The organism is Streptomyces sp. RLA131, from assembly GCF_056270125.1.
On the sequence record NZ_JBWDOQ010000002.1, the window covers coordinates 342,499 to 398,397 of the forward strand.

General features: G+C 69.0%; 51 protein-coding genes and 9 pseudogenes (1 of these 60 only partly in view). 29 read left to right on the forward strand and 31 right to left on the reverse strand.

Annotation, left to right across the window (positions count from 1 at the left end):
• From mycP to RWE79_RS02165, 3 genes and pseudogenes are all read left to right on the forward strand, one after another.
• Nucleotides 1–786, forward strand: partial view of a type VII secretion-associated serine protease mycosin gene (gene mycP, locus RWE79_RS02155; protein ID WP_475938277.1) — the 3' portion only. 405 nt of this gene lie to the left of the window's left edge; only the last 786 of its 1,191 coding nucleotides appear in the window; its start codon lies beyond the left edge, outside the window; its stop codon occupies nt 784–786.
• Between the two features lie 56 nt (nt 787–842).
• Nucleotides 843–1,409, forward strand: a complete 567-nt coding sequence (locus tag RWE79_RS02160; RefSeq protein ID WP_475938278.1) for a hypothetical protein — start codon at nt 843–845, stop codon at nt 1,407–1,409.
• A gap of 49 nt (nt 1,410–1,458) precedes the next feature.
• Nucleotides 1,459–1,830, forward strand: a pseudogene (locus tag RWE79_RS02165) (winged helix-turn-helix domain-containing protein); the annotation flags it as partial.
• Between the two features lie 17 nt (nt 1,831–1,847).
• On the opposite strand, the gene RWE79_RS02170 reads toward RWE79_RS02165, so the two are convergent.
• The 3 genes and pseudogenes from RWE79_RS02170 to RWE79_RS02180 all read right to left on the reverse strand — a co-directional run.
• Entirely contained in the window at nt 1,848–2,342 is a 495-nt protein-coding gene (locus RWE79_RS02170) for a hypothetical protein (protein WP_475938279.1), read from the reverse strand.
• Nucleotides 2,343–2,631: 289 nt separating this feature from the next.
• Nucleotides 2,632–3,423, reverse strand: a complete 792-nt coding sequence (locus tag RWE79_RS02175) for an aminoglycoside adenylyltransferase family protein (RefSeq protein ID WP_475938280.1) — start codon at nt 3,421–3,423, stop codon at nt 2,632–2,634.
• A gap of 36 nt (nt 3,424–3,459) precedes the next feature.
• Nucleotides 3,460–3,703, reverse strand: a pseudogene (locus tag RWE79_RS02180) (hypothetical protein); the annotation flags it as partial.
• Nucleotides 3,704–4,027: 324 nt separating this feature from the next.
• On the opposite strand from RWE79_RS02180, the gene RWE79_RS02185 reads away from it, so the two are divergent.
• Together RWE79_RS02185 and RWE79_RS02190 are read left to right on the forward strand one after the other, a co-directional pair.
• The gene (locus tag RWE79_RS02185) at nt 4,028–4,366 is read left to right on the forward strand and encodes a cupin domain-containing protein (RefSeq protein WP_475938281.1); all 339 of its coding nucleotides are present in this window, start codon (nt 4,028–4,030) and stop codon (nt 4,364–4,366) included.
• A gap of 329 nt (nt 4,367–4,695) precedes the next feature.
• Nucleotides 4,696–5,056: pseudogene (locus tag RWE79_RS02190) on the forward strand (Tn3 family transposase); the annotation flags it as partial.
• A 108-nt stretch (nt 5,057–5,164) separates the two neighbouring features.
• Here RWE79_RS02190 and RWE79_RS02195 read toward each other — a convergent pair.
• Together RWE79_RS02195 and RWE79_RS02200 are read right to left on the reverse strand one after the other, a co-directional pair.
• A complete protein-coding gene (locus RWE79_RS02195; protein WP_475945552.1) occupies nt 5,165–6,430 on the reverse strand; it encodes an MFS transporter in 1,266 nt (421 codons plus the stop codon).
• A gap of 17 nt (nt 6,431–6,447) precedes the next feature.
• Nucleotides 6,448–6,987: an ArsR/SmtB family transcription factor gene (locus RWE79_RS02200; protein WP_214933824.1), complete on the reverse strand. Its 540-nt coding sequence runs from the start codon at nt 6,985–6,987 to the stop codon at nt 6,448–6,450.
• Nucleotides 6,988–7,134: 147 nt separating this feature from the next.
• Here RWE79_RS02200 and RWE79_RS02205 point away from each other — a divergent pair, with 147 nt between their 5' ends.
• On the forward strand, nt 7,135–8,097 hold the full coding sequence (locus RWE79_RS02205; RefSeq protein WP_475945554.1) for a recombinase family protein: 963 nt from the start codon (nt 7,135–7,137) through the stop codon (nt 8,095–8,097).
• Nucleotides 8,098–8,169: 72 nt separating this feature from the next.
• Here the strand turns inward: RWE79_RS02205 and RWE79_RS02210 are convergent, their stop codons facing one another.
• The gene (locus RWE79_RS02210) at nt 8,170–8,604 is read right to left on the reverse strand and encodes a VOC family protein (protein ID WP_475938282.1); all 435 of its coding nucleotides are present in this window, start codon (nt 8,602–8,604) and stop codon (nt 8,170–8,172) included.
• A gap of 471 nt (nt 8,605–9,075) precedes the next feature.
• Between RWE79_RS02210 and RWE79_RS02215 the strand changes: the two genes are divergently transcribed.
• The gene (locus tag RWE79_RS02215) at nt 9,076–9,312 is read left to right on the forward strand and encodes a hypothetical protein (RefSeq protein WP_475938283.1); all 237 of its coding nucleotides are present in this window, start codon (nt 9,076–9,078) and stop codon (nt 9,310–9,312) included.
• A 252-nt stretch (nt 9,313–9,564) separates the two neighbouring features.
• Here the strand turns inward: RWE79_RS02215 and RWE79_RS02220 are convergent, their stop codons facing one another.
• The 5 genes from RWE79_RS02220 to RWE79_RS02240 all read right to left on the reverse strand — a co-directional run bounded on the left by RWE79_RS02220 (nt 9,565) and on the right by RWE79_RS02240 (nt 14,671).
• Entirely contained in the window at nt 9,565–10,665 is a 1,101-nt protein-coding gene (locus RWE79_RS02220) for a PDR/VanB family oxidoreductase (protein ID WP_475938284.1), read from the reverse strand.
• A 23-nt stretch (nt 10,666–10,688) separates the two neighbouring features.
• Nucleotides 10,689–11,600: a metal-dependent hydrolase gene (locus RWE79_RS02225; protein ID WP_475938285.1), complete on the reverse strand. Its 912-nt coding sequence runs from the start codon at nt 11,598–11,600 to the stop codon at nt 10,689–10,691.
• Nucleotides 11,601–11,698: 98 nt separating this feature from the next.
• The gene (locus RWE79_RS02230; protein WP_475938286.1) at nt 11,699–12,622 is read right to left on the reverse strand and encodes an alpha/beta fold hydrolase; all 924 of its coding nucleotides are present in this window, start codon (nt 12,620–12,622) and stop codon (nt 11,699–11,701) included.
• The gene (locus RWE79_RS02235; RefSeq protein WP_475938287.1) at nt 12,619–13,755 is read right to left on the reverse strand and encodes an MBL fold metallo-hydrolase; all 1,137 of its coding nucleotides are present in this window, start codon (nt 13,753–13,755) and stop codon (nt 12,619–12,621) included. The genes RWE79_RS02230 and RWE79_RS02235 overlap by 4 nt, the downstream gene beginning before the upstream one ends.
• 4 nt (nt 13,756–13,759) lie before the next feature.
• Nucleotides 13,760–14,671: an SDR family oxidoreductase gene (locus RWE79_RS02240; RefSeq protein WP_475938288.1), complete on the reverse strand. Its 912-nt coding sequence runs from the start codon at nt 14,669–14,671 to the stop codon at nt 13,760–13,762.
• Between the two features lie 154 nt (nt 14,672–14,825).
• Here RWE79_RS02240 and RWE79_RS02245 point away from each other — a divergent pair, with 154 nt between their 5' ends.
• Both RWE79_RS02245 and RWE79_RS02250 read left to right on the forward strand, forming a co-directional pair.
• Nucleotides 14,826–15,467, forward strand: coding sequence for a TetR/AcrR family transcriptional regulator (locus tag RWE79_RS02245; protein ID WP_475938289.1), 642 nt, complete (start codon nt 14,826–14,828; stop codon nt 15,465–15,467).
• Between the two features lie 320 nt (nt 15,468–15,787).
• Nucleotides 15,788–15,874, forward strand: a pseudogene (locus tag RWE79_RS02250) (ATP-binding protein); the annotation flags it as partial.
• A 110-nt stretch (nt 15,875–15,984) separates the two neighbouring features.
• Here the strand turns inward: RWE79_RS02250 and RWE79_RS02255 are convergent.
• Complete coding sequence (locus RWE79_RS02255; RefSeq protein WP_475938290.1) at nt 15,985–16,425, reverse strand: helix-turn-helix domain-containing protein; 441 nt, start codon at nt 16,423–16,425, stop codon at nt 15,985–15,987.
• On the opposite strand from RWE79_RS02255, the gene RWE79_RS02260 reads away from it, so the two are divergent.
• The 4 genes from RWE79_RS02260 to RWE79_RS02275 all read left to right on the forward strand — a co-directional run bounded on the left by RWE79_RS02260 (nt 16,376) and on the right by RWE79_RS02275 (nt 19,087).
• Nucleotides 16,376–17,188, forward strand: a complete 813-nt coding sequence (locus tag RWE79_RS02260; RefSeq protein ID WP_475938291.1) for an oxidoreductase — start codon at nt 16,376–16,378, stop codon at nt 17,186–17,188. The genes RWE79_RS02255 and RWE79_RS02260 overlap by 50 nt on opposite strands.
• Before the next feature lie 73 nt (nt 17,189–17,261).
• Nucleotides 17,262–17,774: a nuclear transport factor 2 family protein gene (locus tag RWE79_RS02265; protein WP_475938292.1), complete on the forward strand. Its 513-nt coding sequence runs from the start codon at nt 17,262–17,264 to the stop codon at nt 17,772–17,774.
• Between the two features lie 296 nt (nt 17,775–18,070).
• Nucleotides 18,071–18,202, forward strand: a complete 132-nt coding sequence (locus RWE79_RS02270) for a hypothetical protein (RefSeq protein WP_475938293.1) — start codon at nt 18,071–18,073, stop codon at nt 18,200–18,202.
• 6 nt (nt 18,203–18,208) lie between these two features.
• Complete coding sequence (locus RWE79_RS02275) at nt 18,209–19,087, forward strand: L-dopachrome tautomerase-related protein (protein WP_475938294.1); 879 nt, start codon at nt 18,209–18,211, stop codon at nt 19,085–19,087.
• 401 nt (nt 19,088–19,488) lie between these two features.
• Here the strand turns inward: RWE79_RS02275 and RWE79_RS02280 are convergent, their stop codons facing one another.
• Together RWE79_RS02280 and RWE79_RS02285 are read right to left on the reverse strand one after the other, a co-directional pair.
• Entirely contained in the window at nt 19,489–20,322 is an 834-nt protein-coding gene (locus RWE79_RS02280) for a PIG-L family deacetylase (protein WP_475938295.1), read from the reverse strand.
• 279 nt (nt 20,323–20,601) lie between these two features.
• Nucleotides 20,602–21,237: a TetR/AcrR family transcriptional regulator gene (locus RWE79_RS02285; protein WP_475938296.1), complete on the reverse strand. Its 636-nt coding sequence runs from the start codon at nt 21,235–21,237 to the stop codon at nt 20,602–20,604.
• 265 nt (nt 21,238–21,502) lie between these two features.
• Here RWE79_RS02285 and RWE79_RS02290 point away from each other — a divergent pair, with 265 nt between their 5' ends.
• The gene (locus tag RWE79_RS02290; protein WP_475938297.1) at nt 21,503–23,686 is read left to right on the forward strand and encodes an MMPL family transporter; all 2,184 of its coding nucleotides are present in this window, start codon (nt 21,503–21,505) and stop codon (nt 23,684–23,686) included.
• 94 nt (nt 23,687–23,780) lie between these two features.
• Here RWE79_RS02290 and RWE79_RS02295 read toward each other — a convergent pair whose 3' ends face one another.
• Complete coding sequence (locus tag RWE79_RS02295) at nt 23,781–24,491, reverse strand: MerR family transcriptional regulator (RefSeq protein ID WP_475938298.1); 711 nt, start codon at nt 24,489–24,491, stop codon at nt 23,781–23,783.
• A 272-nt stretch (nt 24,492–24,763) separates the two neighbouring features.
• Between RWE79_RS02295 and RWE79_RS02300 the strand changes: the two genes are divergently transcribed.
• The 4 genes from RWE79_RS02300 (at nt 24,764) to lipB (ending at nt 28,047) form a co-directional block, all read left to right on the forward strand.
• Nucleotides 24,764–25,378 carry a DUF6230 family protein gene (locus RWE79_RS02300; RefSeq protein ID WP_266393698.1) on the forward strand — a complete coding sequence of 205 codons (615 nt, stop codon included), beginning with the start codon at nt 24,764–24,766 and terminating at the stop codon, nt 25,376–25,378.
• A gap of 118 nt (nt 25,379–25,496) precedes the next feature.
• On the forward strand, nt 25,497–25,982 hold the full coding sequence (locus RWE79_RS02305) for a DUF6114 domain-containing protein (RefSeq protein WP_475938299.1): 486 nt from the start codon (nt 25,497–25,499) through the stop codon (nt 25,980–25,982).
• Between the two features lie 766 nt (nt 25,983–26,748).
• Nucleotides 26,749–27,192, forward strand: coding sequence for a hypothetical protein (locus RWE79_RS02310; protein ID WP_475938300.1), 444 nt, complete (start codon nt 26,749–26,751; stop codon nt 27,190–27,192).
• Nucleotides 27,193–27,378: 186 nt separating this feature from the next.
• Nucleotides 27,379–28,047, forward strand: coding sequence for a lipoyl(octanoyl) transferase LipB (gene lipB, locus RWE79_RS02315; protein ID WP_475938301.1), 669 nt, complete (start codon nt 27,379–27,381; stop codon nt 28,045–28,047).
• A gap of 49 nt (nt 28,048–28,096) precedes the next feature.
• Here the strand turns inward: lipB and RWE79_RS02320 are convergent.
• A pseudogene (locus RWE79_RS02320) lies at nt 28,097–28,248 on the reverse strand (IS5-like element ISMt1 family transposase); the annotation flags it as partial.
• 452 nt (nt 28,249–28,700) lie between these two features.
• Between RWE79_RS02320 and RWE79_RS02325 the strand changes: the two are divergent.
• The 8 genes and pseudogenes from RWE79_RS02325 (at nt 28,701) to RWE79_RS02360 (ending at nt 36,755) form a co-directional block, all read left to right on the forward strand.
• Complete coding sequence (locus RWE79_RS02325; protein WP_475938302.1) at nt 28,701–29,999, forward strand: SNG1 family protein; 1,299 nt, start codon at nt 28,701–28,703, stop codon at nt 29,997–29,999.
• A gap of 233 nt (nt 30,000–30,232) precedes the next feature.
• Nucleotides 30,233–30,802 (forward strand): TetR/AcrR family transcriptional regulator, encoded by a 570-nt coding sequence (locus RWE79_RS02330; protein WP_475938303.1) that lies wholly within the window; start codon nt 30,233–30,235, stop codon nt 30,800–30,802.
• Between the two features lie 103 nt (nt 30,803–30,905).
• Nucleotides 30,906–31,151: pseudogene (locus RWE79_RS02335) on the forward strand (SDR family NAD(P)-dependent oxidoreductase); the annotation flags it as partial.
• A 767-nt stretch (nt 31,152–31,918) separates the two neighbouring features.
• Nucleotides 31,919–32,620 (forward strand): SDR family oxidoreductase, encoded by a 702-nt coding sequence (locus tag RWE79_RS02340; RefSeq protein ID WP_475938304.1) that lies wholly within the window; start codon nt 31,919–31,921, stop codon nt 32,618–32,620.
• Nucleotides 32,621–32,638: 18 nt separating this feature from the next.
• Nucleotides 32,639–32,845, forward strand: a pseudogene (locus RWE79_RS02345) (alpha/beta fold hydrolase); the annotation flags it as partial.
• Nucleotides 32,846–33,326: 481 nt separating this feature from the next.
• Nucleotides 33,327–34,301 (forward strand): NmrA family NAD(P)-binding protein, encoded by a 975-nt coding sequence (locus RWE79_RS02350; protein WP_475938305.1) that lies wholly within the window; start codon nt 33,327–33,329, stop codon nt 34,299–34,301.
• Between the two features lie 341 nt (nt 34,302–34,642).
• Nucleotides 34,643–35,794, forward strand: coding sequence for a hypothetical protein (locus RWE79_RS02355; protein WP_475938306.1), 1,152 nt, complete (start codon nt 34,643–34,645; stop codon nt 35,792–35,794).
• A 133-nt stretch (nt 35,795–35,927) separates the two neighbouring features.
• Entirely contained in the window at nt 35,928–36,755 is an 828-nt protein-coding gene (locus RWE79_RS02360; RefSeq protein ID WP_475938307.1) for a class I SAM-dependent methyltransferase, read from the forward strand.
• Nucleotides 36,756–37,198: 443 nt separating this feature from the next.
• Here RWE79_RS02360 and RWE79_RS02365 read toward each other — a convergent pair whose 3' ends face one another.
• From RWE79_RS02365 to RWE79_RS02380, 4 genes are all read right to left on the reverse strand, one after another.
• Complete coding sequence (locus RWE79_RS02365; protein WP_475938308.1) at nt 37,199–38,365, reverse strand: alpha/beta hydrolase; 1,167 nt, start codon at nt 38,363–38,365, stop codon at nt 37,199–37,201.
• 208 nt (nt 38,366–38,573) lie between these two features.
• Entirely contained in the window at nt 38,574–39,671 is a 1,098-nt protein-coding gene (locus RWE79_RS02370; RefSeq protein ID WP_475945557.1) for a MerR family transcriptional regulator, read from the reverse strand.
• Nucleotides 39,672–39,751: 80 nt separating this feature from the next.
• Nucleotides 39,752–40,174, reverse strand: coding sequence for a glutaredoxin domain-containing protein (locus tag RWE79_RS02375; RefSeq protein ID WP_475938309.1), 423 nt, complete (start codon nt 40,172–40,174; stop codon nt 39,752–39,754).
• Nucleotides 40,175–40,240: 66 nt separating this feature from the next.
• Complete coding sequence (locus RWE79_RS02380; RefSeq protein ID WP_475938310.1) at nt 40,241–40,834, reverse strand: hypothetical protein; 594 nt, start codon at nt 40,832–40,834, stop codon at nt 40,241–40,243.
• 454 nt (nt 40,835–41,288) lie between these two features.
• On the opposite strand from RWE79_RS02380, the gene rph reads away from it, so the two are divergent.
• Entirely contained in the window at nt 41,289–43,913 is a 2,625-nt protein-coding gene (gene rph, locus RWE79_RS02385) for a rifamycin-inactivating phosphotransferase (protein WP_475938311.1), read from the forward strand.
• Between the two features lie 189 nt (nt 43,914–44,102).
• On the opposite strand, the gene RWE79_RS02390 is transcribed toward rph, so the two are convergent.
• From RWE79_RS02390 to RWE79_RS02415, 6 genes are all read right to left on the reverse strand, one after another.
• A complete protein-coding gene (locus RWE79_RS02390; RefSeq protein ID WP_475938312.1) occupies nt 44,103–44,252 on the reverse strand; it encodes a hypothetical protein in 150 nt (49 codons plus the stop codon).
• Between the two features lie 126 nt (nt 44,253–44,378).
• Nucleotides 44,379–44,915 (reverse strand): RICIN domain-containing protein, encoded by a 537-nt coding sequence (locus tag RWE79_RS02395; protein ID WP_475938313.1) that lies wholly within the window; start codon nt 44,913–44,915, stop codon nt 44,379–44,381.
• A 459-nt stretch (nt 44,916–45,374) separates the two neighbouring features.
• Nucleotides 45,375–46,904 (reverse strand): hypothetical protein, encoded by a 1,530-nt coding sequence (locus RWE79_RS02400; protein WP_475938314.1) that lies wholly within the window; start codon nt 46,902–46,904, stop codon nt 45,375–45,377.
• 145 nt (nt 46,905–47,049) lie between these two features.
• Nucleotides 47,050–47,391 (reverse strand): hypothetical protein, encoded by a 342-nt coding sequence (locus RWE79_RS02405; protein WP_475938315.1) that lies wholly within the window; start codon nt 47,389–47,391, stop codon nt 47,050–47,052.
• Nucleotides 47,392–47,477: 86 nt separating this feature from the next.
• A complete protein-coding gene (locus tag RWE79_RS02410) occupies nt 47,478–47,912 on the reverse strand; it encodes an ester cyclase (RefSeq protein WP_475938316.1) in 435 nt (144 codons plus the stop codon).
• A 239-nt stretch (nt 47,913–48,151) separates the two neighbouring features.
• On the reverse strand, nt 48,152–49,648 hold the full coding sequence (locus RWE79_RS02415) for an IMP dehydrogenase (RefSeq protein WP_475938317.1): 1,497 nt from the start codon (nt 49,646–49,648) through the stop codon (nt 48,152–48,154).
• 490 nt (nt 49,649–50,138) lie between these two features.
• On the opposite strand from RWE79_RS02415, the pseudogene RWE79_RS02420 reads away from it, so the two are divergent.
• Nucleotides 50,139–50,402: pseudogene (locus RWE79_RS02420) on the forward strand (class I SAM-dependent methyltransferase); the annotation flags it as partial.
• A gap of 178 nt (nt 50,403–50,580) precedes the next feature.
• Here RWE79_RS02420 and RWE79_RS02425 read toward each other — a convergent pair.
• Both RWE79_RS02425 and RWE79_RS02430 read right to left on the reverse strand, forming a co-directional pair.
• A pseudogene (locus RWE79_RS02425) lies at nt 50,581–50,751 on the reverse strand (alpha/beta fold hydrolase); the annotation flags it as partial.
• A gap of 18 nt (nt 50,752–50,769) precedes the next feature.
• Nucleotides 50,770–51,471: an SDR family oxidoreductase gene (locus RWE79_RS02430; protein WP_475938318.1), complete on the reverse strand. Its 702-nt coding sequence runs from the start codon at nt 51,469–51,471 to the stop codon at nt 50,770–50,772.
• A 408-nt stretch (nt 51,472–51,879) separates the two neighbouring features.
• On the opposite strand from RWE79_RS02430, the gene RWE79_RS02435 reads away from it, so the two are divergent.
• Nucleotides 51,880–52,248, forward strand: coding sequence for a hypothetical protein (locus RWE79_RS02435; protein ID WP_475938319.1), 369 nt, complete (start codon nt 51,880–51,882; stop codon nt 52,246–52,248).
• 85 nt (nt 52,249–52,333) lie between these two features.
• Here RWE79_RS02435 and RWE79_RS02440 read toward each other — a convergent pair whose 3' ends face one another.
• From RWE79_RS02440 to RWE79_RS02450, 3 genes are all read right to left on the reverse strand, one after another.
• Entirely contained in the window at nt 52,334–52,903 is a 570-nt protein-coding gene (locus RWE79_RS02440; protein ID WP_475938320.1) for a TetR/AcrR family transcriptional regulator, read from the reverse strand.
• A 273-nt stretch (nt 52,904–53,176) separates the two neighbouring features.
• Nucleotides 53,177–54,457, reverse strand: coding sequence for an MFS transporter (locus RWE79_RS02445; protein ID WP_475938321.1), 1,281 nt, complete (start codon nt 54,455–54,457; stop codon nt 53,177–53,179).
• Between the two features lie 331 nt (nt 54,458–54,788).
• Nucleotides 54,789–55,769, reverse strand: a complete 981-nt coding sequence (locus RWE79_RS02450) for a glycoside hydrolase family 11 protein (protein ID WP_475938322.1) — start codon at nt 55,767–55,769, stop codon at nt 54,789–54,791.
• Nucleotides 55,770–55,899: the final 130 nt, after the last annotated feature.

Consider the following 55,899-nt stretch of genomic DNA (forward strand, 5'->3'; position numbering starts at 1 on the left):
GCCGGGTTGGCGCCCCGGGCGACCGTCCTCCCCGTCCGGATCAGCGCCGACGAGGCCGCGGATCCGCTCGCGCTCGCCCAGGGCATCGTCTACGCCGCCGACCACGGGGCCTCGGTCATCAACATCTCCATGGTGACCACCGACGCCGACCCGCAGATCCGGGACGCCGTCGCCTACGCGCGCCGTAAGGACATCGTCGTGGTCGCGGCGGCCGGCAACAGCGGCCGTACGGGGAACCCGGTGACCTATCCGGCCGCGTTCCCCGGCGTGGTCGCCGTCTCCGGCACCACCCGCGACGGATCCTTCTGGCCCTCCGGCGAGTCGGGCCCCTATGTGACCCTGGCCGCCCCCGCGGTGGACATCTACTCGACGCGGAACAGCGGCGGCTACCTCACCAAGGACGGAACCAGCTATTCCGCTCCCTATGTCTCCGCCACGGCTGCCCTGCTGCGCGCCGCGTACCCCAAGGAGAGCGCCGGGCAGATCATCGCCCGGCTCATCGGCACCGCCGACCGCCCCGGCGGGAAGCCCGGCCGCGACGACCGCCTCGGCCACGGGGTGGTCGACCCCCTCAAGGCCCTCGGCGCACCGGCCCCGGCCTCCAGCGCCGATCCGCCGCTCACCGGCTCGGCGGACGCCACCCCGGAAGCCGCCGCCGCGACGGGCGGGGCCCCGGGCGGGACCGCCACGGCGATCACCGCCATCGCCGGAGTGACGGCCGCCGGGGCGGCCGGCTTCCTCGTCCACCGACGCCGGCGCTCACGCCGCACCCGCCGCGCTTCCTGACGTACCGTCCCATCACCGTCACCGTCACCGTCACCCGAAGGAGGACCCCGATCAGCATGCGGCTCCCGGCCCTCACCACACTGTCCGCCCGCACCGCCCGCACCGCCCGGCGCTTCACCGGTCTCGTACGCGGGCACCCGGTCATCGCGGCGGCCACGGCCGCCGTCCTGCTGACGGTCGTGTCGCTCACCGCGCTGTTGAGTGGCGGCGGCACGGCGAGTCCTCAGGCCGCCAACGTCTCAGGCAACTTCCGGGCCTGCCTGCTCGTCTCGCCCTCCAACGCCACCGACTCCCGGCTCAGCGAGGCGTCCTGGCGGGGCTTGCAGGACGCCGCCCGCTCCGGCGGGGTCAACGCCCAGCGATTTCCGGCCCCCACCATCGACGCCAAGGCCGCCCTGCCGTACTTCAACGGTGCCGTGCAACATCACTGCGAGCTGATCGTCACCGTCGGCACCGGCATGAAGCCCGCCACCGAGGCCGCCGCTCGCGCCAATCCACACCAGGAATTCGTGATCATCGGCGCCACCTCGACCCGTCCGCACATCTCGGCCATCGCCGCACCCAGCGATCCCGGGAAGGAACTGACCCGAAAGGTCAGCGCGTTCATCACCAGCCGACGCTGACCGCCCCGAGCCGCTCCAGCAGAGCCGGGCCCGCGGGCCCGGCGGGGCCGTGCGTACGCCGGTCCAGGGCGATCCGGCCACGGAGGCGCGGGACGGTGTCCGGCTCGCCGCGCCGTGGCCTCGGCGAGGCCACGGCGCGGTCGCTGCCGCGTTGCGGGTCTCGGAGCGGTCGGTGGAACGCCGGCGACGCCAGTGGCGCGAGAACGGCCACGCCGGGGTGGCCTCCACGGGGCGCCTGGTCGACCCCGGCTGTCTGACGCGCAGATGGGCCAGGCTAGAGCTGGAGTTGGAGCGTGGGCCGCTGGCACACGGGTGGACCGACCAGCGACGGACCCTGGCGCAGGTGAAGGCGATGATCAGCCGACTGTTCCACATCTCGTACACCGTGGAGGGCACGTGGCGGTTGCTGCGGCGCTACGGCCAATGCGGTCGTGATCGTCAGAAGATGCCGAAGAAGCGATGCCACCAGCTGGGCCGCTGAACGTGCGAGGGCAGTCGGCTCGGCCCGTCGTAGTCGCGCTCCAACACTTCCTCGGCGACCACCGCGTAGCCGAGGTCGACCAACGCTCGATACACCTTGGCAAGGTCGACGCCGTCCAGTTCGCCCTCGGCCTGGGCATCCTCCGTCCCGAAGAAGGCGCCCGGGTTGTCCGCGCAGACCAGAGCCAATGAGCCGAACTTGCTCACACAGACCACGATCCGGCTTCCGCATGCGGTCGCGTCCGCAGGCACGACGACACGTCCGTACTCGCTGGAGTCCTGAGTGTCCTGCTCAGCCGTGCACCGAGCTGCGAAGTCACCTTCGAGCCGGCTCACCAGACCGCTGAACAGGGCCGCGGTCTCGCCACGGTTGTAGTGCTGCGGCCACTCCAGCCACTCCGGATCATCGAGCTCGCGCAGCAACGCCGGCGGATCCGCTTTGCTCTCGGTCATGCGGCCATCTTGACGCGACAGCCCTACGCGGAGCGGTTCGGGGTACCACCACACACCTCGCCGACACGTTTCTGAGTTCGGCACCTCAGGGTGACGATGGTGGGCCGAGGGAGACACCCCTGGCGCGGCGCTCAGTCCGCCTCGGCCTGGCCGAGGGCCTGGGCGACACGGGCGCGTGCGGTGTGCAACCTCGCCGCCGCCGAGCTGCCCGCTCCCTGCTGGAGGGCGCGGCAGGACCCAGGTGGACCACCGCGTCAGGTTTGGCACCCGGGACTTCAGGCAGCGGCCCTCACACCCGCGGGGTTCGGGCGCGCAGCCGGTCGATCTCAGCGAGCACGCGGTCCACATGCGGACGCACCTGCGCCTGCAATGCGTCACTCCAGCTCTCCTCGGCGTAGCGGCAGTTGAGATAGAGCTGCCTGGCGTGCTCGAGAGCGGCGCGGTGCTCGGGCGGGAGCTGCGCGAGGGCCCAGTTGGCGGCGGCGTCCTTCGACTTGATCTGGCCAGTGGCGAGCGTGGTCCAGATGCGGGCGAAGGTCAGCAGGACGTTGCGGGTGTCGCCGTCCAGGTCGTCGAGCAGGCCGGGGATACCCGCCACACTCGCCCGGACCAGGTCGGTCCGCGGGACCGGGTCGAGGACCTGCGCCGGGCGCGGGCCGGTGAGGGGGTGGTCGCCGGCCAGCGCCATGGTGATCAGCAGGGCCAGATCGGGCATCGGCTCCGGCTGGGGGACCTCCCCGGACTCGTACTCCGCACGCAGCCACTCGCCGTAGAGGAAGTCGCCGGTCGGCGGGTACCGCCACGGCCGGACCTCGGACTGGACGACCACGGTGAGCTCGACCGGGCGGACCTTGTTTCGGGAGCCGGAGATCCGGAGCAGTCCACCGAGGAGTGTCCGTCGATCCTGCTCGTCCATTCGCCGCCGGGAGACGACCAGCACGTCCACGTCGCTGGCCGGCCTGAGTCCGCCGAGCACGGAGGAGCCGTGGAGGTAGGTGCCGATGACATCTTGGCCCAGCACACCGCCGACCAGCCCCACGATCTCCTGAACCTGATTCACCGCATCAGCGTCTCCTGTCATCCGGCCGACCGCACAGCATTATGCAACTTCGGCTGGTCAGGGAGTTGCAAGGATGTCGAGGGCGAGGCCGGGTCCGGTGATGAGGCCATTGACGATGTCTGGCCGGCACTGGAGCCGTTCGAGCCGATTACGGACAAGCGTTTCCAGGCGGCCGAAGGCGACGGCGAGATTGGGCCAGGTTGCGTTTGACGTGCGCCCAGACCCCCTCGACGGGGTTGAGATCGGGCGAGTAGGCGAGTAGGCGGGTAGGCGGGTAGGCGGGTAGCAGGAACACTGTCAGACACTTCCCCCGCCCGATCCCAAGACTCGTGAAGGCTACCGGGGCGATACCGCCGCCGCCGGGAAGGCCATGCGCTTCCCTGGACCCCGCGACGCAGAGCTGGCGAGCGTCATGATCGACTTCTGGCGTAGGGATTGCGGGACATCCTTTAGCCTGTGTTGAACAAGGTCGGCCTCCCGGCGTACAGCGGAATGGCCCGGGGCACATAGGTGGGACCGTCGCAGACGCCAATGTTGCAGCCTCCGACCCCGTACGTCACGTTTCCGGCGGGCTCCGGCCAACCCCGGCTCCTTAACTCCGCATTGCTTGCAGAAAGTCACTTTCATGAAGAACGAGCGGGAATTCTTTTCACCGGACTCCATGCAGTGGCGCACCGGGCCGCAGCCCGGGACCGCCGAGAGGATTCTGAGCAGGGACGAGGCTGATCCGGAGGTGCTGACCCGGCTGGTGCGCTGGGAGCCCGGCCTCGACACCTCGCTCTCCGGCGTGATCCGGCACGAGTGGGTCGAGGAGGTCTATCTGCTCGAAGGCGAACTGCACGACCTGACCCTGGATCAGACCTTCTGCGCCGGAGACTTTGCCGCCCGGCCCCCGGGCATGGAACACGGCCCGTACCGGACAACCGGAGGCTGCGTGATGTTGGAGATCCGCTACCGGCCGTAGAGCGTGTGCCGAGTTCAGCTCTTCAGTGGAGGCTATGGAGCCAGATGATCGCGCCGCGTAGGTGGAGTCCGGCGAGGTTGCTGGTCGGGGGCTTGTCGTAGCGGGTGGCGTCCGCGACACTCATTGATCTTTCGGTGGTCGTCTGCCGGCCCGGGTTCGCAACCTGCCCTATCGGTTGGTGCTCCTGCAGCGACCTGATGAGCCGGCGCTCATGCGTGAGGCCGCCCAGCACCTGTGGCTGCACGGACCCGACCGCGATCGCGTCGCAGCGGACCGGACGAGGCGGGCAGACGTACTGGCGGGCCGAGACGGCGATGCGCGAGAAGCTTGCCCTGCGCTACAACACCAAGCTGCCGCAGGGCGCGGTCGACCGGGACGCGTACGTGGTGTGCGTGCTGGAGCAGCTGCACCACGCGCTGAACCGGTGGGTCGCCCCGCGCGCCCGGCTGCTGGACGGGGCGCGGTGGGAGGCGCTGCGCGCGGACGTCCTGGCGGGCCTGTCCCTGACCGAAGACGCCGGCCGGGGCCTGGACGCGGCATGGCGGCAGATGGCCGACCGGCTGGAGGAGGCCGGCGACGACGCGAAGGTGGAGATCGTCGTCCCCGAGGGCGGCGGACGCGCCAAGCTGTCGGGGGGACAAACTCGGCGCGGTGGGTGAGCCGGAGTCGCTGACCTGGCTACCCCGCCGCCCGCTGGGCCACTCGTTGCATCCTGTGGAGGCCGGGCGCCCGACGCTCCGGGCCGAGGCGAGGAACGCCGAGCTGGGCTCAGCACTGGCTCAACGACCTCGCGGAGCCCTAAATGGCACCCTCCTGAACGGGATCCCAGGATTCCGGGTGATCTGGATCATCGGCCGGGGCGGCGGCACGCAGCGCCGCCTCAACCTGGCGGTTGCTGGTCATGGTCGACGTGACGGCGGTCATGGTGAGGAGGAGGCCGGCGGCGGTGTAGAGCGGGGTGCGTACGTCGTAGGTGGTGGCCAGCCAGCCGCCGAGGAAGGCGCCGAACGGGGCGGCGCACATGGCGAGCATGCGGGAGGTGGAGGTGACCCGGCCCATCAGGTGGGTGGGGACGATCGCCTGTCGGAGGGAGGGGCCGAGCACCATCGTGGCGCCCATGCCCGCTCCGCAGACAGCGAGCGCGAGGCCGGCGACGTACGGGTTCGGGGCGACGGCAAGGCCCAGGATGGCGAGTCCCTCGACTGCGGCCGTGCAGGTAAGCGCGGCGCCGGTGCCGAGTCGTCGGCCGAGGAAGGAGGCGATGCCCGCGCCGAGCAGACCGCCGGTGGCCTCCGCCGTGAGGAGCAGGCCGAAGCCGAAGGTGTCGATGCCGAGACGATCGTGCGCGAAGAGGGCGAGTACGGTCTCCACGGCGAGGAAGGCGATGTTTCCGACCGCCGGACGCAGCGCGAGCCCGAGCAGCAACTGATCCCGGAATACGTACGAGGCGCCGGCCCGCGCCTGCCGCAGCAGCGACTCACGGGCCTGCGGTACGGGCCGGGGTGCGGCAGGCAGCGACCGTACGAGCAGTGCGGAGAGCGCGAATGAGACCGCGTCGGCGAGCAGCGGAACCGCCCGCCCGAGCGCGAGCAGGGCACTGCCCGCGGGCGGCCCCGCGAAGCCGGACCCGGCGGTCTGGGTCCCGCGCAGGCGGGAGTTGGCGCGCTCCAGGAGCGCGGGGTCGCGGCCGAGCAGATCCGGCAGATAGGCCGTGGCGGCCGTGTCGAAGAAGAGTCCGCCGAGGCCGAGGAGGAAGGCGACGGCCGCGAGCAGCGGAATGCTCAGCACGTCGAGCGCGGCCGCTGCCGCCGGTATCGCGAGCAGCACCGCACGTGCCGCGTCCGTGACCCACATCGTGCGCCGACGGTCCCAGCGGTCCACCAGCGCACCGCCGAGCACCCCGAAGAGCAGCCACGGAAGCGTTCCGGCGGCTGTGACGACGGCGAGCGCCATCGGATCCCGCGTCAACGTCAACGCGAGCAGCGGTAGCGCGGCATGTGACACCCCGTCACCGAGCGAGGACACCGTCTGCGCAGTCCACAGCCGCCCGAACCCGGTCGGCAACTTCCGCACGCCTGAAGTCACTTGGCGTCCCCTTCGGCCTGCTCGCGCGGTGCCGGGTGGAACAGTGCGAAGACGAGTGACGCGTCCGGCAGCGACGGATCGGACAGCTCCCGGTACTCGTCCGCCAGTGCCTGCAGCCGCGCCCCCAGCTCCGCGAACTGCTCCTCGGTGAGCCGCAGATGCGCCATCCGTACGTGCCGCTCGCCATCCACCGGCGCTGCCTCCAGATCCGCCACCGCATGCCGCATCAGCACGTCCGGCCCTCCCTCGCCCGGATCCGGCAGCACGATCGCCCGCGCGGCCATTGCGTAGTACCGCTCAGTGACCCCCCGGACCTTGCGCGTTCGTACCACCTTCACCAGGCCGGCCCGTTCGAGCAGCCGTACGTGGTAGCTGGAACTTCCCTTCGCAAGGCCCACTCGCTCGGCGATCTGCGTAATCGTCGCGGGCTCGAAGCGGAGCACGGCCATGATCCGGTGGCGCGTGAGATTGGAAACGGCGCGTAGCTGCTCGTCAGTGGTGACGTGGAACGTCTCGGGAAGATCATCGGTAGGCATGCTCCAATGGTCAACACTTTTTGACCATTGGGCAAGGGGTTTTCTTCCGGCTTCTGGAATCGGCTGTCCAGCGCGTGGGGCCTTCGCTCCCGCGCCCCGTTTCTCGACCTGCTCAACCAGCACCCGGGCGCACTCGGCTACGCCCGGGTGTCGACGGGCGGGCAGAAGCCGGAGCGGCAGCTCGACGCGCTCAGCGCCGCCGGGTGCCGGGTGCCGGGTGCCGGGTGCCGGAAGATCTTCGCGGACAAGAAGTCCGGTAAGGACGCGCTCCGCCCCGAGCTGAAGGCGTGCCACGCCTTCCTCGACGCGGGCGACACGCTCGTGGTCCCCTCTCTCGACCGCTGTGGCCGCAGCCTCCAAGACCTCGTCAACATGGTCGCCGAGCCGCGCGAGCGCGGCACCGGTTTCCCCTCGCTGCACGAGAACCTGGACACGACGACCCCCGGCGGTCGGCTCGTCTTCCACGTCTTCGCCGCGCTCGCCGAATTCGTCCGCGAACTCATCGTCATCGGCACCAAGGAGGGCCTCGCCGCGGCACGCGCCCGCGGCCGGGTCGGTGGACGCCCCACCGTCGCCACCGAGGAGAACATCCGCGCCGCCCGCGACCTGCTGCCCGACCCGGGCGCCGCTCAGTCACCTCGATCGCCAAGCTGCTCGGCGTCTCCCCGGGCACCCTCTACAACCACATCCCGGACCTGCGCGAACTGCGCGCCGGCGCTGTACCCCGCCGGCTCAACGTGCCCGCGAAGTAGACCAACCCGACCAAGATCAGTCTCAGCGGCACTTTCCGTACCTCAACTACTCACACCCGTTCACCCTCGCCGCCGAAGTCCCCACCGAAGTCCCCGCCGCGATCCTCGCCGGATCCTCGCCGGATACTCGGGGCCCACATCAAAGTCGGCGTCCAGTGGCAGCAGGCATCAGGCGGGGACTGGGCCGCCTACGCGGCAGCCGTCACCCAGCGAAACTCCGACAATCACAACTCGAAAGCCCAACCCTGATCGACCCGACCGTGACGCTCGCCGCAATGGTCAGCCCCCAACGCTGCTCCTGCCTTCCACCAGATCGTCGGCCCGCACCAGATCACGGCCGACCTCAGGCGCGAACTGATCGACGGGACGCCGACCCTCGTGATGGCGAACCGCACCAGTCGACTCGCGAAGGTGCCACCTTCGCTGCCACTCAGCCGAGACAGAACTCGTTGCCCTCGATGTCCTGCATCAAGAGGCACGACTCGTTTACGCCGTCGGCGAGCAGCAGTCGCCCGCGTACCGCGCCGAGCGCGACAAGTCGTGCGCATTCGGCCTCAAGTGCGGCCACGCGCTCTTCACCCACGAGCCCGAGGCCGACCCGCACGTCAAGATGCAGCCGATTCTTGACGACCTTGCCTTCGGGAACGCGCTGGAAGAACAGTCGCGGGCCCACACTTGACGGATCAATGCACGCGAACGCTGAACCCTGACGCTCAGGCGGCAGCGCGCGATCGAAATCGTCCCAAGTAGCAAAGCCCTCCGGTGGCGGCGGTACGACGTACCCCAACACCTCGCACCAGAAACGAGCGACGCGCTCAGGTTCCGCGCAGTCGAAGGTGATTTGGACCTGCTTGATCGACGCCATCGGCCCATCGTAGAGGCGGGCGCTTCCGTCATCTCCACGGGCCCGCCCCTGGCTGGGTTGTGGCGCATGCGGCCGACTCCGGGCGATGAGTGGGATCTTGAGCCGTGGAATGACGGTCCTGACAGTGTCGATGCCGACTCCGTTCGGGAGTCCGCTTGCTCGATCGGCGCGCCGGACAAGGACCGCCCAGCTCAAGGCTGACGTCGAGGCGCTGGTCGGTGCCCTGACCCAGTTGACGATGGATAACTTTCTGCTGTGCCAGCAGCTGTCCGTAGCCGCTGGCGTGGTCCGGGCCCTGCCACGGCCGGGGATCGACGACGCCACACACCCGGTACCGCCCAACCAGGGTGAGCAATAGTCCCCGAGTTCCGTGTTCGTCCGTAGCTCCCTGGCGCGACTGAGAGCGCCTGGACCTGGGCCCGTTACCTCGTTCGGGTGATTGCCAGCCGTTCTGACCCAACCTCGTCCGTAGTGCGCAACTCTCATCCCTGTCGGGATTACATCATCCGTCTCACTGCCGATCACGTCGTCGTCCGCGAGAAGGGCGTCCTCTTGCGCCTCGGCAAGGAGCCCCTTGAGCTATCTCCCGAACTGGGCAACCTTATTCAGCAGATCGCGGCTGATCGCCGCCGTGACGGCCAGATCGGGCAGATCGACGCTCCTTTGACGACTGGCATGGTGGGAGGACACCGCGCGGGAATGTGGTGATCCGCTGCCGCAGACGATGGCGGCGGAGGCGGTGTTCTGTTCGGGTCGGCGCAGGTCACGGCGGTGGCGGAGGCTTGAGCGGACCCGGCAGCGGGTGGCTGCGGTGCAGCGGGGAGAGCATGCGGAGTGCCCGGTGTGCGGGCGGTCGTGGACGGTAGTCCAGGCGGTGGGTCGCGCCAAGGGCCGGGTATCAACGCTGCCGCTGAGGTTCCTCGCGGTGACGGCCGCGCTCTACGGGCGCTCGGCCATCGCTCACACCTCCAACACCAACCGCTCTCCTTCCGGTGCACGCGAGACGCAGGGCAGCATGGCGCCCTCCGCACGTTCGGTGGCCGTGAGCCGACGGTCGCGATGATCGACGTGGCCATGTGCCACCCGTATCCGGCAGGTGCCACAGAACCCCTGGCGGCAGGAGAACGGCATGTCCGGCAGGGCCTCGTGGAGAACATCCAGGGCGGAGCGGTCGTACGGCACTGGCAGAACCCGTCCGGTGTCGCCCAGTTGAAGTTCGAAGGGACGGCCGTCCGTAATCGGGGGCGGGGCGAAACGCTCGAAGTGCAGGGCTGAGGCGCGGCTGCCACCGAACGCGCGCCGAACGCCGTCGATCATGGGCGCGGGCCCGCAGCAGTACACCGCACCCGTCGCCGGGATCGAGCTCAACAGATCGGCTGCTTCGGGCACGCCGGACTCGTCGCCAGGACGGATGGAGACCCGGCCAGGGGCTGCGGCCGCGAGTTCGGCCAGCTCTGCCGCGAAGGGCATCGAACCGCGGCTGCGGCCGGCGTGTACGAGCCTCCAGTCCAGTCCGCGTCGGGCGGCTTCCCGGGCCATCGGCAGGATCGGGGTGATTCCGATGCCGCCCGCGATGAGCAGGATGGATGCTTCGGCGGCGAAGGGGAAGGCGTTCCGGGGCCCGGTGACGGCGACCCGCACACCGTCTCCGAGGGTGTCGTGCACCTCGGCCGAACCGCCTCCGCCGTTGGCGATGCGGCGCACCGCGATGCGGTACTGGTGCCGGTCGGCGGGGTCGCCGCACAGGGAGTACTGCCGCTTGCGGCCGGAGGGCAGGTGCAGTTCGATGTGGGCGCCGGGCTGCCAGGGCGGCAGCGTTCCCCCGTCGGGTGCTGCCAGCCGCAGGGAGACGACATCCTCGGCCTCCTGGTGCATGGCGGCGACCACCAGTTCCCGGATCGCGGGCATCTCTGTGGTCGGCTGGCGCCTGGGAGGAGTGCCGCGCCGCGCGAGGCGCGTGACCGCGTTGTCGCTGAAAGCCGCCAGCTTCTGCATGAAGGAGTCGCTGCGCGGTCGGCCGTACAGGTCCGGCGGCCGAGTGAGGGCTGCGCTGATGTCCATGGGAGGCCTCACTGGTTGCCGGGTCATCGGGCAGCCGCTCGGGCAGCGGGGGACGCCGCCAGGTAGGCGACCGCCTGCTGGGTCGAGCCCTCCTGGGCCGGGTGGTAGCCGGGGCGGAAGTAGCGCAGTACCGAGCGAGTGAACGCGCCCGGTGGCGGCAACAGGTCCTTGCGGGCGGCGGCCAGGTAGTCGCGGAAGCGGACCTTGACCCGGTCGTCGAGTTCGGGGTCGGCGCTCATCAGGAAGCGGACTCCGCGGATCCACAGCCGGGTCAGCACCGGAGCGGTGACGAGCATGCCGGCCACTCGGCGCCGGTACCGGGGATCGAGGTGCACCAGCAGGTCGAACGCCACCGAACGGTGTTCGACCTCCTCCGCGCCGTGCCAGCGGAACAGATCCAGCATCGCGGGGTCCGCGCCGGCCTGGTCCAGGTGCCCGTTGCTGAGAATCCAGTGACCCATGTACGCGGTGAAGTGCTCGAAGGCCGCTATGAGGGCGAGCCGTTGGAGGAGGTGTGCGTGTGTGGCGGCCGGCGTCAGCTCCGGCCGGTCTCCGAGCACCCTTCGGAAGATCCATTCGGACTGCAGGGTGTACGGACCCGGGTCCAGCCCCTTGGCGAGCAGGTGCTCCAGGACCCCCTGGTGCGCCTCGGCGTGCATCGCTTCCTGGCCGATGAAGCCGCGTACGTCCTCGCGGAGTCGGTCGTCGGTGATCAGTGGCAGTGCCTGCTCGAAGGTGCGCACGAACCAGCGTTCGAGCTCGGGGAGCATGAGGTGGAGCACATCGAAGGTGTGGGTCGCGAAGGGCTCACCCGGCAGCCAGTGCAGCGGGGTGGCGCCCCAGTCGAAGGTGACTTCCCGGGGTTGCAGCACCAGGTCGTGGTGGTCGATGGGCTCGGACGGACGCTCCGGGTGGGCATGTGCGGCTCGGAACATGACAGGTTCCTCCTCCGTCGGCGATCGGTGTGTGCGGAAGGGCGGTCAGGCAGTCGTCCAGTACTCCTGGCCTGTTGGGCTGCTGGCCTGTTGGGCTGTCAGATCGGGTGCGCGGTGTGGTCCGGAGTGCGGCGGGAGCCGTCTTCGACGCGGTGGGCGAATTCCGCGATCCGGGACGCGACCTCCTCGGGGTGGCTGAGCTGTACCCAGTGCCCGGCGTCGATCGGGCGCCGTTGTATCTGGCGCGTCCAGTGCTCCACTCCGTACGACAGCACCGGGGTGACGCAGAAGTCGCGGGTGGGGATGATGAGCTGAATCGGGACGGTGGTCGGCCGGTCCCGGGGATGCAACAGGCGGGGCAGCATGTTGGCGCGGTACAGCGCGGTGCCGACCACGGCGTCGCGGGCCAGCGTCGGCGCGGGGTAGGGGGTGTGCCCGGGTACACCTTGGGAGCCGGTGAGGAAGGCGCGCCAGCGGTGTCCCAGTGCTCTCCAGGACAGGGCGGGCAGGAGTGGAAGATGGAAGTAGGCGACGTACCAGGACCGTGCGGCCTGCCTCAGCATCTTCGGCAGATCAGGATGCCGCGGCCGAAGGCGGGCCCGGATCAGGTGGCCGACGTGGTCCAGGCACGGGCCGGAGATGGAGGTGAACGAGGCGATCCGCCCGGCCAGGCGGGTGCCGGTGACCGACTCCCAGGAGTGGATCGATCCCCAGTCGTGTCCGACCAGGTGCACCGGGCGGTCGGGGCTCACGGCGTCGAGAACCGCCTCCAGGTCGGCCTCCAGTCGGGACATCCGGTAGGCGCGCAGACCCCTGGGCCGGTGGGAGGCACCGGCTCCCCGCACGTCGAAGGCGGTGACGTGGAAGCGGTCGGCCAGGCGCTCGGCGACGGGGCGCCACACGGCGCTGGTGTCCGGATAGCCGTGGACCAGCACCACCGGAGGAGCCGTGGACGCTCCCCACTGGTAGGCGGCCAGCTCCACGCCGTCCGCGGCGATCCGGCGGGCGGCCGGGCCGGTCACCGGCCACCGCTGGCAGGGGCCAACTCGCCGTAGTTCAGACCGCCGTGGAAGAAGCTGGGCAGCACCGGCCACTGCCGCTTGAAGGTGGCCAGCTCCGAGGAGGGCAGGATCTGCAGCCAGCGCGGATCGCGCCGGCTGGGGCTGGCGAGGGTCTTCTCCTTGACCATGGAGTCGTACTGGTCGAGAGAGTCCTCCAGGGTGTTGGCGTTGGGCACCACCTCATGGCCGTAGAACGCGGCGTGGCGGCGCACCCCGGGGATGCGGGAGAGCTCGGGCTGCCAGTTGTCGGCTGAGATGCCGTTCTCGGAGGAGACCCACACGCCGTCGGGGGTGTTCAGCACCAGGGAGTGGTTGCCGTCCGTATGGCCGGGGGTCCACAGCAGGCTGACGCCGACGCCGAGTTCGACATCGCCGTCGAAGGCGGTGACGCGCTCGGGCGGTACCCCGTCCATGCCTCCGTCGACATACCACGCCCACTGCATCGGATGCACCGATTCGAAGGTGCCCAGCTCCCTGCGGTGCACCAACAACCGGGCGCGTGGGAACAGCGCTTCGCGGGGCGCCCGTTCGCCGGGAATGGTGCTGGTACTTCCCATGATCATGCGCACGTCCTGGACGTGCAGGTGGTCGAAGCTGACGAAGTCCACGTCCTCGGGTCGCAGACCGCAGGAGGGCAGGACGGTGTTCGGGTCCTGGTAGAAGCGGGCGAAGACGTGCTCGGTGAGAAAGTCCCCCGCCAGACGCTTGAGCTGGGCGTAGAACGGCGCTTGAGCCGTTCCGGCGGCGACGGTCGGCTCCCACACCAGTGTTTTCGGCTCACCGTCGAAGCCGTCGAACTGCACGACGAGCATCCGGTTGACGATGCTCACGAACGGGTTGACGGCGAGCGCGGCGCCGTGGAAGCCGAACCGGGTCGGGTACGGGGCGGCGGCGATGTCGAAACTGCGGACGGCGTGGATGCGGCCCTGCTGGACGAACCGCTCACGGTAGGTGGCCGCGGCGCCGCGCACGGCGCTCAGCCGGTCACCGCGGGGCCATACGTCGTGGACACCTTCGAATTCGGGGATGGGGCGCGGAGCGGCGGCGTCCTGGGCCTTCTTCGCGCTGGGCGCCGGCTTGGGCGTGGTGGTCACGGGCTCAACTTTCGGGATGGCGGGCGGTCCGGGTGCGCTGCTCGTAGGCCGCGCGGACCGACCGGTCGGACAGGGCGGCGAGCTGGTCGGGGACGAGGAGGTGATGCAGGGCGTCGCGGGCACGGCCCGGCAGCACCGCGGCCAACCGGGTCAGGGCGGCCACCTGGCGGGGAACGAAGACCTCGAACCGGGGGCGCAGCACGACGTCGAGCACCGCGTCGGCCACCTGATCTGTCGTCAGGCGTCGGGTGGGGCCGGTCGCGGTGCCCACGGCCAGCTCGGTGTCCACGACGCCGGGCATCACCAGGGACATGTGCACGCCGGTGCCGCGCAGTTCGGCGCGGACGGCTGTGCTGTAGCCGTGGATGGCGTGCTTCGTCGCCGCGTAGGTCGCCTCGCCGGCCGGGGCGACCTTGCTGGCGGCGGAGGCGATGTTCACCACGTGGCCGCGACCGCGTTTCCGCATCCCCGGGATCACGAGTTTCATCCCCCGTAGTACGCCGTGGACGTTGACGTCGAACTGGCGCAGGGCGGCTTCCTCCGGTTCCTCCGCGAAGGGGCCCACCCACATGATCCCGGCGTTGTTGATCAGTACGTCGATCGGCCCCAGCTGGGTCTCGACGGTGCGCAGGAAGTCTTCGAAGGAAGGTGTGTCGGTGACGTCGAGAGACAGCCCGAGCAGTCGGCCACCGGGACGCGCACCAATGGCACCGGCCGCCTCCGTGGCGAGCTCCGCGTCGAGATCGCCGATCGCCACGGCCGCTCCGGCCGCGGCGAGCCGGGCCGCGACGGCACGCCCGATTCCGCGGCCCGCCCCGGTGACCGCGATCACTCGGCCGGTCAGCGGTTGTGTGCGGGGGAGCCTGTCGCGGTCTCTTCGGCTGGACGTGTACGGGTATTTGGGCGGTGCTGCCACGGTCGAGCCCCTTTCCTGCCCTGAGCATGAGCGGAACGCCGAGCGGCAAGCGGCCCTCACGCGTGTCTGACACGATGCCATGTCAGATGATCTGACAAGCTAGAGTGTCAGTTCGGAGCACACCGGTGTCAACACCTCTGCGAAGGGGAAAAAAATGACCGGCACACAGACCGCCGGGCGGCGCTACGGCGGACGCGATGCGGCGCAACGACAGCAGGAGCGCCGCACCCGCCTCATCCAGGCGGGCCTCGACATGTTCGGCACGGTCGGATATGCCTCAGCCTCCGTCAAGCAGGTGTGCTCCCATGCCGGACTGACCGAGCGCTACTTCTACGAGTCATTCCGCGACCGCGAAGACCTTCTCGCCGGGGTCTACAACGAGCTGATCACTACGATCCAAGCCGAAACCGCACAGGCCGCAGCCGCTGTCGCACCCGATGTCGATGCCCAGCTGCGCGCCGGCCTCGAGGTGTTCATCCGCACACTGGCCGACGATGCCCGCATGGCCCGCCTGGTGCTCATCGAGGTCGTGGGCGCCAGCCCCCGCCTCGAAGTACGGCGCCGCGAGGTCCTGCACGAATTCGCCGCACTGATCGCCGCCGTCGTCGCACCGCCCCCTGGCCCGGAAGCCTCCTCCAACCGGCTCACCATGACCGCGATGAGTCTGGTCGGCGGAGTCAACGAACTCCTCGTGGACTGGACGCTCGGCCACCAGAACGCCACCGTCGAAGAACTGATCGACCTGTGCTACACCCTGTTCATCGCGGCCTACCGAGCCATCAGCGATCAGCCCTGATCGCACAGGCCCGCATTCCTTCAGGAGCTTCTGCGCCGGACGGCAGCCCACGCCCCCTGCTCACCGGCCCGGCGCACTCGGCGGCCCTGGTTCGATCAGGCAGGCCGACGAGAAACACTGCGCAATGAACGCAGGTGCGGCTCACCTGCCGGCTGTCGACTGTCGGACAGGTTCCATACCCATCATCCATCCGGAAGCGACGCAGGGCGATCGGGCTGAGGGGCCGCGAACCATGACGGCCCGTTGCGTCGCGGGAGCTGCTGAACGATGAGGGATCACCCACCGCCTGCGCCCCGCGCTGTCCCGCGCCCGGGGGCCCCTCGCCAGTGATCATCGTCGGCGACATCGGGCTCGTGCCCGTCCCGCCGGACGCCGCCGAGGGCTTCTACCGCCTGGTGGCTGCCGCGACGGCGTATCCCCGCATCTGCATCTGGAGCGTTTCGGGGTGTGCGAGATCGGCCGCGTGTAACCGACAGCCATTGAGCTGCTCATGGCGCGGGAGGCCCGCTCGTGCCCCTCATCCCTGGCCACGCTCTCGAATGCCAGGCGGGCGTTCTTCCGTGCTCCGCGTCCAGGCGGCGGCGATCGCCTTCTCACCCGGGAAGAGTCGGAAGAGGTACGGCTGCGTGACACCGACACGCTTGGCAATCGCCTCGGCAGAGGTGCCGTAGTAGCCCTTGAGCGCGAACTCGCGATCGCGGCGCGCGGATGGCGCTGTCGCGTCTCTCTGCCTGCTCATCCGGCGCGTGCCGCCATGCCGGCGGGCGCCGGTCAGCTCAACCTGAAGCCGGCCGGTGACGCGGCCCGGGATCAGTTCCGTGCTTGAGCTTGCACATTGGAAACCGACCGGTTTACAGTGAAGGCAAGGGGAAACCGATCGGTTTCCCAGGTGATTTCGGGAGTGCATGATGACGACAAATCGGCCGGTGGCCCTCGTGACGGGTGCGTCCTCCGGCATCGGCAAGCAGACCGCGCTCGCGCTGGTCGCGGCGGGTTTCGAGGTGGCCGGCACGGGCCGCGACACCTCACGCGTCACCCCGCTCCAGGGTGTGACGTTCTTCGATCTCGACGTGGTCAGTGACAAGTCGGTCACCGCCGTGGTCCAGCAGGTGATCGACCGGTTCGGGCGGATCGACGTCCTGGTCAACAACGCCGGCATCGGCTCGATCGGCGCGGCCGAGGAAACGTCACTCGCGCAGGCCCAGAGCGTCTTCGACATCAACGTCTTCGGGGTCATGCGCATGGTGAAGGAGGTCCTGCCGCACATGCGCGCCCAGGGACGCGGCCGCATCATCAACCTCTCGTCCGTACAGGGCTTCATCCCCGCTCCCTACATGGCCGTCTACGGCGCGTCCAAGCACGCGATCGAGGGCTACTCCCAGTCCCTGGATCACGAGGTCCGCCAGTACGGCGTCCGCTCGCTCCTCGTCGAACCCGCCTACACCAACACCGGATTCGAGGCCAACAGCGCCAAGCCCGACACCCCCCTGCAGACCTACGCCGACCAGCGGCACGTCTTCGACCGCCTGATGACGGAGGCGATCAAGAGCGGTGACGACCCCGCCGTCGTCGCCAAGGCGATCGTCACAGCTGCCACCGACACCAAGCCGAAACTGCGCTACGCCGCCGGCCCCATGGCCGGACGCGCACGCATGCTCCGCTTCGTTCCCGCCTGGGTCCTGGACAAGCAGATCCGCACGATGAACAAGCTCACCGGCTGACACCCGCCACCCCGTCCACCAAGCACGTCGGCACCCGCACATCCCACCGCGCCGCTGATACCGGGAGAGACCCATGTCCGAGACCCTGCACTCCGCCGCCGCTACCGTCGCGAGCTGGCGCTCCGCCGAGGAACGCGGGGACGTCGACGCCGCGGTCGCGTGCCTGAGCCGGGACGTCGTGCTCAGCTCGCCGCTCACCGAGCAGTTCCGCTTCGAGGGATCTGACCAGCTGCGTGACTTCCTGACCTCGGCGTTCACGGCGGTCAAGGACGTCCGCTACCACACCCAGACCGGCGAGGGCGACGCGTACGCGCTGGTCTACCGGGCGCGGGTGGGGTCCCAGTCGTTCGAGGAGGTGCAGTTGCTGCGGCTCGACGACGAGGCAAAGATCAAGGAGGTCACGCTCTTCGGGCGTCCGATGCCGGCCCTCACCGCCCTGATGACGACCCTGGGGCCGGAGCTCGCCCGCCAGCAGGGCCGCCGGGGCCTCGCGGCGCTCATGCGAGCCAGCACCATGCCCGTGCACGCGATGGTCACCTTCGGGGACCGCAGCATGGTGGCGAAGACCCGGCCGGCAGCCCGGTAGACCTGAGAGCACCAGGTCCACTGGCCGTTTGGCCCCGTTCCCCTTCCAGGAGTTGGCGGCAGCCGCAGGCGATGTCCCTGGCGGACAGCTTCAGGTCGCAGGAACGCACGAGGTACCTGCCGTCCAGGTGGGCTCCGGCTCGCCCTGACCGCACGGGCGGAAGCCGACTCCCCGAGAGCGATTGCTGGAGGCACCGTTCTCCACCGGCCACGGCAACGTCAGGCCAATCCCCCACGCGCCGAGGTGATACGGCAACTCGCCCCGCCTTCCAGCAACTTGACCCAGGAGACGCTCCCATGAACCGACGTACGTTCCTTACGCCGACCACCGCGTCGCTGGCCGCCACCCAACTCGCCGGCCCCGCCTACGCCTCCCCCTCCCCCTCCGCTTCAACAGCCGGTCACCACGAGGTTGTTGCCCGCTTCTGAGGCGCGATGCCGACGGGTGTCACCGTCTCGCGCCGAGGCCGGGTCTTCGTCAACTTTCCCCGCTGGGGCGACGACGTCCCGTTCACCGTCGCCGAACTGCGCGGCGGGAAGCCGGTGGCCTACCCCGACGCCGAGGTGAACCGTCAGGATGCCTCCGACCTGGCCGGGCACTTCCAGTCGGTGCAGAGCGTCGTCGTCGACCCGGCCGACCGGCTGTGGATCCTCGACACCGGAAGCCCGGGGTTCGCCGGGCCCTCCTACGGCGGTCCCAAGCTCGTGGCGGTCGACCTGCGCACCGACCGGATCGTACGGAAGATCCTCTTCCCGCCCGAGGTGGTGCCGCCGAACAGCTACCCCAACGACGTGCGCTTCGACCTGCGGCGCGGCGCCGGAGGCATGGCCTTCATCACCGACTCGGGCGGCTCCAACGGGGTGATCGTGGTCGACCTCGCCACGGGCCGCTCATGGCGGCGACTGGCCGGGCATCCCTCGGCGCTCCCGGACGCGCAGTTCCTTCCGGTCATCGAGGGCGAGCCCTTCATGGTCCGTCCCGCGGGCGGCGAGCCCACGTACTACGAGACCGGCTCCGACGGCATCGCTCTCAGCGCCGACGGCACGCGCCTCTACTACTGCCCGCTGTCCAGCCGCCGACTGCACAGCGTGTCCACCGACGCCCTCGCCGATCCGGACGCCACGGACGCCGAGGTGGCGGCGACGGTCGAGGACCTCGGGTTCAAGCCGATGGCCGACGGCCTGGAGAGCGACGACAAGGGGCGGCTCTACGGCGGTCGGCTGTCGCCCTTCCATGAGGGCAAGGACCTGCGCCGCAAGCCCTGTCTCCTGGTCCGCCTGCCGATCGACGCCGGGCCGGTCAGGCTCGTGTGACCTCTCCGGCCCGCGTCAGGCGGCCGCCTGCTCGGAGGAGAGGGCTCCACAAGGCGGGGTTATCAGCCCGACGCTGTTGAACGTCGCCCCGCATGGGCTGGACGAAGCCGCCGGGGGCCGGTACCTCCCTGATGGGATGAGGCACGCCGGTAGGTTGGAGCCGGGCACCCCCGTGGTGATCCGTTAGGCCGACGATCTGGTGGCTTTGCGCGTCAGCGAGGAACAGGCCCGACAGGTCAAGCAGCAGCTCGCGGTGGTGGCTGGCGCCGAGGGGCCTGGCCTTCAACGAGGACAGCACGCGCGTCGTCCGCCTTGAAGAAGACTCCGACAACGTCGCTCGGGGTGCGGCGTGTGCAGGCTGCGGTTCTCCGCGTGTCCGAAGGACGGCCGCCGACTGGAGCTCAGCGCAGGCCGGAGAAGAGGTCGTTCTCGGGCAGGGGCGCGCCGGTGGTGTCGTGGACCCGGACGAACGTCTCCACGCCCATGAGCTGCGTGAACCTCTCCTTGCCCATCCGCAGGAAGAAGATGTTCTCACCCTGGCTGGCATGCGCGGCCAGCGCGTCGAACTTCTGGCCGCCGAAGTCGGTGGTGTCCACCCACGTGGTGATCTCCTCGTCGGGCAGGCCGATGTCGGGCCCCGCTCCGGCCTCGGACGGACCCGGTTCCTCCCAGTCCGCGCCGAACTCGCGCATGATCTGCCCGAACTTCTCCATCATCGAGCGCGGCGCCGTCGTCCAGTACACCTTCGACGCCATCCCGGTCAGCGACAGCGCTGCCATCGTGATCCGGTTCGCCTGGATGTGATCGGGGTGGCCGTAGAACCCGTTCTCGTCGTAGGTCACGACGACATCAGGCTCATAACGCAGCATCAGTTCCGCCAGCTGAGCGGCTGCCTCATCCACGGGCGTACTCCAGAACGATCCGGACGCGGTGTTGGCCGGCCAGCCCATCATCCCGGAGTCGGCGTATCCGAGCAGCTCGAGATGACCGACCCCCAGGACGTCACAGCTCGCTTCGAGCTCGCCTCGACGCATCACGGCAACGGCAGCTGGATCATGCCCGGGGTCGCCCGGCTTGGTGCCCCCCGGACCGTCACCGCAGCTACCGTCGGTGCACGTGACGAGCACCGTGCGGATGCCCTCCGCCGCATAACGCGCCAGGACACCCCCTGTTCCGGTAGCTTCGTCGTCCGGGTGGGCGTGCACTGCCATCAGAGTCAAAGCCCGGTCAGCCATGAAATTCACCCCTGGTCGGTCAAGCGATCGAAGCCAGTCTGCGGCACAGGAGTACGTGACAGCCCGCCGAGTCCGTCCGGTGTCCCGCAAGATCCGACTGGCTTGGGTTCACCCGCTGCCGTTCTTCAACTGATCATTTCAGAACTGATCATCTCAGAACGGGCCCCAACCGGATAGACGGCCACGGCAGCGGGGACTCACGTACCACCGCGCGGGACGCGACCCGAAAGAGTCCCACTGAACCGTGCGTTCAGGCCCGGAGCGGTCCCGGCTCCGGACTCACGGCACGTCCGCGAACCCCTGAACCTTCCCCTCGCTCTCTCGCCACCCCGCTACCAATACCCCCAGGGCCCGCTCATAGCAGTCGGCGACCGCGAGCCCGGGCGGCTCGTTCCCCGACAGCACCAGGGACACCAGGCCATGGGCCGTTCCCCAGACCGACAGCGCGATCACCTCCGGGTCGGACTCCGGACTGAACTGCCCTGCCTGCTGTCCGCGCCGCACGGCGTCGACGAGAGGCCGGTAGGTCTCGATGGCCTCACGCGGTCTCTCCGACTCCGACTCGGACGGGCACTGGACGCTGCGGTCGGAGAAGAGGATCGCGTAGAGATGCGGGTTGGCGATGGCGTATTCGCGATAGACGAGTCCGAGTCGGATCACGTCGCCGGCCGGGTCGTCCGTCGGACGGATGGCTGCCAGGCGTGCGACGAAGAGCCGCGCGGCCTCCTCGTGCAGGCTGCTGAGCAGACCCGCCTTGTTGCCGAACAGCGAGTAGACCGCAGTGGTCGAGGTCTTCGCGTCCGTCGCGAGCTGTCGCAGGCTCAGCGCGGCCGTGCCGCGGTCGAAGACCGTGGCGGCAGCGCGGTGCAGGAGCCGGAGCCGGAGCGCTCCGTCATGTGTCTTGAGCCTGGCCATGGCGCCATCGTATTACAACACCGTTACGAATGCTTCCCGGTATCGCTTTGGCTTGTCGTCGTCCGCTCCGCGCCGCGTCAGGACCCGCCGCTTCCGAACGAGCTCCTCTTGCATACCAGCAGGTCAGGGCAGAAGAGCTCGACCCCTCTCCGGATGAGAGGTGTGCAACAGCGTTGCATCGAGCAATGAAAACGCTGTTACGGTTCGTTCGGCGCCGACCTTCAGACGGTCCTGCCCGGCGCCGGCTAACGATCTAGGAGAAGTCATGTTTGAGGGGTTTGGGCGTCTGCTGTACCGCAGGCGAAAGCCGGTGCTGATACTGACCATGCTGTTCGCCGTCCTGTCCGGGGCCTACGGTGCCGGAGTCTTCGGCTCCCTGACGCCGCTGGGCTTCCAGGACCCCGGCTCGGACAGCGTGCGCGCGGCCCACATCGCCGAGAAGGCGTTCCCGCAGCGGACACCCGACGCGGTGATCGTCTACCGCGACAAGGACCGCACCGTCGACGACCCGTCCTTCCAGCAGGCGGTCGTCAAGCAGCTGGAGTCCCTGCCGAAGTCGGAGGTGACCGGCTACCTGGACTTCTGGACGACCAGGATGCCGGCGCAGGTCAGTCACGACCGGCACGCCACGTATGTCGCCCTGAACCTCCACGGCAGCAGCGAGAAGGCCAAGGAGGACGCGTACAAGGCGGTCAAGGACAAGATCCCGGCACCCGGCCTTGAGACCCTGCAAGGCGGAACGGTGCCCACCGGCCACCAGGCCAGTGAGAAGATCGAACACGACCTGAGAACCGCGGAAATCATCTCGGCCCCCGTGCTCTTCCTGCTCCTGCTGGTCGTGTTCGGCGGTCTGACCGCCGCCTTCCTCCCGCTGCTCGTCGGCGTGCTCTCCATCCTCGGTTCGATGGCCGTCCTGCGGACCATCGCCAACATCACCGACGTGTCCGTGTTCTCCATGAGCCTGGTCACCATCCTGGGTCTTGCGGTCGCCATCGACTACGGCCTGCTGATCGTCAGCCGCTACCGCGAGGAACTGGCGGCCGGCTACACCGGCGAAGAAGCGATCGGGCGCACCCTCGCCACGGCCGGGCGCACCGTGATGGTCTCCGGCACCACGGTCGCGGCGGCGCTGGCCGGCCTGACCCTCTTCCCGTCGACGTTCCTGAAATCGATGTCGTACGGCGGTGTGGCCGCGGTCGTGCTGGCGGTGCTCTTCTCACTGGTCGCGCTGCCCGCGCTGCTCGCCGTCATGGGACCGAAGGTCAACGCCTTCCCGCTGCGCCGCAAGAGGGCAGGGCGGCCGACTGCGGCGGGCAGGGGTGCCTGGTACCGGTTCGGGCACGGCCTGATGCGGCGGCGGTGGGTCGTGGTGGTGGGCGCGGTGGGCCTGCTACTGACGCTCGCGCTGCCCTTCTCGAAGATCGAGTTCGGCTCCATCAACGCGCAGCAGCTGCGGAGCAGTTCCGAGGGCCGCCAGGTCTTCAACGCCATGGAGCACGACTTCGACGGTGACGCGGTGAAGTCCATCGACTCGCTGCTCGTGCTGAAGTCCGACGGGACCTCGAAGGAGCAGGGCGCGGCGCTGAAGGCGTACGCCGAGCGGCTCGGCGCCACCGACGGCGCCACGAGCGCCAGGATCACCGGAGTGAAGGGCACCACGGCCCGCGTGTCGGTCACCTACGACGGTAATCCCATCTCGACCCACGCGCGCGACCTGGTGAACCGGCTCAAGGACGTCCCCGAACCGCCGGGCGCCCGGGCCTACTTCGGCGGCGAGTCGGCGGTCTACGACGACACCCTGGACGCACTGGGCGAGACCCTGCCGTGGATGCTGCTCTACATCGCGGTGATGACGTACCTCCTGCTGTTCCTCGCGTTCGGCTCGGTGCTGCTGCCGCTGAAGGCCATCGCGATGAACATGCTGTCGCTGACCGCGACCTTCGGCGTCCTGGTCTGGATCTTCCAGGACGGCCATCTGCACAACCTGCTCGGCTTCGATCCGACGGGCAACATCGAGCCCAACATGCCGATCATGCTGTTCGCGCTGATCTTCGGGCTCTCCATGGACTACGAGGTGTTCCTGGTGTCCCGGATGCGGGAGCAGTACGACAAGTCAGGCGACAGCACGCAAGCCGTGGCGACCGGGCTGCAGTCCATCGGCCGCCTGGTCGTGAGCGCGGCGCTGCTGATGTGCGTGCCGCTCGCCGCGATCGGGATGAGCGATGTGCTGACCATCAAGCTCTTCGGCGTCGGCATGGTGTTCGCGGTCCTGGTGGACGTGCTGGTGGTGCGCATCCTGCTGGGAACGGCCGTCATGAGGCTGCTGGGCAGGGCGGCCTGGTGGGCTCCGGGCCCACTCGCCCGCTTCTACGACCGGTTCGGCATCAAGGAAACCGACGTACCGGCCGACGACACCGCCGACGAGCGGGTCCCCGTCGCCACGGGCTGAACCCTCCCGAGAGGCCGAAGCGCCTTCAACTGGGGCACTTCGGCCCTCGCTGTCGTCGCGAGCGGGGGGGTGTCGGCGGTGCACTGCTGGGGGCTCACTCCTCCGGATGCTCGCCCCGCCCGCACGCACGGCGATCATGGCGACGATGGTTCGCGTCCTCCTGGGCCAGGCGCCGTAGCAGCCGGACGACCGGCTCGAACAGCACGGTGAGGACCACCGCCCGCTCGGCAAGGGCGATGCGGTCCTCGATCCCCTCGAATTGCGCGAAGTCCAAATCGGCGGCGGAGGTGGCGAGCTGGGCATAGGGGATGAGGTCGTCGGCCGTGTAGTCGGTGCCGAGGCGGCTCAGCGCGGCGAGACTCTCGGCGAGTGCCGGGCGGTGGGGTGACGCGTCGGAGATCCGCCAACCCATGTTCTCGATGAGAGCGTCGACCCTCGCGGCGGTTCCGCCCGGTACCACCTCGTCGGCGGCGCTCTCCGCTCCGGGACCGTCCTCGTTGTCCGCGCCGCTCTTCCCGTTCGTCTCCGCGGAGGGCACGGGCAGTGCGTGGTGGACGACGCCCAGCGTCTCGAACGCATCCAGTGGACGGTCGACGGCTTCGAGTACTTCCCGGGTGCGGGCGACGGAGAGCCCACCGAGCTGGATGAGGGAACGGATCAGACGGAGCCGCTGGATGTGCTCCTCGCCGTACTCGACCGTGGTCGGGTTCAGCGCGCGGCCCTCGGGCAGCAGCCCTTCCCGTCGGTAGTACTTGATGGTCGCCATCGGTACCCCGGACCGGCGACTGAGCTCTGAAATCCTCATGCGCTCCCTCACGCTCAACTGTCCCACCAGTATCGCGTTACCGGGGGTTGCCCGACGGGGTCGATAGTGCCACTATCGGGTACTCGGTAGTAACGCTATCGAGTGCTTCTTCGGTGTGCCACTTCCTCCGTGCGTGTGGACGACATGCGCTCGCGGAAGCCGCCTGCACCGCCACGGCCACACCCAGCCGTAGTTCTTCCCCCGCTCCGGGCCCCGGCCAGTCGGTTCTGGGTCCGGTCGTCTCGTACGCCTAGACAACGGAGAACCACACAATGTCCCAGCGAATCGGCAAGACCCACTGGAAGCGCTTCGCCATCGGTGCGGTCCCGACAGTGGCCGCCACCGCGGCGGTCGCCGTCTCCATGGCCCAGGGCGCACTGGCCGCTTCGTTCAGCATCTCCGGTTCCGACTTCCAGGTCTCGGCCGGCAAGTTGAGCGGCACCGGATTCGGCAACTACGCCACGGTCGACGTCGCCAAGAACGGCAAGCACGTGCCCGTCTCCGTCTCGTCCATCAAGAATGCGACGATCACCGACATGTGCCAGTCCGTCCCGGTGGACATACCCGTCCTCGGGACCTACACCATGACGCTCAAGGCCGGCGGGGATGGTACGCCGGCCAAGGCCAAGGACCTGTACATCGACATGACCGATCTCCAGGCGAAGAAGGGCACCTTCACCAACGTCGACATCGGCGTCGCCACCGGTTCCATGACCAAGGGTCAGGTCAACCCGAAGGACCACGTCGATCCCAACGGCTACGCCCAGCAGGCGGACGCGGTCGAGATCATTGATGCCCACCAGAAGGTCTGGGCCACCACTGCGGGAACGTTCGAACTGGCGGGCCTGCACATGAACATCGCGGCCGGCCGGCACGACTGCTTCTGACCTCGCTCCCGCCCTCTGGTCTCCCCTGCGCGCAAGCGGCCGGCGACTGCCCAGGGGGCGGCAGCGCCCCACCGTCCTCGCGGACACCCTCACCCACTCACGACTTGGGAACTGCCACATGACGAGTGCCGGTGCACCCGCGCACCCCCACAGTGACAGCGGCTTCATCCGCGCTCGCCGGGACTTCCGGGCCTGGCGGCGCACCCGCCCCTTCTGGGCGGGTCTGCTGGTGCTCCTTGCCGCTGCGCCCATCATCTACTTCCCGTATTTCAACCTTTCCCTGGGCGCCCTGTCCGTGGCGATGTCCACCACCGCGGGGGCCGGGTCCCTGGTCATCGGCCTGACTCTGATCGTCCTTGGCGGACTCCTCTGGTTCCAGCCGATCATCAGGTTCTTCGCCGGCTGCGTCGCGGTGTTCCTCGGCGTGCTGTCGCTTCCCATCTCCAACTTCGGCGGATTCTTCGTCGGCACACTGCTCGCGGCGTCGGGCGGACTCCTGGCTCTGGCGTGGGGCCCGGTGGACGGGCCCCCGGAGGACATAGCCGACGGCGCCGAGGGGCCGTCAGCCGCCGTCAGCCGGGCGGGAGGAGAAGGGAGTGAGTGACCAGTCGCCCGACACCCGCAATGAGGCCGCAGCCCCCCGATTCGCTCGACCACCGAGGGGCCGGCACGCCATCCCCCGTACGTCCGTGTTGACACGTCTGCGTCTGCCGGTCGGGAGGGCTCTCGCGCTGACCGCACTGCCGACCGCCCTCATCCTGGGAAGTCAACGCCTGCCCGAGTCCGCGGACGCGAGCGCCACCGCGGCGCTCTCCGTTGCCGACGAGGGGTCAGGCGCGCCTGGAACCAGCGGTGTCGACTGCGCCCGTCCCGACGACACCTCAACCTCTGCGACGAACGCTCCCGCAGACCCCACCCCGTCCGCTGATCCCCGCCCGGCCGGCGCTCACCCGAGCGGGGAGCCCGTCAAGCCGCTGTCGGACGCGGACGGCGGCGGAGCGGGCCCGCCACCACCACCGACCGCCACTCCCACCCTCTCGCCCAGCGCAACCTCCGCGACAACGAGCCTTGCGGACATCCTCGGTCCCCTCTTCCGCGACGACGCCGAGCAGCAAAGCCCGTCACCCGACGTGAGCCCCTCACTCCACGCGAGCCCTTCACCAAGCTCGGCCTCTTCGAAGCCAGAGTCCGGAGCACCGCCCGAGCCCCGGCTGTCCACCACGCCTGTATCACCTGCTCCCAGCCACCGGGCCGTCGAGCCGCCGCCCCGACCCGAGTCGTCCCAAGGAACTGCCCGCACCTGCGACATCAGCGACCTCAAGGCCCCCGAGGAACATGAGGCCGGCCGATTCTCCGCCGAGGCATGGAACATGAAGGGGAGCCGCCTCGAACTGCACGACCTCGTCTTCGGTGGCGTGGTGACCGTGGAGACAGCCGCCGGGCCCAAGCGGGTGCTCAAGTTCACCGCGGCGGCGGTCACGATCCGCGATTTGAAGATGACGGTGCCCGTCGGCCCACAGATCCAGCACATCGACGGAGCGCCCGGTTCCACCTCCACGCTCCGGGGCGACGACATCACCATGTACGTCGAAAGCCTGACAGGCACCCTCTCCAGCATCGAAACCCTTCCCGCACCACCCGTCCTCCGCCTGCGCCTCACCCCGGACACCATTCCGGAGTGGCTCTACGACACGGTCGGGAAGCTCGATCTCAAGCTCCAACTCGGCCTGGACGACGCCGACATCGACCAGGCCGGACAGACAGGCGGAAAACTCGCCATCCCGGGGATCCACGGCTACGGAACGCCACGCTGAAGCAAGGCTCAAGCGGCTGTGGCTGGTCGTGGTCATGGGTGACGACACCTGACCGCGGGACTGTGTCGCACGCACGGTGATCTGCTGGTGAAGCGGCGAGAGCCGCGGCCGTGGTCTGTTCGTCGGGGGCGGGTTTTCGCAGGCGCGGCGCGAAGCGACGTCGCCTCAATGAGCACAGGAGAGGTAATGCAGCCAGAGGAGATGGAGCGGGTCGATCTGGGTGAGGTGCCGTATGAGGTGGCGCAGGCCGACATGGCCGGTTGGGTGGCCGAGCGGAAGCAGGGGCGTACTGGGGATCGGCTGTTTCTGCTCACCCACCCTCCCGTGATCACCTACACGGCGCGGACACCGGCCGACCAACTGCCAGAACCGGCTTCACCGATCAGCCTGGTCGAAGTCGACCGGGGAGGTCACGCCACCTATCATGGGCCAGGGCAGCTGATCGGGTATCTCGTGCTGAACGTACGCGAGCTAGGACCGCGCGGCTTGATACGACGGATCGAACACGCCCTGATCCGTGCGCTGGGATCACTCGGATTCGAGGCGATACGCCGGGACACACCCCGAGGCGCCGAGAGCCTGGTCGGCGTGTGGACCCCCGGCCACCGCAAAATCGCCTCCATCGGCATGCGCATCAGCGGCGGCGTCACCAGCCACGGATTCGCGCTCAACGTCGACCCGGACCTCGACGTCTACACCACGTTCACGGCCTGCGCCCTGCCCGGTGTCCGGATGACCTCGTTGGCTCAACTCGCTGCCGAACTCGGCCGGCCCACGCCCACGGAGGCGCAGGTGAGGGACGCTGTGGCCGACGCCGTAACAGCCGAGCTGGCGCCAACGCGCACACCCTCCTGAGCCGGGGCAGGCGCTTGCGTGGTGGCCGCCGCTCAGTTTCCGGTCCCCGCCTCCCGTAGACCGTCGGCCACGGGCCGAACTGGCCCGGCGTTTCCGCCCCTGACTGCTGGTGCGGAACCGCCGGATCACCCCCTCGAACTGTTCACGCAGCCGCTCAGGGTACGGGCCGTGCTCGCCTGTCGGCAGGAACGGCTCGATCAACTGTCACTTGGCATCATCCGGGCCCAGGCACATCGAGGCCATCATCTGGAGCCGCCAGGTCACCGGGAGCCGGCAATGACGACTGCTGGGCGGGACGGCCCCGATGGGCGTGTTCGGCGCGACGGACCCGGACCGCTTGCGTGACCCGAAGCGAGCCGCTCCACTCGCGGCTCGAAGCGACCCGATGCCAGAGACGGCGTCGGCACACGGCTTCCTGGCGCGGCTGGGATAAGGGCCGGCGCCTCGACTTGGAATTTGTAAACTGATCGGTTTACGATGGACCTGAAACCGACCGGTTTCATCAGTCGGAGTCCGGCGGGAGTGGCCGCATGCCCGGTTCCGCGTCGACGGCCGCGCGTGCCGGGATGGAACGTTCCGAGGGTCGCCGGACCGCAATGAAGCTGTCCACCCTTCTCCGGATACGAGTGTGTCGTCCGAGACCGGAGTAAGCCATGAGTGGGATTCACCCGTTCCGCGTCCTGCGTGCCAAACCCCTGTGGATCGCCAACGGCGTCATCACGGGCGTCCTCGCGCTGCTGTTCACCGTGTTCTACGTCGGGGCCAACATCGATCCCGTCGACCACATGGAGAATCTGCCCGTCGGACTGGTCAACGCCGACAAGGGGGCCGCTGTCGGCGGTAAGCAGGTCAACCTGGGGGCTCGGATCACCGAGTCGATCAAGCAGTCCACCGCGAGCGGGGGCAAGATCGACTGGAAGGTGATGGACGAGAAGGAGATGAAGGAGGAACTCGGCAAGGGCAAGCTCTACGGCGCGCTCGTCGTCCCCGCCGACTTCACCTCCGCCACCACCGCACTCACCGGCGCCGCGACCACCGGGGCCCCGACCCGGCCGACGCTGATGGTGCTGACCAACCAGTCCGCCGGCAGTGTGGGCTCGAGTCTGGCCCGGACCGTGACGACGCAGGCGGCCGAAAGCGCCTCGCTCCAGATGGGCAAGGAGCTCACGTCCCAGGGCGGGACCGGGCAGGTGAAGCTGCCCGCCGCGGCACGCGTCCTGCTGGCCGACCCGGCCGCCGTCACCGTCGAGGACGGCCATCCCCTCGACTCGCACAGCGGTCTGGGCCTGACGGCGTTCTACTACGCGCTGGTCCTGGTGGTGTGCGGGATGCTCTCCGCCAACGTCATCAGTGGCCAGGTGGACCACGCCCTCGGCTACACCCACAACGACATGGGCCCGCTGCGCCTGCACCGCCCACTGATCCGGGCGACGCGGGTGCAGACCCTCGCCATCGGCAGCACGCTCATGGCCGGGCTGTCGCTGCTGATGGGGAGCCTGGTCATGGTGGGCGCGGTCGGCCTCATGGGGATGCACGCCGCCCATCTGCCACTGCTGTGGCTGTACTCGGTGTGCGCCATCGCCGTCTCCGGGATCGGTGCGCTCACCCTGCTCGCCGTCTTCGGCACGCCCGGCATGCTGGTGGTCACTCTGGTCTTCATCGGGATGGCGGTGCCGACGGCCAACGCCACCACGCCGATCCAGGCGCTGCCCGCCTTCTACCGCGTCCTCGCGGAGTTCGAACCGCTGCGGCAGATCACCGGCGGCATCCGCTCGATCCTCTACTACGACGCCCAGGCCGACGCCGGCCTGACCCGGGGCTGGGTCATGATGGCCGTCGGCCTCGCGGCGGCCGCGCTGTTCGGCTTCGGCATGACCGGTTGGTACGACCGCAAGGGGCTGCACCGCATCCCCGCCGAGACGGAGCCCGAGAAGACCGCTGCCCCGGCGTAGCGGAAGGTGGCTCACCCAGGACGGGGCCATTACTCGGAGTGGCCCCGGTGTGCGGCGCCCCCGTGGGGACGAGAGGCGCGCGCACCATCAGGGCTCGGCGACGGTCTCTCCCCCAAGACCGTCGCCGAGCCTCTGAGCGGCCTTCAGGCATCCGACCGGCGGCCGGCGTCTCCCCGACACCCCGTGGAAACCGATCGGTTTCTATTTCGTCCGATTCGAGTTAACCTCGCGGCATGACTACCGAAGTGAAGCAAAGCCCCCGGGAGCGGCTGCTGGAGGCAGCAGCCACGCTCACCTACCGCGACGGCGTCGGCATCGGCGTCGAGGCGCTGTGCAAGGCGGCGGGGGTGTCGAAGCGCTCCATGTACCAGCTGTTCGAGAGCAAGGACGAACTGCTGGCGGCGAGCCTGAAGGAGCGTGCCGCTGCCTTCGTGGCGAGGGCCCTGCCCCCGGCGGATGACGGCCGTTCCCCCCGCGAGCGGATCCTGTACGTCTTCGAGCGGGTGGAGTCGCAGGCGGGTGCGCCCGACTTCCAAGGGTGCCGGTACCTGGCTGTGCAGATCGAGCTCAAGGATCAGACTCACCCCGCGAGCCGGGTGGCCCACCAGATCAAAGCGAACCTGACGGCCTTTTTCCGTTCCGAGGCCGAACGGGGTGGGGCGAGCAGCCCCGACCTGCTGGCCCGGCAGCTCATCCTGGTCTTCGACGGCGCCAGCGCCCGCGCGGGGATCGGCGCCGACAATCTGACCGGGCTCATCGCGCCCACTGTGACCACCCTGCTCGATGCGGCAGACATGCACTGATCCGCTCCGTCTTCGAGCAGGATCGGCGACCGAAGCGCTCTTCCGGGTTGATGTCCGACTCCGGCAGCCGGAGCAGCGCCCATGGCCTCAAGTCCCGGTTTCCCTGCAATCGAACGCCGGCGTCGGCTCGATGAGTGCGGCCGAGGAAACCTCCGTCGAGCAGGCCCAGTCCGTCTTCGACACCAACGCCTTCGGGGTCATGCGCATGGTGAACGAGGTCCTGCCGCACATGCGCGCTCAGCGCCGCGGGCACATCATCAACATCTCGTCCGTGCTCGGGTTCCTGCCCCAGCCCTACATGGCCGCCTACGCCGCCTCCAAGCACGCGATCGAGGGCTGGCCCGCCAGCGCGTCTTCCACGACCCCGCCCGGCCCTCCCGCATCGTCCTGCCGGTGATTCCGGTCCCATAAGAAGCACCGGAGATCCACACGGCGGACATGGGCGACTCCCAATTCGCACAGGGTGGCCCTCAGCACTACGTCCGTCGAGCCGCCACAGTCGTGGGATTGATCGTCACTCACTGGCCTCATCCGTTTCCCTCCCAACGCACCAGCGACCGGGGCGCCTTTGCATGCGGCGTCGAGGCGCTCGGCGACAGGCGACACAAGCAGGGCGGGAGCCGGTGCCGGATCATCCCTCGACTCTGGCACGTGGGCTCCAGCTCACGCAGAATGCGTGGCCCGTCCGTACGGGGCCGCGCGCCGGCCCCCGCGGACTGGGCCTCTCGTCGCGAGGCCGCGTCGCCACAAAGGTCGTGGGGGCCGTCGGGCCTGTCTTCCCTGTCGTCGCGCGCCTCGCCGACCCGCCCGCCGTACTTGAGCTGTCCTTGCGCCGTCGGCAGGCGGCCACCCTCGGCCGCCGACCCCAGGCCGGCTCGCAAGGGCGCGCCGGCCGAGCACGTCGGCGACACCGAGCCGTACGGCACGCCACTCGTCACGTCACTCCGCTGAACGCCGCCCGAGGTCCAGCCAGGCCACGTCGATCACTGTCGGCGCGCGGCTTCGCCGATGGATACAAGGCCAGCCCTGGAGCCTGAGGTCCGCCCGACTTGCATCACAAAACCGATCGGTTTACGGTGGTGAAACCGATCGGTTTTCATCTTCGTGGAGGTAGTCATGACAGCAATCAAGGGCGCCAACGTCTTCGTCACCGGAGGCAGCCGGGGTATCGGCAAGATGCTGGTCGAGGAGCTGTACGCGCGCGGTGCCGGCAAGGTCTACGCCACGGCCCGTGACCCGCGCACGGTGACGTACCCCGGTGCCGTTCCGCTGGCGCTCGAGGCCACCGACCCGGCATCCGTGGCAGCCGCCGCCGAGCAGGCCCAGGACGTCACCATCCTGATCAACAACGCCGGCGCCTCCGTCGGCGCTTCGTACCTCAACTCCCCGATGGAGGACGTGCGCCGGGATCTGGAGACCAATTTCTACGGGCCGCTGCTGGTCACCCGGGCCTTCGCGCCGATCATCGAGCGCAACGGCGGGGGCCACATCCTCAACGCCCACTCCGCCCTGTCCTGGCTGGCCGACGGCACGCCCTACAGCGCCTCCAAGGCCGCCCTGTGGTCGCAGACCAACTCCCTGCGCCTGGAGTTGCAGCCGCGCGGCATCGCGGTGACCGGGCTCCACATGGCCTACGTGGACACCGACATGACGTCGGGTATCGACGCGCCCAAGGCCGACCCCCGCGACATCGCCGTGGCCGCACTCGACGGCATCGAGGCGGGGGCGTACGAGGTGCTGGCCGACGACACCACCCGCTGGGTCAAGTCCCAGCTGTCCGCCGACCTGGAAGCCATGTACGCGCAGCTGAAGCAGTAGCACGCGCTCACCGATTCAATGGAGTTCCTCGCGGAAAGTCCGCCCACTCACCGCTTCGTCGACGTGAACGGGGTCAGGCTGCACATCGCCGAACAGGGGCAGGGCCGCTGGTCCTGCTGCCGCACGGCTGGCCGGAGAGCTGGTACTCCTGGCGTCACCTTCGGGGCGCTGGCGGCGGCCGGGCACCGGGTCGTCGCCCCCGACCAGCGCGGCTACTCCGGGAGTCACCCGCTCTCCCGGCATGGCCGACGGAGGACGACATTCGGGCGTACGCGAAGGACTTCGTCCTGCACGGCGAGCGGGCGTTCACCGGGGCCTTCGACTGGTACCGGAACATCGAACGCAACAACGAACTGCCTGCACCCTTCCGGGGTCTCGGGATCGACGTTCCTGCGCTGTACGTGGTGGGAGACCACGACATGGTCACCGCGCTGCGTCCCCCGGACGGGGGCAGCTCGCAGAGCGAGATTCCGTGGCCAGGGCGGGTCGGACAACCCGCTGACCGCTGCCGCGCCTCAACTGCACGACCCAGCGGCGCTGCCGGTCGCGAGCACTGGACACAGCAGGAGCGTCCCGCCGAGGTCAACGCCGCACTCCTCGACTTCCTCAACCGCACCGACGGCTCCGCGTCCCGATGACGTTACGCGGCATCCGCCTCGTGGCTTTCTCAACAACTGACTCCCCCCACAAGACAGAGGACACATTGATGCCCGATCGCAACCCCATCCTGATCACCGGTGCCGCCGGCGAAGTCGGCGGTGTGAGCCGAACGATGGTCGACATGCTGCTCGAACAAGGGCACCCGGTGCGCGCGTTCGTGCGCCAGGACGACGAACGCGCGCATGCGCTCCGCCAGGCCGGGGCCGAGGTCTTCGTCGGTGACCTGCTCACCATCGCCGACGTGAGCGCCGCGCTGAAGGGCGTCCGCCGCATCTACTTCAGCATGAGCCTGTCGCCGTACTACACCGACGCCGTCAGCCTGATGGCCGCCGCGGCACGGGCCCAGGGCGACATCGAGATCTTCGTCAACATCTCCGAGTACGAGCAGTCGTTCATGACGTTCGACAAGATGACCGCGCCGGAGGAAGAGCGGCGTGCGTGGCTCGGCGGACTCGTCGCCAACTGGTCGCCGCAGCAACGCGCCCACTGGGTCGCCGAGCAGGTGCTGGAGTGGTCCGGCCTTCCGACCGTCAACATCCGGGCGGCCGTGTTCGTCGAGAACCCCCTGATGACCTGGCTGGCGCTGGAGCCGCTGAGCAGGGGTGAACTGCGCCTGCCCTTCGGTGACCACCGGCTCGCGCCCATCGCGGGCTACGACGTGGCAGAGCTGTGCGTGAAGATCCTGGCCGACCCGAAGCCGCACATCTCGAAGTCCTACGACCTCAACGGCCCGGAGCTGAAGGACATGCACGGGTTCGCGGAGGACTACGCGGCCGTTCTGGGACGCGAGGTCACGTACGTTCCCGAAGACGTCGAAACCTGGAACGAGACCTACCTCGACACCGCCCTGGCCGCGCTCCCGCACACCGCGGAGCACCTCAAGACCCTGACCCGGCTGAAGGGCGGCGGCGGCTACCGCGGCACCACCGACCAACTGGAAACCCTGCTCGGACGCCCGCCGAAGACCGTGCGGTGGGCGCTGGAGAACCACCCGCGCATCCGGAAGCTGGCGTCTGCCTGAACCGCGCTTGCCGGGCGGCGCCCCACGGAGAGGCCCAGTGACGCGCTGCCCACCCTTGGTCAGCCGTCTTGGCCCTGCGGTCCGACGACCTGCATGGAGAGGTGGGCCGGATCGCTCAGCGCTGCCGGTGCGAGGACGTGGGGCGACGGCGCGCGGCTGGCCCACCGCGGTGGCCTGCGAGTCAGTCGCCGGCACCGGCTCTGGCACCCGCTCCGGTTCTGGCAGCAGCAGTTCCTCGACTCCGCATCCGAGCACGGTGCAGAAACAAGTGCCGGGGCCTGCGCTCCTACTACCGGCGCAAGGCGGGCGTCCCACCCCCGCCGCGCTGGCAGCATCCCGCCTTGACCTCGGACAACCCCGCGCTGCGGTCGGCCGCGGCCCACGCCAAGCAGCTCGGCGAGACCAACGGATGGTCGCCGTCACTCGTGCGGTGCGCGATGGACGGCCTGACGGCGGTGCTGGAGGGCCGCCCGCCTGGCAGGCCCGTGAAGCTCACCGAAGTCCGTGCGCGAATACCGCGACACGCTTCCAGCTTTCGGGTCGCCGAGGTCCTCACCGACCTGGAACTTCTGGAAGATGACTGCGCGTTGGCGATCCGCTCCTGGATCGACGACCGCACCGGCGAACTGCCCGCCGGCTTCTCCGGCGACGTCCGCGCCTGGCTGCTGGTCCTGCTCGACAGCGACAGTCGTGCCAAGCCCCGGTCCCGCACCTGCCTCTACGTCTACTTCGGCTGCGTTCGCCCCCTGCTGGAGAACTGGGCGGCGACCCGTGGGCACCTGCGCGAGATCACCGTCACCGACGTCACGGCCGTGCTGTCACCCCTGCGTGGAGGGCAGTGTCGCAACGCGATCGCCGCACTACGCTCGCTGTTTCGCTTCGCCAAGAAGCGCGGCCTGATCTTCGCCAACCCCACCACCCGCCTGAAGGCCGAGGACATCCCGCGCAACCTGCTGCCGATGACCGACGCCGAGGTCCTCGCCGTCGAGCGGATCGCCGTCACCCCGGCGCGACGGCTGATCGTCGCCCTGGCCGCCGTCCACGCCGCCCGCGCTGCGGCCATCCGACGTCTCACCTTGGACGACCTCGACCTTCCCAACCGCCGGATCACCATCGCCGGACACGCCCAGCGGCTTGGCGAACTGTCTCATCAGACCCTGCTGGCCTGGCTCGCCCAGCGTCGCGTCACCTGGCCGATGACCCCCAACCGGCACGTTCTGATCAACGCGAAGACCGCCCTGGGAACTGGGCCTGTCAGTGCCGAATACCTCAAGCGGCACCTGTTGCACCAGGGCGTCCACCTCGAACGCATCCGCGGCGACCGGGTACTGCACGAAGCACTGACCGTCGGCGCCGACCCGTTGCACCTCGCCCTGGTCTTCCACCTGTCCCACACCGCCGCGAGCCGCTACGCGACCATCGCCCAAAACCTGCTCGACGACCAGACGGGAGTCCGCCGAGATGCGGTCGGAAGGGAGAGCGGGCGCTCTTGACAGCTGCCCGTAAGGGGATCTCCGACCGAACGATGCTGGCGGAGCAGACAGAAAGGACCGGCACGGCTGCTGTCGAGGAGCTGCCGTCAAACCAGTGGCGTTCCCGTGGACGAGCCTCATAGCTTGGGCGCTCGTGACAGATGATCCGAAGACGCGCCCGAACCGACATGACCTCGGTCGGGTGTTCAACGAGGTGCCGGAACTCTACGACCGGGTCCGGCCGGGATACCCCGACGAACTGTTCGCGGACCTTGTCACCGTCACCGGCATGGACGAAAGGTCGTCGGTGCTGGAGGTGGGCTGCGGTACCGGCCAGGCGACGCGCTCGCTGGCAACGCTCGGATGCTCAGTGGCCGCCATCGAGCCGGGCGAAGAAATGGCCGCACTCGCTCGCCAGCGGATCGCCACCTTCGGCAACGTCGAAGTCGAGACGTCGATGTTTGAGGAGTGGGACGACCGCGGTCGACGCTTCGATGTCCTCGTGGCTGCGTCGTCGTGGCACTGGGTCGACCCGTCGATCGGCTGGCAGCGAGCGCACGACGTGCTCCATCCCGCAGGCTGGATGGCACTGCTCGGCAACGTCGTTGTCCGCCGAGTGGGAGAGCCGGAGGTGTACGCCGAGACCGCCGACCTCCACGAGCGGTTCTGCCCCGGGAACCCCGACTGGGGCCATCCTCCCCTGGAGGACGACGTGCGCACCACCGACGAGGGCTGGGGCCTGGTCGTCGATCCCGGCGGATTGTTCGGCCCAACGATCGTGCGCTGGTACCCGACCGTTCAGTGGTTCGACGGGGACGGCTTCGCCGATCACCTTCGTTCGTTGTCGCTGTACCGGAGGCTCGACCGCGACGTCCGTGAGCCCCTGCTCGACGCAATCGCCGAGCGCATCCGCACGCGGATGGGCGACCGAGCATCACGCCGTTACCTGAGCGTCCTCCGTGTCGGACAGCGCGCCGAGTGAGCCCAGTGGTGAAGGATCTGCCGATTCAGCGGCAACGGACCCACCGCACTTTCATGCCTGCCTGCCGTAGACGCCGTGAGTTCCCAGTGAAAGCACCTCAGTCACGCTGAACCCACGGCCGACGTGCCGGTAAGAACCGTGTCACCAGGCGCAAACCGCGGTGATCAGTCCTCTGGCCCGGAGGGTCGGGCCAGTTCACGGACGTCCTGTGCGGCATCCGGGGTCGTCCGGTGGTGCGCAATGCCGGTGATCACGGCGCGGAGGCCGGGCTGGTCCGACCGGCGCCCGTCCATTGCGGGGGACATCTCCGCGACCACCTCGGTCACCGTCTTCCGCGTCGCCCGCAGCCGCGTCCACGTCTCACGCCGCGGCCCCTGGGAACCGGCCCGAATCCATCTCGGCAGATGGCCTCGCGGCGGATCGCGGCGAGGGGTGTCACGGTCTCATTCCGCGGTGGGCCTGTTCCCGTCGGAGCGGACCCAGGCTGCGAAGTCCTCGACCGCCTCGATGACGGCATGGAACCGGAGCGACGGGAAGAAGTCGAAGTTGTGCTGGGTTCCGGGGAGCTCGGCGTAGACCACCGGTTGCGAGGAGACCTGCCTGAGCTCCGAAGCGAAGTGGCGGGCGTCCTCGGCCAGGACGAGCGTGTCCAGCGATCCGTGGACGATGAGGAACGGTGGGGCGTCGGCGTGCAGGTATGCCAACGGGGAGGAGTCGGTACGGGCCTCGGCCCTCCCGTAGTAGCCGTAGAAACCGATCACCGCCGACACCCCGGTGTCGGCTGTCGCAGCGCCGCCTGGCTGGAGCCGGGTGTCACCTGCGGTGAGGGCCGCCGTGGCCGCCAGGTGAGCGCCCGCGGAGCCACCGGCCAGGAACAGGGTCGAGGGATCAGCGCCGTAGGCGGCGCCGTGGTCGCGCACCCACCGGATGATCCGCTTCACGTCGGCGAGCCGATCGGCATACCGGACATCACGGCCCAGCCGGTAGTTCGCGCTCACGCACACCCAACCTTGACTGGCCAGCCCGTAGAGCAGGGGGCGTGCCCCGATCATCTTGCTGCCGATGCGGAAGCCCCCGCCGTGCAGGTAGATCAGTACAGGCGCGTCCACTGCCCCGGACCGGCGGACGTACACATCGAGCAAGTGGCCCCGCCCGGCGTCGCCATAACGGATGTCGGCCACGCGCCGTATGCCGAACCGGTAGGAGATCAAGGGCAGGCACAGGATACGGAGGAGGCGCAGGCGGCCGTACCGCCCCGGACCCCGCCCTGGTACCGCTTGCGGCCCGAGCGTCTGCCGCAGCGCGGCGGTCAGTGTGGGCCGGGCGGTGCCGGCCCGCGCGGCAAGCACAATCAATCCGGCCGCAGTACCTGCGGCCACCCCCACGGCCAGCCACCACCCCGGCGCACCCACCTCGCCGCCCACCAGACTCGGCACCGCCCCGGCCCCCAGCACGTACAGACCGAGGAACGGCTGCTCGTTGATCAGGAACGTCAGTGCGAAGCTCAGATTGAAGGGACTTGAGTGCCGCGGTCGCGGCGGGCGCAACGCGAGGAGGGTCATGAGCGTGATCATCCCGCTGCTGGCAATGATCTGGGTGACGAGCACCACGACTTCCTCCCAGCCGACACCCGCAGGCCACAAGGCCCCGGTCCGTCAGCCTGTGGACGTGGCCGATGGATCTTTACAGCCAGGGGCAAGCGTAGGACCAGATACCGCACCATGTCAGCCCACCCCGCCAACTCCCCAGCTCAGGAGTTCCCTTCGGACGAGCCACGCCCAACGGAGCTCGGCCCGGCCAATGACGCTGCGACGCGGTTCACGTTATGAGCAGGCGGAGGCCGAGATCTGCCGCGTCGAGGTCGGCGAGGTCGCTGTTGCGCTCGGCCCACCGGCCGGAGCCGAGGTCGTCGCTGAGGCTTCGTACCGCCCGCTGCTCGGCCTCCGGCCCGACCCTCGTCCACACCGACATCGCACGGCGCACCTGATCCTCCAGATACGCCCCCGGCCGACGCCAGTACGCCTCGAACAGGCCGTCAGCGCAGTCCCACGGGATGGGTACCGGCTCAGCGCGGGCGCCGATCGCGTCGGCCATCCCAGCGAGCGAGGGAAATTCTGCGAGTACGGCGGCGAACTCGGGCAGGTAGTCGCGGGTGAGCCAGAACCGGTCCTGCCATCCCGGCTCGTCGGTGTCGAACGTGAGCACCACCACGCGGCGGGCCACGCGCCGCATCTCGCGCAGCCCCGCTATCGGGTCCCCCCAGTGGTGAACGGTGGAGACGGCCATCGCGACGTCGAAGGAGTGGTCCTCGAACGGCAGGCTCTCCGCGGCGGCGGCCACGCACGGCGCCGCGTCGGCAGGCCGCTGCCCCCGCATGACCGCCGATGGCTCCACCGCGGTCACGTCGCGATCAGCAGGCTCGTAGGAGCCGGTGCCGGCCCCGACGTTCAGCACCGTCTGCGCGTCCCCGAGCGCGTCCCGGATCTGCGCGGCGATCCGCGGCTCGGTACGCCGTGTCGCGGTGTAGGCGCCACCGATCGCGTCGTACAGACGCGCACCGAGCATCTCCAGTTGCTCCTCCGGCGTCACCTTCAGTCCCTTCGCCCGTGCCTGAAGTTCCCTGTCGAGGGCCGCCACCATGGCGTCAGCGCGATCACGCCGCTCCAGCAGCAGGCCGCGCAGTCGGCGCAGCTGCGCGACCGCGTCGGCGGACGGGTCGCCGACCAGTTCCGCGACCTCCCGCAGCCCGAAGCCCAACCGCCGATAGGCCAGCACCTCCCGCAGCCGCTCCACGTCGCCCGCCGAATAGGCCCGGTACCCGGCCACGGTCCGCGCCGACGGCCGAACGAGCCTGATCTCGTCATAGTGATGCAGCGTGCGGACGCTCACGCCGGCGAGCTCGGCCACGCGTCCCACGGTCCAGTGATCCTCCACGGCACCGACTATGCAGCCTGACGCCACGTGAGGGTCAACAGCCGCAGCTCGCGAAGCTGGTGTCAGAAGCTTCCGCCACCGGAGAACTTCAGGCAGACGTGCGGCCGGCCGGCCACCACGACGGTCGGCACGGTCTCGTCGCCATCGTTGGCAGCCCTCACCGCCGTCGCCCCATCCGGGTCGCGCCAGATGTCGACCCAATGCAGCCGGCCGGCGCCGCGGCCCAACCGGATCCGCAGGCGCAGGCAGTACATGCAGCCCGGCCGCCAGTAGACGATCGGTCGGCCGTCTACCGCGCTACGGCGTTGTGCCTCCACCGCACCGATCGACCGTGGGAACACCAGCGGCGAGTTCAGCCCTGCGAGCAGGGCGAACATCAGCAGTAGTGCGACGGCGGCGCCGGGGAAGCCCCTGACGACCATCGTGGTCGCAACGAGGGCGCCGCAGACCACGAGCAACATCGGCAAGATCCAGGCGCGCGTCATGATGACACACGCTATCGGTGGCGTAGGTTCGGCGGATCAACGGCCCCGGACGTGCGGCCTTCTCCGCTATGCGGTGGACGTGGTCGTAGGTCGGTGAACCTCCAGGACCACCGCCGTGCCCGCCACCGATCGGTCCTCGTGCATGGTGATCACCTGGCCGGGCCGAAGGTGCTGCCACTGCGAGGGGTCAAGAGGAGCAAGTCGTACCGAGGCTTGCCCACCGGGCTCCAGGAAGGGCGTGAACTCCACCCAGAGAAGTGCGATGTTGAGGTCCGGCTCGCCGGTCGGGGTTCGGTTTCCGATGTTCCACATCGGTCGCAGGACGCCGGCACCGGAGATGGGCGTCTGCCGTCGCGCTTCGGTGGCCGGGCGGAGGGCGAGGTCCGCTCGGATGATGCCGTTGCGAGTCTCGTAGCAGCGCCAATGGCACCAGGCCGCGCTCTTGTCCAGCCGCATCTGTTCGGCTGCGGTGGCCAGGGTTTCCCAGAAGCTGAGCGGAAGCGGTTGGGCGTCACCGAGTTCTTCCAGCAGCCCGAGGGCCACTTCCCACTCGTCCCGAGTGAGGTAATCCCAGACGTCGTTCACCGTGATGTCGTTCTCGGTGGCGATCTCCTCAGGAACCAGCAGGGAAGCGGCTTCCAGCAGCTTGGGAACGTCCATGCCCTGATTGTGTGGCCGATTTGAACCAGGGCGACCGTCAAGCGTCCGTTTGTCGAGCTCGGCCCAACATTCGCGTGGCGCGACGACCTCTGGATGTTCTCGCGACGCGGCGGCGCGCCCTCGTGCGGGTAAGCGTCGTCGGCCCAGGCTGATGTCCAGCTTGTCAGTTCCAGCGGACGGCAAAAGGCAAAGGCAAAGGCAAAGAGATCTCTCTCCTTGCCACTCTTAACGTATAGCGCACTGGGGGGCTTGCGGCAAGACCCGGGTGATGGCGCAAAATCGTCGACCGAGGCCACAACCTGCGGAAATGGGGGCACGACGTGCGTGTGTTGTCGACGTATGGGGGACGCGGTGACGTCGAACCAGTGGTGGGACGTTCCACGGAGCTGGAGGCGCCGGTGGTTCGATCGGCCAGTGCGGTGCAACGGGACACGACTGCCTCGGAGGTGTCGCGATGACCGAGCAGTACGTGTTGGATCTTCAGGAGGTTGACGAGACGCAGGTCGCGGTCGTCGGCGGCAAGGGCGCGCACCTGGGCGGGCTGTCGCGGATCGAAGGCATCCGCGTGCCGGCCGGCTTCTGCGTGACGACGGACGGCTTCCGGCGGATCATGGCGGAAGCGCCGTCGATCGGCGATCGGCTCGATCAGTTGTCGCGCTTGAACCCGGACGACCGGGAAGCGATCCGCACGCTCAGCGCGCAGATCCGCCGGACCATCGAAGGGATCGCCATCCCGGACGATCTCGCGGCGGCGATCACCCGCGCGCTCGCCCGGCTCGGCGAGCAGGCCGCCTACGCCGTCCGATCCAGCGCGACGGCAGAGGACTTGCCGACGGCCTCCTTCGCCGGCCAGCAGGACACGTACCTGAACGTCGTGGGGCCTGCGGCGGTCCTCCAGCACGTCAGCCGGTGCTGGGCCTCGCTGTTCACCGAGCGGGCCGTGACCTACCGCCGGCGGAACGGCATCGACCACCGTACGGTCCACATGGCCGTGGTCGTGCAGCAGATGGTCTTCCCGCATGCGGCCGGCATCCTGTTCACGGCCGACCCCGTCACGGGCAACCGGAAGGTCGCCACCGTGGACGCCGGCTTCGGCCTCGGCGAGGCCCTGGTCTCCGGCCTGGTGAACCCGGACGTCTTCAAGGTGCGACACGGCGAAGTCGTCGCCAAGGCGATCGCCGCAAAACAGCGTGCCCTCCACGCCCTGCCGGCCGGCGGTACGCAGGAAGTGGCGATCGAATCGCAGCGGCAGGAGCAGCCGGCGCTTACGGATGCGCAGGTCGTGCGGCTCGTACAGCTCGGGCGGCGGATCGAAGCGCACTTCGGCCGCCCGCAGGACATCGAATGGTGCCTGGCCGATGATGGCTTCCAGATCGTTCAGAGCCGGCCGATCACAACGCTGTTCCCCATCCCCGAGGCCGACGACCAGGAGAATCACGTCTACGTCTCCGTCGGTCATCAGCAGATGATGACCGACCCCATGAGGCCCCTGGGGCTCTCCATGTGGCAGCTGACGGCCATGGTGCCGATGCACAAGGCCGGCGGGAGGCTGTTCGTCGACGCCACCCGGCGCCTGGGCTCGCCCGCGAGCCGCGCCGGCCTCCTGGACATGGTGGGAAGAGGCGATCCGCTGGTCAGGGACGCGCTGGAGACCGTCCTCGACCACGACGGTTTCATCCCGTCGCTCCCGGACGCGGTTCCCGGCGGGCCGCCGGCCGGCGGCGCGTCCGCCCCCATCGAGACCGATCCGGCCATCGTCACCGGGCTGATCGAGCGCAGCCGGACGTCCGTCGCCGCCCTGGAGCGCGACATCCGGACGAAGACCGGACCAGCGCTGTTCGACTTCCTGCTGGAGGCCTTCGAGGAGCACAAACGCGTCCTCAGCGACCCGTTGAACCTTCAGGCGATCATGGCGGGGATGGAGGCCACATGGTGGCTCAACGACACGCTGGAGGAGTGGCTGGGCGAGAAGAACGCGGCTGACACGCTCACGCTGTCCGCCCCCGGCAACGTCACGTCGGAGATGGGACTGGCGCTGCTCGACGTCGCGGACGTGATCCGCCCGCATCCGGAGGCGGTGGCGTTCCTGCGGGGCGTCGAGTACGTCGAGGACGTCGAGTACGTCGAGAACAATGCCTTCCTGGACGAGCTGGCGAAGCTCCCGGGCGGGACCGAAGCGCGCGACGCCATGGAGGCCTACCTCGACCGGTACGGCATGCGCTGCGTCGGCGAGATCGACATCACGAGGCCGCGTTGGCGCGAGCGCCCCACCACGCTCGTGCCCGTGATCCTCGACAACGTCAGGAACTTCGAGCCGGGCGCCGCCGAGCGGCGCTTCGAGCAAGGGCGGCAGAAGGCGCAGAAGAAGGAACAGGACGTGCTGTCACGCTTGCGGGCCCTGCCGGACGGGGACCAGAAAGCCGACGAGGCCAAGCGGATGATCGACCGGGTCCGAACCTTCATCGGGTACCGGGAGTACCCGAAGTACGGCATCGTCAGCCGCTACCTCGTCTACAAGCGGGCCTTGCTGGAGGAGGCCGAGCGCCTCGTGCAGGCCGACGTGCTTCCTGAGAAGGAGGACGTCTTCTACCTCACGTTCCAGGAGTTCCACGACGTCGTGCGCTCGAATCAGGTGGACGACCAGCTCATCCAGCGGCGCAAGGACGCGTTCCGGTCGTACCACGCGCTCACACCGCCCCGGGTGCTCACATCGGATGGTGAGGCCGTCACCGGGGCGTACCGGCGCGACGACGTTCCGGCCGGCGCCCTGATCGGCCTACCGGTTTCCGCCGGGACCATCGAGGGGAGGGCCCGCGTCATCCTTGACATGGCGGAGGCCGATCTGGAAGCGGGCGACATCCTGGTCACGACCTTCACGGACCCCAGCTGGTCGCCGCTGTTCGTCGGAATCGCGGGCCTGGTGACGGAGGTGGGCGGCTTGATGACCCATGGCGCAGTGATCGCCCGGGAGTACGGCCTGCCGGCCGTCGTGGGCGTGGAGCAGGCCACTCGGCTGATCCGGGACGGGCAGCGGATCCGTGTGCACGGAACCGACGGATACGTAGAGATCCTGCCTTGACCGACCACATTGAGACGGCCCATCCCACCGGCCCGGTTGGGCATCCAGCGTGCTCCCATGAACGATCACGGTGTTGCTCATGGCTTCACGTCGGTGGACACACAGCCCCGCCCCTCCGACTGGGCCCACGTCTTGGACCGGTTGGCTGCGGAGCCGTTCTACGCCGCCTACGAGCAGCGGCTGCAGGAGTTACTTCGTGCCGAGGCCGGCGGACTCCTCCTTGAGGTCGGAGCAGGTACCGGCGACGCCGCTGTGGCCCTGCGCTCGCGCTGTGGGGCCGAGGTCGTCGCGGTCGATTCGGGCGACGAGAGCTTCCGCGACGGCGCGTCGCCGGTTCACGGTGTGGACCGAGGCGGGCCTGTGGCGCCGACTGCACCGGGCGGTGTCCGGGCCGGATCCGGTTGTACGCGGAGGCTCGGCCGGGCAGCCGGCCGAGGCTCCGCATACGATCCGTTCTTCGCCGGGTCAGAACGCGTTCCACTCCTGGGACCAAGCGGTGTAACAGATGTACTGCACCTGGCTGGCTCCGTCGGCCATGCTCTCGCCAAGGGGTTGCAGGCACTTGCCGCTGGACCGGACGGCGAGCCGCAGATAGCCGGTGTGGGTGCTGGTCTGCGTGGTCCACTGCTGGTTGTACCCGCCGTTGCAGTCGGCCAGCTGAACGGGGTCGTCGCTGTTCTGACCCGAATTCTTGACCTCCATGCATCTGCCGCTGCTTGCGACTTTAAGCTCGAAATAGCCGCTGTCGGTCCGCTGCACCGTCCACTGCTGGTTGGTGGTTCCGTCGCAGGTGTTCTGCTGGACTACGGAGCCGTTGGCCTGCCCCCCGGCGGCCAGGCACTTGCCGGTGTAGAAGTTTCCGTACTGGTAGTAGGTCACCGACTGGGGCTTGGTGATCGAAGCACCCGCGCTTGCCGGGGAAGTGAAGGCCAGGACGGAGACGAACGCCGCGGCGACCGCCGCGAGCCCGGTGGCCGCCTTCCGGGGATATGACTTGTTCATGCCGATGATCTCCTCTTCATGCATTCCGATACCGCGCGGTGATGAATTTCGCCTGAGGTTCGCCGCTGAGTTGGCGCGTCATGTGACGGAGGAGGTCGCGTTCATGGTCGCGCCTTCGTATTCGAGGCAATTCGACATCCCCCTCCTTCAGTTACGTCGAACGCTCAGTAAGGAGTGTCGTGTTCTCAGATCCGCTTGTCGCGACCCGGTCCGTTCAGCGGACCGGCCGGCCGCTCAGCCGTTGCTGAGCGCCTCACCGGTCCGCCGGCAACGTCGTCGACGACCGGTTCGGACTCAACTACGGCTCACCCGAAGCCGCCGCCCGCCTCGCCGAACAAGCCCGCCGCACCGCCGGCCCCGCCCGTCGTGATCCCGGTGCGGTCCGTGGTTCAGGTACGCCTGAATCCCGAGGTGGGTGGCGCACCGACGAGTCGGGTGTCGGCGCTCCGGCAAGGCCGCCTACGAACCGCCCCGGTCCCCTGCGGCTTCCTTGCCCCGACCTTCGATCTGGTTCGCGTAGAAGCGGACGTACGGGGCGTACTCGTGATCGACGGCGTTCTCGAGTCGGTGAAGGTGGCGGACAGCCTCGCGCTGATACCCGTCCACCCACCCCAGGGATCTGGCGGCGTCCACCCGGTTCCGGGCGTCGAGCGTGGTGTCCTGCGCAAGGTGAATCAGGAGTTCGGCACCGGCCTCCCGATATCCGTCCAACCGGGCCAGGGTCCCGGCGGCGTTCACACGCTGGTATCCGCCGGTGGCGGCGTCGGCCTCTTCCGCGAGCCGTGCCAGGAGTTCGGCACCGGCCTCCCGGTACCCGTCCAGCCTGGCCAGGGCCTCGGCGGCGTGGACGCGCGGGCGAAAGCTCTCCTCCTCGACGAGGCGGGCGAGCAGCGCGGCCCCGGTGTCCCGGTACGGGGTCACCTTCGCCAGGGCCCGGGCCGCGTCCACGCGGTCCTGGCTCCTGAGGGTGGCGTCCTCGGCGAAACGGGCCAAAAGGGCCGCGCCGGTCTCCTCGTATCGGGCCGTCCTGGTCAGGGCCTCGGCCGCCTCGATACGGCTTTCGCCGTCCAGGGTGGGATCCTCGGCCAGGCCGGTCAGCAGCTCGGCGCCGGTCTCCTCGTACCCGTCCTGCGCCTGTAGCGCTCCGGACGCGCGCACCCGGCTCTGGTGGTCGAAGCTGGTGTCGGCGGCGATGCCGGCCAGGAGTGCCGCACCCGCCTGCCGGTACCCGTCCTGCCGCATCAGGGATTCGGCTGCTTGGCGGCGGAGGAGGCCGGTTTCCATGGTGGCGTCCTCGGCGATACGGATCAGGAGCGCGGCACCCGCCTCCCGGTAGCCGTCCAGCCGCACCAGGGCCTCGGCGGCCAACACCCGGTAGAACTCGCCGAGATGAATGCTGCTCATCCGCACTCTGCGGTAAAGCCACCTCGGCCACTTGCGTGAGCTCTCATAGGCGAAGCGGGCCAGCAGCGCGGCACCGGCCTCCCGGTGCCCGTCCAGAGCGGCCAGAGCTTCGGCCGCCCACACCCGGCCGTCCGCGAAGCGTCTGCTCTCGGCGAGCCGGGTCAGGAGCACGGCACCCGCCTCCTGGTACCCGTCCACCTTGGCCAGGGCCCGAGCCGCCTTCACGCGGTTCAGGGGACCGAGTCCGGCGTTATTGGCGAAGCGGATCAGGAACGCGGCACCTGCTTCCCGGTAGCCCTCCAGCCCGGCCAGAGCCACGGCAGCGTCCACGCGGTCGGATTCGGCGAAGTCGGCGTCGTCGTTCACCATGGCCGCAAGCCACTTCGGCGTCAGGCGCAGGTGGAGCGGCCTCGGCCACTCCCCCGCGATGTCGTCGGCGAAGCGGGCCAGCAGCGCGGCACCGGCCTCCCGGTGCCCGTCCAGAGCGGCCAGGGCCTGGGCCGCCCTCACCCGATCCCAGCAGCCACGCGCGGTGTCGTCGGCGAGACGCGTCAGTCCGACGGCGTCGACGGGCAGTTCCCCCATGAACGCATCATGCCAGGAGCCAGGCCTTCGTCCCAGACCTCGATGAGGAACAGCCGGACCGCCCTCTTCCGGGCCTGATCCGGACCATGCCGACACGTGGTTCGGGCACTGCGCACAGAAGCACCGCGTCCGTTGAATCGTCTCGTCAGAGGTCTACGCGATGCTCGGCAGCCGACGCGTCATCGACGGAGCCGTAGCGCAACACGACGTGTGCAGGACGGAAGGGCAGGCCGTGCAGGATGGGCGCCATCACCGCGAAGAGTTCATCGGCGTCCGGTCCGTATGCGTAGAGGACCACCTCGCCACCTCCGAACTCGTTTCCGTCGAACTCGCCGACATCTGCTCGCTCGATCGCCTCGGTCAGCAGGGACCGGGCCTGACGGACGACTTCGCGTCGGCTGGGTTTGCCGAGGCCGTCGTCGGCCAGTCGACAGCGAGCGATGACGGCGTGCTCGACGTCGGTTTGTGCTTCGTCTGTGCAGGTCATGCGTGAACTGTTCCATCCCGGACCGACATCGTCGGTCGACACCGGGCGGCGGCACGCAAGCCGGCACCCCGAGGGCCCGGTCCTCGTCAGGACGGGAGGGCACCGAGCTGGCGCAGTTGCGCGAGGACGTCGACGACGCCCCGGATCTCGGCGATCCGCCCGGCGGCGAAGCGGAGGATGAAGATCTCGTTGTAGGTGACGGTCCTCCCGGTGGGCGGCAGGCCCTGGTACTCGCCCCGGTGGGTCCCGGTCACCGTGTTCCTGGAGACGACCTTGTCTCCCTCCGCGATGGTCTCCTCGGAGGCGACGTGGATGTCGGGGAACGCGCGCAGGAGCACCTCCCACACCCGCTTCAGCGCCTCCGCTCCCGTCGCGCCCGTCGGTACCGGCGCATGGAAGACCACGTCCGGTGCGACGAGCTCGTCGATGGCCTTCGAGATGATTTCCAGGTCGCCGCTGTTCACGGCGGAGTGGAGGCGGTTGAGCGTCGCTTTGTTACTTGCTGCTCCGGCTGTCGACATGCGCTCTCCCCTGTGGTCTGTGCCTTCGCCGCGTGCTGGACGGCGCCTCAGCAGTACGGCCTCTCCGTAGTAAGACACCGCAGCCGCCGGGAATGTGACGCGATGCGCGAACGACTTGGAGCCGCTGACGTGTGCGGCGCACTCACCGCTGACGTGGCGTCGGCCGACGCGATCGCGCCGCGGGACGCGTTGCCGTGCGCCCTCGGCTGCGAGGCACTTCGTTCTCGGGCGAGGCGAGGTCAGGGTGCCGTCGTCGGGGTGTCCCGCAAGGTGACGTTGGCGTGGCTCTCCTGGAAACTCTGTTCCGAGACCAGCGTGAGTCGGGCGGTGGACCGGAATTCCGGGAGCGTGGCGGAGCCGCAGGAGACCATGGTGTTCTTCAGTTTGGCGATGGTCACGCTGAGGCCCTCGTTGAGGTCTCCGGCGTAGGGGACGTAGCCGTCGACGCCTTCCTCGAAGATCAGCCCCTGCCCGCCCTGTCCGTAGCGCTGCCAGTTGCGGGCCCGGTTGGAGCCCTCGCCCCAGTACTCCTTGACGAAGCCGTCGCGGGTGGGGAGCTTCGCCCCGGCGGCCTGGTCGAAGCGGGCGAAGTAGCGCCCCATCATGACGAAGTCGGCTCCCATCGCCAGAGCCAGGGCCACGTGGTAATCGTGGACCAGGCCGCCGTCGGAGCAGATCGGCACGTAGGAGCCGGTGCGCTCCGTGAAGGCGTCCCGGGCCGCGGCGACGTCCAACACGGCGCTGGCCTGGCCTCGTCCGATGCCCTTCTGGTCACGGGTGATGCAGATGGAGCCTCCTCCCACGCCGACCTTGACGAAGTCCGCTCCGGCCTCGGCGAGGAAGGTGAAGGCCTCACCGTCGACGACGTTGCCGCCGCCGACCGGGATCTCCGGGTGGTGCTTCTTCACCCATGCCAGGGCTTGTGCCTGCCAGTCGCTGTACCCGTCGGAGGAGTCGAAACACAAGACGTCGGCCCCGGCCTCCAACAGCGCGGGAACACGTTCGCGGAAGTCGTGGGTGTTGATGCCGGCCCCGACCCGCAGGCGCTTGGCGGAGTCCACGACCTGGTCCGGGAACCGCTTGTTGTCCGCGTAGTCGGACCGGAACACCAGGTACTGCAGGCGGCCTCCGGTGTCCAGCACGGGCAGGCAGTCCAGCCGCTGGTCCCACAATTGCGCGTTGGCCTCGGACAGCGTGGTGTCGGCCCCGGTGTGGGGCAGCGCCTCGACGGGGGTCATCCGACCGCTGACCGGCCCGTCCAGGTCATGGCGCTGGGGATGGAAGTCGCGCGAGGTCACCAGGCCGAGCAGGCGGCCCGTGCCGGTCCCGTCGTGTGTGACCGCTGCGGTGCTGTGGCCTGTGCGGCGCATGACGTCGACCAGGTGGCGCAGGGTGTCGTCGGGACGGACGTTGGTGTCGCTGACGACGAACCCGGCCTTGAAGTTCTTCACCTCGCGCACAGCCGCCGCCTGGTCCTGAACCGGCTGGTTGTGGTGCAGGAAGCTCAGTCCACCGTTGCGCGCCAGGGCGATCGCGAGCTCGGGTGTGCTGACGGCTTGCATGATCGCGGACGTGAACGGGGAGTGCAGTTCGATCGCCGGTGCCTCGCCGACGCGATGGCGTACCAGGGGCGTGCGGAGATCGACCGTGGCGGGTGAGCAGTCGGTCCGGGTCCGGTTCGGCAGAAGCAGGAACTCGTTGAACGTCCGTGAGACCTCTGCGATGACCTGCGCCATTGTTCCTCCTGACCCGTCGGCCGGGGCCCGACTGCCCAGCCGTGAAGACCGTCCCTCGTGTCCGAAAGCCCGGGTAGGCAGGTGCCGCGTAGCCGTACCGGCGGCGCCAGGACTCCGCCCTGGGCCTTCAGCGGCACATTGGTCCAGAGGGTTCGATCGTGACCCAGCACCCTACTGATCGCCACGCCGCTGCACGAATCGGCACCGACAGAGGCCCTCGCCAAACACCCCCTCGTCCTGTCGGGCGCGATGCCGTAGCGGACGTTGTATCCGTGGGCTGCCTCGCCGGGATCCCACTCGATTCGTGCCGTGAGGTCGTCGACGCGCCTCGCCCGCGCGTTCGCGATCTCGTCCGTCACCCGGCGGCGGCAGCGGAATGTACTGGCGCGGAGCACAGCATGGGTACCTCTTCGTCGGCACCGTCACCGCCGCAACGGTCATCCGGTTCCGCTCATGAGCGGGCGGGCAGGCGTCGCACAGCATGCTCCGCATGCCCGACATCACCACACATGCGCCATGCGACGACAGTCCCGGGGAGTCCCGGCGGGCGCGTCTGAGACGGACATTCGACGAGGACGCGGAACTGTACGACCGGGCCAGGCCCGGATATCCGCCGGAGCTGTACGACGACCTCGCGGAACTCGCAGGTGCCCGTCCCGGCAGCCGCGTGCTGGAGGTGGGCTGCGGGACCGGCCAGGGCGCTGGCCTGGAACGCCTCCACAAGGGCGGGGGCGACGGCCGGATCACCGCCGTCTACGAGCACCGAGATCCACGCCCCGGAGCCGGTCGGCCATCACGTCCCCCCAGCGGGGGACGTGCAACGGCCGCGGCCCCGCTGGGTAGCCGAGGGCCTGGGCGAGCAGTGTCGGGGTGGGCGTAGACGCCGTCGGCGTAACGGCGTGCCAGTGCCAGTGCCAGTGCCAGAGTGTTCATCGTCGGCCGCCTGCCGCCAGCGCCCCGAAGGTGACGCCAGGAGTACCAGCTCTCCGGCCAGCCGTGCGGCAGCAGGACCAGCGGCCCTGCCCCTGTTCGGCGATGTGCAGCCTGACCCCGTTCACGTCGACGAAGCGGTGAGTGGGCGGACTTTCCGCGAGGAACTCCATTGAATCGGTGAGCGCGTGCTACTGCTTCAGCTGCGCGTACATGGCTTCCAGGTCGGCGGACAGCTGGGACTTGACCCAGCGGGTGGTGTCGTCGGCCAGCACCTCGTACGCCCCCGCCTCGATGCCGTCGAGTGCGGCCACGGCGATGTCGCGGGGGTCGGCCTTGGGCGCGTCGATACCCGACGTCATGTCGGTGTCCACGTAGGCCATGTGGAGCCCGGTCACCGCGATGCCGCGCGGCTGCAACTCCAGGCGCAGGGAGTTGGTCTGCGACCACAGGGCGGCCTTGGAGGCGCTGTAGGGCGTGCCGTCGGCCAGCCAGGACAGGGCGGAGTGGGCGTTGAGGATGTGGCCCCCGCCGTTGCGCTCGATGATCGGCACGAAGGCCCGGGTGACCAGCAGCGGCCCGTAGAAGTTGGTCTCCAGATCCCGGCGCACGTCCTCCATCGGGGAGTTGAGGTACGAAGCGCCGACGGAGGCGCCGGCGTTGTTGATCAGGATGGTGACGTCCTGGGCCTGCTCGGCGGCGGCTGCCACGGATGCCGGGTCGGTGACGTCGAGCGCCAGCGGAACGGCACCGGGGTGCGTCACCGAGCGCGGGTCACGGGCCGTGGCGTAGACCTTGCCGGCGCCGCGCACATAGAGCTCCTCGACCAGCATCTTGCCGATGCCACGGCTGCCTCCGGTGACGAAGACGTTGGCGCCCTTGATTGCTGTCACGACTACCTCCAAGAATGGGAAACCGATCGGTTTTATCCATCGTAAACCGATCGGTTTCCCCACGCAAGTCGTCGCTTGAGCAGCTGTCCCCGCCGTAATGCCCTGGCGGTGTATCCCGGACGACGGCAACCACGCCTACCCCGAGGCGGCCGCCAACCGCAGCCCCCTCACGGCCATGGCCAGGCGCGTCACCGTCGCCGAGGTCGAAGAGGTGGTCGAACCGAGGGAGCTGCGCCCCGGTCGAGCCCGATGGCCGCCACGGGCGTGTGCTTGCCGTACGGCAGCCGGGTCAGCAGCACCGGCTACGGTCCCGTACCGCCAGGCCGGTGGACATCCGCGCGCGGCACCGTGCCGTCACACATCTCCGCCGGAACGTCTACGGCACCTCTACCGAGGCGATCGCCAGGCGTGTCGGTGTCTCCGGGCAAGAAGGCGATCTTCGTCGCCGCCTTGGCGCGGAGCATGGAAGACACCAGCCTGGCTTTCGAGAGGGCGGCCAAGGGGGTGGACCAGGGCGAGCAGGTCCTCCAGGCCATGGCGAACGCCTACGCACGGCTGGTTTCGGCGCACCCCGAAACGCTGCAGATGCAGATACAGGGACACTCCGTCGTGGCCGCCGCCGAGGCTCAGGGTGATGACCAGATCGGCACACTGGTCCGGACCGGCTGGACGACGCTCTGGCAAACCGTGCACCTGGCACCGGGCGCCGACACCAACGAGACGACAGCCTTACAGCCATCGTGCTTCCCACCGATTGCCGGGGAAGCACTGGCTTGAAACCGTGGCAGCCGCTCCGACTGCCGGAGACGGGCATCAACCCGGAGAGCACACCGCTCGCCGAGCCTGCCCGGAAAGGGATGCGTCAGCGCATGCCTGCCGCATCGAGCAGGGTGACCACAGTGGGCGCGATGAGCCCCGTCAGCTTGTCGGCTCCGATCCCCGCGCGGGCACTGGCGCCGTCGAAGACCAGACTGAGCTGCCGGGCCAGCAGGTCGGGATCGCTCGCCCCACCCTGTTCGGCCTCGGAACGGAAAAACTCCGTCAGGTCCGCCTTGATCCGATGGGCCACCCGGCTCGCAGGGTGGCCCTGATTCTTGAGCTCGACCTGAACAGCCAGGTAACGGCAGCCTCGGAACTCGGGCGCGTCCGCCTGCAACTCCACCTTCTCGAAGACGTGCAGGATCCGCTCGCGGGGTGACCGGCCGTCGTCCGCCGCAGGCAGGAAGGTCGCCGCGTAGGCAGCGGCACGCTCCTCCAGGCTCGCTGCCAGCAGTTCGTCCTTGCTCTCGAACAGCTGGTACAGAGAGCGCTTCGACACCCCCGCCGCCTTGCACAGCGCCTCGACACCGATGCCGACACCGTCTCGGTAGGTGAGCGTGGCCGCCGCCGCCAGCAGCCGCTCTCTGGTACTCGGCTTCACTTCGGTGGTCATACTGCGAGATTAACTCGATGCGGACAAAATGAAAACCGACCGGTTTTCAGAGTGTGCCGCACCTTCCGCCCTCACGGGGCGACACACACGGGGGCCGATGATCAGTCTTCGCGCGCAAGGCCAAAGGGGCCCTCCCCCGAACCCGCACCCGCACCCGCACCCGCACCCGCACCCGCACCCGCAGGTCATGGGAGCCAACGTCGAGCTGCACCGGTCGCGCGGATGGCCGTCTCGTGGGCTCAGAGGCGGCCGGTCGTCGGGCGGCCGCGCGTCCTACGAGACCGGAAGCGCCCGTCCCAGGCGGCCGAGCGGGGACAAGGCCATCAGCGCCGGAGAGAGCATCATCCCTGAGGCCGTCACCAGGAGGCTGGTGCGCAACCCCCACTCCTCCGCGAGGAATCCGCCGAGTAGCGAGCCGAGCGGGGTCAGCCCCATGCCGACAAATGTGATCGTCGCGGTCGCGCGGCCTTGCAGCCCGTCCGGAGTGACGGCCTGCCGGACAGCCATGACCGTGACATTCACCAACTGGCCGCCGGCACCGAACACGAAGTTGATCGCAAGGAGCGCGGAAACAGTCACCGCAGAGGAACCGTGCACCGCGGGCACACACAGAAACACGCCGTCGCCGAGCGCCGCCGCGGACACGAGCACCGCGCCATAACCGAACCGGCGCGGCAGGCGGGCGGCCAGCACCGAGCCCAGGAGCGCGCCCGGCCCCGTCGCCGCCAGCGCCAGCCCGACGGCGGTGCCCGACAGGTGCAGTTCCCGCGGCAGGAAGAGCAGATAGACGGTCATCATGGCCGCCAAGGAGAACTGGAAGGCGGCCGAGGCCAGGCACACAGTCCGCAGCAGGGTATCGCTGACGACAAAACGGAGGCCCTCATGAATACGCCGCCAGACCCGAGGGGGACGTTCCGAGCTCTCCGGGAGCGATTCGATCCGACGGATCCGAAGGATCGACAGGAACGACAACGCGAAGAACAGCGCGCTGGAAGCGGCAGCGATCGGCGCCGACAGCAGTGACACCAACGCACCACCGAGGGCAGGACCGCCGATCTGCGCCGCGGACCGGCTGCCCTCAAGCGCGCTGTTGCCCCGCACCAACTGATCGCGTTTCACCAGCCGTACGAGAGACGCCTGGTATGCCACGTCGAAGAACACGGACAGGGCCCCTACGGCAAAGGCGACCACGAACAGCGCCGGCAGGCCGAGCCGGCCGAGGAGGCCGGCCACGGCGGCGGCGCCCAGTGCCAGGGTCCGGCCGACGTCCGTCAGCACCATCACCGTGCGGGCCCGCCACCTGTCAACCCACGCGCCGACGAAGAGCGAGAGCAACAGGATCGGCGCCTGCCCCACCGCGCGCAGGACGCCCAACTGGCCGGCACCGGCGTTGAACGTCAGGACGGCGAAGAGCGGCAGAACCACCTGAGTCGCATGTTCGCCGAGCTGGGAGGCCGTCTGGCCCACCCAGAGCCTGCGGAAGTCGCGGTCCTGCCAAAGACTTGAGGGAATCGGTCGACCGGAATCGGATACGGCGGAGGAAGCGGACGGCACGAGGATCCCTTGGATTGCCGGCAACGAGGCCCGTCAACCGGCGCACACAGGTGCACCGACGATTCAGGCGGGAGAAGGCTCGCTGTGCCGCAACCTCAGGGGCAGCACGCGATGACAGGCCGATCACGGCCTACGACGTCAACGCGCGCTCGGACGACCGGGCATGTCTTTGCTCCTCGTGGGTCACTCGATGCACCCGAACACCAGCCCTCGGCGGCCCGGCAGGAAAGGCGATTAAAAAGAGCGTTTTGCCCGTATAACGGCGAACGCGTGGCGCGCGTAGCCATGGCCGGTTGCGCGCGCCACTCGGCTGCATCTCGCGCTCGCGGGTTCAGTTGGCGGTGCAGGCGACGGTCGGCCAGGTCCAGGTGCCGTTGGTCTGGATGGTGGCGCCCCAGGTGTTGCCGTTGCCGTTCGGTGTGGCGACGAGGACCTGGGAACTGGGATAGCCGGCGTTGACATTCCAGGTGGCGAGGACCTTCTCCGGGGAGGGCACGGTCATCGTCACGGTCCAGTTGGCGGTGCCGCTGACCGCAACGTTGAGGTTGTAGCGGTCGCTCCACACGGTTCCCGCGGACAGTGTCGCCGTACAGCCGCCTCCTCCGCCTCCGGAAGTGGACTCACTCACCGTGATGTTCGAGCTTCCGCTGCTCTGGTAGCCCTCCGTAGCCATGATCATGTAGTTGAAGGTGCCGAGGTTCATCCCGTGGCTGGCCCAGGCGTCGAAGTGGTTTCCGGTGGTGATGGTGCCGCCCGTCCGCTTCGTCTGCCGGACACTCCAGTACTGGTTGAAGGTCTTGGTTCCCTCGATGGAGGGCGCGTCGACCCGGGTCGTCTGGTAGATGTCGTACGTGCCGCCGTCGCTGGTCACCGTGCCCTTGTAGGTGCCGGTGGGACGGTAGGTGCCCCAGTTGTCGACGATGTAGTACTCGACGAGGGGATTGGTGCTCCACCCGTAGAGCGCCAGGTAGGCGTTCCCGGAAGGGTTGAAACTGCCGGAGTAGGTGACGCTCTTGCGTCCGCCGGTGCCCCAGCCCTTCCCTCCCACGAAGTTGCCGGTGTTGCTCCAGGAGGTGCTGTAACCGCCGCCGGATGCCAGGTTCATGGAAACCGTCCCGGGAGCGTCGGTCCAGAACGAGTAGTAGTAGCCGTTGTTCGTGCCGGTCTGGTTCGTCGTGATGACCGTGTCGGCGCTGGCGGTGCCGGGCAGGAACAGGGACACCAGGGCCGCCAGTGCCAGTACACAGACGCTTCTGGCGGACAGGCCGAGGCGGCGGCGTTCGCGTTTTCGGGGGCGGGCATGTGTGTTCACGGCCGGGCTTCCTCCTTCTCGGAACCTTTCGGGTTGGTACGGCTGTCGGGGCTGATGTGACGGCCGCCTGGCGCGACCTGCGGCCGGGACGGTCGGAGGAAGGCCGGTGACCGGCTGGCGATGACCCGCT

Excerpts from the sequence above, each read along its gene's own strand:
- RWE79_RS02160 (WP_475938278.1), top strand. The coding sequence starts at position 843 with ATGCGGCTCCCGGCCCTCACCACACTGTCCGCCCGCACCGCCCGCACC.
- RWE79_RS02170 (WP_475938279.1), bottom strand. The coding sequence starts at position 2,342 with ATGACCGAGAGCAAAGCGGATCCGCCGGCGTTGCTGCGCGAGCTCGAT.
- RWE79_RS02175 (WP_475938280.1), bottom strand. The coding sequence starts at position 3,423 with ATGACAGGAGACGCTGATGCGGTGAATCAGGTTCAGGAGATCGTGGGG.
- RWE79_RS02185 (WP_475938281.1), top strand. The coding sequence starts at position 4,028 with ATGAAGAACGAGCGGGAATTCTTTTCACCGGACTCCATGCAGTGGCGC.
- RWE79_RS02200 (WP_214933824.1), bottom strand. The coding sequence starts at position 6,987 with ATGCCTACCGATGATCTTCCCGAGACGTTCCACGTCACCACTGACGAG.
- RWE79_RS02210 (WP_475938282.1), bottom strand. The coding sequence starts at position 8,604 with ATGGCGTCGATCAAGCAGGTCCAAATCACCTTCGACTGCGCGGAACCT.
- RWE79_RS02220 (WP_475938284.1), bottom strand. The coding sequence starts at position 10,665 with ATGGACATCAGCGCAGCCCTCACTCGGCCGCCGGACCTGTACGGCCGA.
- RWE79_RS02225 (WP_475938285.1), bottom strand. The coding sequence starts at position 11,600 with ATGTTCCGAGCCGCACATGCCCACCCGGAGCGTCCGTCCGAGCCCATC.
- RWE79_RS02245 (WP_475938289.1), top strand. The coding sequence starts at position 14,826 with ATGACCGGCACACAGACCGCCGGGCGGCGCTACGGCGGACGCGATGCG.
- RWE79_RS02260 (WP_475938291.1), top strand. The coding sequence starts at position 16,376 with ATGACGACAAATCGGCCGGTGGCCCTCGTGACGGGTGCGTCCTCCGGC.
- RWE79_RS02255 (WP_475938290.1), bottom strand. The coding sequence starts at position 16,425 with ATGCCGGAGGACGCACCCGTCACGAGGGCCACCGGCCGATTTGTCGTC.
- RWE79_RS02265 (WP_475938292.1), top strand. The coding sequence starts at position 17,262 with ATGTCCGAGACCCTGCACTCCGCCGCCGCTACCGTCGCGAGCTGGCGC.
- RWE79_RS02270 (WP_475938293.1), top strand. The coding sequence starts at position 18,071 with ATGAACCGACGTACGTTCCTTACGCCGACCACCGCGTCGCTGGCCGCC.
- RWE79_RS02275 (WP_475938294.1), top strand. The coding sequence starts at position 18,209 with ATGCCGACGGGTGTCACCGTCTCGCGCCGAGGCCGGGTCTTCGTCAAC.
- RWE79_RS02280 (WP_475938295.1), bottom strand. The coding sequence starts at position 20,322 with ATGGCTGACCGGGCTTTGACTCTGATGGCAGTGCACGCCCACCCGGAC.
- RWE79_RS02285 (WP_475938296.1), bottom strand. The coding sequence starts at position 21,237 with ATGGCCAGGCTCAAGACACATGACGGAGCGCTCCGGCTCCGGCTCCTG.
- RWE79_RS02290 (WP_475938297.1), top strand. The coding sequence starts at position 21,503 with ATGTTTGAGGGGTTTGGGCGTCTGCTGTACCGCAGGCGAAAGCCGGTG.
- RWE79_RS02295 (WP_475938298.1), bottom strand. The coding sequence starts at position 24,491 with ATGAGGATTTCAGAGCTCAGTCGCCGGTCCGGGGTACCGATGGCGACC.
- RWE79_RS02300 (WP_266393698.1), top strand. The coding sequence starts at position 24,764 with ATGTCCCAGCGAATCGGCAAGACCCACTGGAAGCGCTTCGCCATCGGT.
- RWE79_RS02305 (WP_475938299.1), top strand. The coding sequence starts at position 25,497 with ATGACGAGTGCCGGTGCACCCGCGCACCCCCACAGTGACAGCGGCTTC.
- RWE79_RS02310 (WP_475938300.1), top strand. The coding sequence starts at position 26,749 with ATGAAGGGGAGCCGCCTCGAACTGCACGACCTCGTCTTCGGTGGCGTG.
- lipB (WP_475938301.1), top strand. The coding sequence starts at position 27,379 with ATGCAGCCAGAGGAGATGGAGCGGGTCGATCTGGGTGAGGTGCCGTAT.
- RWE79_RS02325 (WP_475938302.1), top strand. The coding sequence starts at position 28,701 with ATGAGTGGGATTCACCCGTTCCGCGTCCTGCGTGCCAAACCCCTGTGG.
- RWE79_RS02330 (WP_475938303.1), top strand. The coding sequence starts at position 30,233 with ATGACTACCGAAGTGAAGCAAAGCCCCCGGGAGCGGCTGCTGGAGGCA.
- RWE79_RS02340 (WP_475938304.1), top strand. The coding sequence starts at position 31,919 with ATGACAGCAATCAAGGGCGCCAACGTCTTCGTCACCGGAGGCAGCCGG.
- RWE79_RS02350 (WP_475938305.1), top strand. The coding sequence starts at position 33,327 with ATGCCCGATCGCAACCCCATCCTGATCACCGGTGCCGCCGGCGAAGTC.
- RWE79_RS02375 (WP_475938309.1), bottom strand. The coding sequence starts at position 40,174 with ATGACGCGCGCCTGGATCTTGCCGATGTTGCTCGTGGTCTGCGGCGCC.
- RWE79_RS02380 (WP_475938310.1), bottom strand. The coding sequence starts at position 40,834 with ATGGACGTTCCCAAGCTGCTGGAAGCCGCTTCCCTGCTGGTTCCTGAG.
- rph (WP_475938311.1), top strand. The coding sequence starts at position 41,289 with ATGACCGAGCAGTACGTGTTGGATCTTCAGGAGGTTGACGAGACGCAG.
- RWE79_RS02395 (WP_475938313.1), bottom strand. The coding sequence starts at position 44,915 with ATGAACAAGTCATATCCCCGGAAGGCGGCCACCGGGCTCGCGGCGGTC.
- RWE79_RS02400 (WP_475938314.1), bottom strand. The coding sequence starts at position 46,904 with ATGGGGGAACTGCCCGTCGACGCCGTCGGACTGACGCGTCTCGCCGAC.
- RWE79_RS02405 (WP_475938315.1), bottom strand. The coding sequence starts at position 47,391 with ATGACCTGCACAGACGAAGCACAAACCGACGTCGAGCACGCCGTCATC.
- RWE79_RS02410 (WP_475938316.1), bottom strand. The coding sequence starts at position 47,912 with ATGTCGACAGCCGGAGCAGCAAGTAACAAAGCGACGCTCAACCGCCTC.
- RWE79_RS02415 (WP_475938317.1), bottom strand. The coding sequence starts at position 49,648 with ATGGCGCAGGTCATCGCAGAGGTCTCACGGACGTTCAACGAGTTCCTG.
- RWE79_RS02440 (WP_475938320.1), bottom strand. The coding sequence starts at position 52,903 with ATGACCACCGAAGTGAAGCCGAGTACCAGAGAGCGGCTGCTGGCGGCG.